The organism is Lelliottia sp. 7254-16, assembly GCF_002922995.1.
Classification (GTDB): Bacteria; Pseudomonadota; Gammaproteobacteria; order Enterobacterales; family Enterobacteriaceae; genus Enterobacter; species Enterobacter jeotgali.
Map to the genome: position 1 here is coordinate 1 of NZ_PQVS01000024.1, position 46,702 is coordinate 46,702.

36 protein-coding genes and 6 pseudogenes are annotated in these 46,702 nt (G+C 56.5%); 37 read left to right on the top strand and 5 right to left on the bottom strand.

The window, feature by feature from the left end; genetic code table 11:
• The first annotated feature begins 185 nt into the window (after window positions 1–185).
• Window positions 186–608: a putative zinc ribbon protein gene (locus C3708_RS22345; RefSeq protein ID WP_103950351.1), complete on the top strand. Its 423-nt coding sequence runs from the start codon at window positions 186–188 to the stop codon at window positions 606–608.
• Window positions 602–1,015: a zinc-ribbon domain-containing protein gene (locus tag C3708_RS22350; RefSeq protein ID WP_233210442.1), complete on the top strand. Its 414-nt coding sequence runs from the start codon at window positions 602–604 to the stop codon at window positions 1,013–1,015. Before C3708_RS22345 ends, C3708_RS22350 begins: the two co-directional genes overlap by 7 nt.
• Window positions 1,016–1,092: 77 nt before the next feature.
• Here C3708_RS22350 and C3708_RS22355 read toward each other — a convergent pair.
• Window positions 1,093–1,569 (bottom strand): annotated as a pseudogene (locus C3708_RS22355) (ATP-binding cassette domain-containing protein); the annotation flags it as partial.
• 453 nt (window positions 1,570–2,022) lie between these two features.
• On the opposite strand from C3708_RS22355, the gene C3708_RS22360 reads away from it, so the two are divergent.
• The 6 genes from C3708_RS22360 to C3708_RS22385 all read left to right on the top strand — a co-directional run bounded on the left by C3708_RS22360 (window position 2,023) and on the right by C3708_RS22385 (window position 10,153).
• Window positions 2,023–3,591, top strand: coding sequence for a DUF1254 domain-containing protein (locus tag C3708_RS22360; protein WP_103950352.1), 1,569 nt, complete (start codon window positions 2,023–2,025; stop codon window positions 3,589–3,591).
• A gap of 172 nt (window positions 3,592–3,763) precedes the next feature.
• Complete coding sequence (locus C3708_RS22365) at window positions 3,764–4,534, top strand: molecular chaperone (RefSeq protein ID WP_103950353.1); 771 nt, start codon at window positions 3,764–3,766, stop codon at window positions 4,532–4,534.
• 89 nt (window positions 4,535–4,623) lie between these two features.
• Entirely contained in the window at window positions 4,624–7,263 is a 2,640-nt protein-coding gene (locus tag C3708_RS22370; RefSeq protein WP_158251379.1) for a fimbria/pilus outer membrane usher protein, read from the top strand.
• A gap of 37 nt (window positions 7,264–7,300) precedes the next feature.
• Entirely contained in the window at window positions 7,301–8,368 is a 1,068-nt protein-coding gene (locus tag C3708_RS22375) for a hypothetical protein (protein ID WP_103950355.1), read from the top strand.
• A gap of 21 nt (window positions 8,369–8,389) precedes the next feature.
• A complete protein-coding gene (locus tag C3708_RS22380) occupies window positions 8,390–9,064 on the top strand; it encodes a hypothetical protein (RefSeq protein ID WP_133159669.1) in 675 nt (224 codons plus the stop codon).
• Between the two features lie 267 nt (window positions 9,065–9,331).
• On the top strand, window positions 9,332–10,153 hold the full coding sequence (locus tag C3708_RS22385) for a hypothetical protein (RefSeq protein WP_103948180.1): 822 nt from the start codon (window positions 9,332–9,334) through the stop codon (window positions 10,151–10,153).
• A 566-nt stretch (window positions 10,154–10,719) separates the two neighbouring features.
• Here C3708_RS22385 and C3708_RS22390 read toward each other — a convergent pair.
• Window positions 10,720–10,926: pseudogene (locus tag C3708_RS22390) on the bottom strand (transposase domain-containing protein); the annotation flags it as partial.
• A 76-nt stretch (window positions 10,927–11,002) separates the two neighbouring features.
• Here C3708_RS22390 and C3708_RS24090 point away from each other — a divergent pair.
• The 3 genes from C3708_RS24090 (at window position 11,003) to C3708_RS22405 (ending at window position 19,238) form a co-directional block, all read left to right on the top strand.
• Window positions 11,003–11,140, top strand: a complete 138-nt coding sequence (locus tag C3708_RS24090; protein WP_370446910.1) for a hypothetical protein — start codon at window positions 11,003–11,005, stop codon at window positions 11,138–11,140.
• A gap of 1,211 nt (window positions 11,141–12,351) precedes the next feature.
• Entirely contained in the window at window positions 12,352–14,541 is a 2,190-nt protein-coding gene (locus C3708_RS22400) for a hypothetical protein (RefSeq protein ID WP_133159920.1), read from the top strand.
• The gene (locus C3708_RS22405) at window positions 14,538–19,238 is read left to right on the top strand and encodes a trypsin-like serine protease (protein ID WP_103950358.1); all 4,701 of its coding nucleotides are present in this window, start codon (window positions 14,538–14,540) and stop codon (window positions 19,236–19,238) included. Before C3708_RS22400 ends, C3708_RS22405 begins: the two co-directional genes overlap by 4 nt.
• A gap of 73 nt (window positions 19,239–19,311) precedes the next feature.
• On the opposite strand, the pseudogene C3708_RS22410 reads toward C3708_RS22405, so the two are convergent.
• Window positions 19,312–20,038: pseudogene (locus C3708_RS22410) on the bottom strand (IS3 family transposase); the annotation flags it as partial.
• Here C3708_RS22410 and C3708_RS22415 point away from each other — a divergent pair.
• Window positions 20,038–20,310: pseudogene (locus tag C3708_RS22415) on the top strand (transposase domain-containing protein); the annotation flags it as partial. The pseudogenes C3708_RS22410 and C3708_RS22415 sit on opposite strands and share 1 nt — an antisense overlap.
• 59 nt (window positions 20,311–20,369) lie before the next feature.
• Here C3708_RS22415 and C3708_RS22420 read toward each other — a convergent pair.
• Window positions 20,370–20,621, bottom strand: a pseudogene (locus C3708_RS22420) (integrase); the annotation flags it as partial.
• Between the two features lie 166 nt (window positions 20,622–20,787).
• Here C3708_RS22420 and C3708_RS22425 point away from each other — a divergent pair.
• The 8 genes and pseudogenes from C3708_RS22425 to C3708_RS22460 form a co-directional block, all read left to right on the top strand.
• Window positions 20,788–21,171: pseudogene (locus C3708_RS22425) on the top strand (inovirus-type Gp2 protein); the annotation flags it as partial.
• A 604-nt stretch (window positions 21,172–21,775) separates the two neighbouring features.
• Window positions 21,776–22,381: a tyrosine-type DNA invertase gene (locus C3708_RS22430; RefSeq protein ID WP_103948174.1), complete on the top strand. Its 606-nt coding sequence runs from the start codon at window positions 21,776–21,778 to the stop codon at window positions 22,379–22,381.
• 406 nt (window positions 22,382–22,787) lie between these two features.
• Complete coding sequence (locus C3708_RS22435) at window positions 22,788–23,327, top strand: fimbrial protein (RefSeq protein ID WP_103948173.1); 540 nt, start codon at window positions 22,788–22,790, stop codon at window positions 23,325–23,327.
• Between the two features lie 87 nt (window positions 23,328–23,414).
• A complete protein-coding gene (locus tag C3708_RS22440; protein WP_103950359.1) occupies window positions 23,415–24,140 on the top strand; it encodes a molecular chaperone in 726 nt (241 codons plus the stop codon).
• Complete coding sequence (locus C3708_RS22445; protein WP_158251380.1) at window positions 24,137–24,703, top strand: fimbrial protein; 567 nt, start codon at window positions 24,137–24,139, stop codon at window positions 24,701–24,703. The genes C3708_RS22440 and C3708_RS22445 overlap by 4 nt, the downstream gene beginning before the upstream one ends.
• 19 nt (window positions 24,704–24,722) lie before the next feature.
• On the top strand, window positions 24,723–25,445 hold the full coding sequence (locus tag C3708_RS22450) for a molecular chaperone (protein ID WP_158251381.1): 723 nt from the start codon (window positions 24,723–24,725) through the stop codon (window positions 25,443–25,445).
• 255 nt (window positions 25,446–25,700) lie between these two features.
• Window positions 25,701–26,687: a molecular chaperone gene (locus C3708_RS22455; RefSeq protein WP_103948169.1), complete on the top strand. Its 987-nt coding sequence runs from the start codon at window positions 25,701–25,703 to the stop codon at window positions 26,685–26,687.
• On the top strand, window positions 26,665–29,289 hold the full coding sequence (locus C3708_RS22460; protein ID WP_103950360.1) for a fimbria/pilus outer membrane usher protein: 2,625 nt from the start codon (window positions 26,665–26,667) through the stop codon (window positions 29,287–29,289). The genes C3708_RS22455 and C3708_RS22460 overlap by 23 nt, the downstream gene beginning before the upstream one ends.
• A 241-nt stretch (window positions 29,290–29,530) precedes the next feature.
• Here C3708_RS22460 and C3708_RS23960 read toward each other — a convergent pair whose 3' ends face one another.
• Entirely contained in the window at window positions 29,531–29,680 is a 150-nt protein-coding gene (locus C3708_RS23960; protein ID WP_233210443.1) for a hypothetical protein, read from the bottom strand.
• On the opposite strand from C3708_RS23960, the gene C3708_RS24095 reads away from it, so the two are divergent.
• From C3708_RS24095 to C3708_RS22545, 17 genes are all read left to right on the top strand, one after another.
• Window positions 29,609–30,487: a reverse transcriptase domain-containing protein gene (locus C3708_RS24095; protein WP_370446911.1), complete on the top strand. Its 879-nt coding sequence runs from the start codon at window positions 29,609–29,611 to the stop codon at window positions 30,485–30,487. The genes C3708_RS23960 and C3708_RS24095 overlap by 72 nt on opposite strands.
• A 1,486-nt stretch (window positions 30,488–31,973) precedes the next feature.
• The gene (locus tag C3708_RS23640) at window positions 31,974–32,234 is read left to right on the top strand and encodes a hypothetical protein (protein WP_133159666.1); all 261 of its coding nucleotides are present in this window, start codon (window positions 31,974–31,976) and stop codon (window positions 32,232–32,234) included.
• The gene (locus C3708_RS22480) at window positions 32,227–33,735 is read left to right on the top strand and encodes a hypothetical protein (RefSeq protein ID WP_103948164.1); all 1,509 of its coding nucleotides are present in this window, start codon (window positions 32,227–32,229) and stop codon (window positions 33,733–33,735) included. Before C3708_RS23640 ends, C3708_RS22480 begins: the two co-directional genes overlap by 8 nt.
• Window positions 33,736–33,852: 117 nt before the next feature.
• Window positions 33,853–34,260: a hypothetical protein gene (locus C3708_RS22485; protein ID WP_103948163.1), complete on the top strand. Its 408-nt coding sequence runs from the start codon at window positions 33,853–33,855 to the stop codon at window positions 34,258–34,260.
• A gap of 730 nt (window positions 34,261–34,990) precedes the next feature.
• Window positions 34,991–35,803 carry a MipA/OmpV family protein gene (locus tag C3708_RS22495; protein WP_103948194.1) on the top strand — a complete coding sequence of 271 codons (813 nt, stop codon included), beginning with the start codon at window positions 34,991–34,993 and terminating at the stop codon, window positions 35,801–35,803.
• 17 nt (window positions 35,804–35,820) lie between these two features.
• On the top strand, window positions 35,821–36,552 hold the full coding sequence (locus tag C3708_RS22500; RefSeq protein WP_103950364.1) for a winged helix-turn-helix domain-containing protein: 732 nt from the start codon (window positions 35,821–35,823) through the stop codon (window positions 36,550–36,552).
• 83 nt (window positions 36,553–36,635) lie between these two features.
• The gene (locus C3708_RS22505; protein WP_233210445.1) at window positions 36,636–37,520 is read left to right on the top strand and encodes a phosphatase PAP2 family protein; all 885 of its coding nucleotides are present in this window, start codon (window positions 36,636–36,638) and stop codon (window positions 37,518–37,520) included.
• A 13-nt stretch (window positions 37,521–37,533) separates the two neighbouring features.
• On the top strand, window positions 37,534–38,364 hold the full coding sequence (locus C3708_RS22510; protein ID WP_199184179.1) for a hypothetical protein: 831 nt from the start codon (window positions 37,534–37,536) through the stop codon (window positions 38,362–38,364).
• Window positions 38,365–38,384: 20 nt separating this feature from the next.
• Complete coding sequence (locus tag C3708_RS23985) at window positions 38,385–38,516, top strand: hypothetical protein (protein ID WP_255411622.1); 132 nt, start codon at window positions 38,385–38,387, stop codon at window positions 38,514–38,516.
• On the top strand, window positions 38,513–38,641 hold the full coding sequence (locus tag C3708_RS23990; RefSeq protein WP_255411623.1) for a hypothetical protein: 129 nt from the start codon (window positions 38,513–38,515) through the stop codon (window positions 38,639–38,641). Before C3708_RS23985 ends, C3708_RS23990 begins: the two co-directional genes overlap by 4 nt.
• A gap of 157 nt (window positions 38,642–38,798) precedes the next feature.
• Window positions 38,799–39,116 carry an ANR family transcriptional regulator gene (locus C3708_RS23645; RefSeq protein WP_158251382.1) on the top strand — a complete coding sequence of 106 codons (318 nt, stop codon included), beginning with the start codon at window positions 38,799–38,801 and terminating at the stop codon, window positions 39,114–39,116.
• A gap of 38 nt (window positions 39,117–39,154) precedes the next feature.
• Entirely contained in the window at window positions 39,155–39,577 is a 423-nt protein-coding gene (locus tag C3708_RS22520) for a CaiF/GrlA family transcriptional regulator (RefSeq protein ID WP_103948159.1), read from the top strand.
• Window positions 39,574–40,038: a hypothetical protein gene (locus C3708_RS22525; protein ID WP_103948158.1), complete on the top strand. Its 465-nt coding sequence runs from the start codon at window positions 39,574–39,576 to the stop codon at window positions 40,036–40,038. Before C3708_RS22520 ends, C3708_RS22525 begins: the two co-directional genes overlap by 4 nt.
• An 89-nt stretch (window positions 40,039–40,127) precedes the next feature.
• Window positions 40,128–40,772: a hypothetical protein gene (locus C3708_RS22530; RefSeq protein WP_103948157.1), complete on the top strand. Its 645-nt coding sequence runs from the start codon at window positions 40,128–40,130 to the stop codon at window positions 40,770–40,772.
• A gap of 14 nt (window positions 40,773–40,786) precedes the next feature.
• Entirely contained in the window at window positions 40,787–41,332 is a 546-nt protein-coding gene (locus C3708_RS22535; protein ID WP_103948156.1) for a hypothetical protein, read from the top strand.
• 93 nt (window positions 41,333–41,425) lie between these two features.
• On the top strand, window positions 41,426–42,394 hold the full coding sequence (locus tag C3708_RS22540) for an EAL domain-containing protein (RefSeq protein WP_103948155.1): 969 nt from the start codon (window positions 41,426–41,428) through the stop codon (window positions 42,392–42,394).
• 169 nt (window positions 42,395–42,563) lie between these two features.
• Window positions 42,564–46,702 (top strand): inverse autotransporter beta domain-containing protein (locus tag C3708_RS22545; protein ID WP_158251383.1); only part of this gene is annotated, 4,139 nt, incomplete at its 3' end.

Genomic DNA, 46,702 nt, shown 5'->3' on the forward strand with positions numbered 1-46,702 from the left:
CTTGTCCCGTGTGTTTTCGTCCCTCCGGCGCCCCTGCGCAACCGTAACCTTTCTGTATTCCATGACCGGCCATCGCCGGTACCGACCCGCTAACGCTTAACTGACCTGCCATTCGCACCCTGCCTGCACTGCCCGCACCGGGACGGCTGACGCCTGCGTGTCGTCTGGTTGTGAGGAACACCACGATGTATGCAAAATCCTTTATGGCCCTCGATGGCAACGGTCGCCTTACGGGAGCCAGAACCGCGCAGGCCGCACCGTATGACCGCTATACCTGCCATCTGTGCGGCAGTGCACTGCAATACTATCCTGAATACCAGACGGAACGTCCGTGGTTTGAACATCGTCGAGATGCGCTGACGGAGAACGGGAGACGACATTGTCCGTATGTCAGGCTCAAACCGAAAGAGATCCGCTATCACCGGCAGTTGCAGTGTTATGTACCTGATTCCCGCCCGCTGGTTTACAAATCTGACTGGCACTGTAGCGGTTGCGACAGTGTGTACCACGGCGAGCGTTACTGTCTGACCTGCCGGAGCGGTGAATACAGTCGTGAAAGCACTGATGCGGGCAACCTGCCAGCAGAGGTGACAACATGCGCATGCTGAAGTGTTACCTGGCAAATGACCGCGAAGGGCATTTTGTGACTGCTGGCGAGGCGATGAGTACGCCGGGGCAGATATGGAGCTGCGCGTCCTGTGGCTGTCGGCTGGTGTTACATGCCGGTATGCACGAAGACCCGTGGTTTGAGCATGACCAGCAGACCGTAGCCCACAATGTGCTGATGAACTGTGCCCATCTCGACCCGGAGGTGAAAGCCGAAGCACGGCACAACAAGCTGCGCAGTATTATCCGGGGTATGGATGCACCCGTGATGTCGCTTGCCTGGTACTGCGTATGGTGTGGTGAGCATTATCAGGGCGTGAAGTCCTGTCCACGGTGCCTGACCGGTATCTTCAGCACCGAAGAGGCGAACTGGCAGATGAACTACTGCTGTAACACGCTCCCCGGGTAAGTCCGGTGATGGTTTTTTGCATCAGACAGACAATCCTGCCCGCCGGAGAGGTTTTCAGCGCGCTGCAATGCCTGCTACAGTAAATCCATCCACTCCAACAGCGCAATGGCGCGCATTTGGTCAGCCTTAGGGAAGACCTTGAACAAGGATCTGAGCATGGATGTCTGGCTCAAGCGACAAAGCAGGACATCCAGGCGCGGAACCAGGCAATAATCATGAAAAATCATGCCGCACCGGCTGCGCCAGGCATTCAGGGCGCAGCCGGTTAATTGGGCAATATCCAATGGCTTCCCGTGTTCTGGATAACTGAGGATGGCTCCCCCACTGGCAGGGAGGGTGCCGTTCAGGAGGATGTGCAGCAGGGTCGATTTACCCACCCCCGATCGGCCAATAACGCCCGTCAGTTCTCCGGCATTAAGTTCAAGGTTAAGGTTGTTCAGAATGGGCGCCTGCCCGCGCTAGGCTTTGCTCAGGTTACGCACGCTTAATACGGTACGCTGCCGGGTTATGTGTGGGTATTCGTTTTCCGCGACTGCGGTTACAGCAGTGTTCATAGGAGTCCCTGCGCAAATCGTTCAACGGTGACATGATGGCTTTGGCCCGGTGGAAAGCGCCGGTCAAGCAGGGTGATCCGTTGTTTCATCGGATTTATCTTATTCCCTCCCTCTTTGTTATCACAAAATTGACATCCCGTCATAGCGGGCATTGGCGGTGGTGATCCCCTTCGTATTTCGCCCTCTCCGTGGCCTGGTGTGGTGCTGAAATGACAATTTTTGCAGTGCCATGAAAATAACTATTACTTTTGGAGGGTTTTATTTACATAAAGACACTTTGCCGCAGCAAAACCCGTTGAGAACGTGCTTACCATCAGGGGAGCGTTACGGCTAGAGCCACTGCATGGCGGGGGTGAGAGAAGGAAATGGCATACGACAGTTCGGCAAATCAAGGGCCGGGAACCGTGAAGCCCGCTCTCGTAAGTTTCCTATAACAACAAGATGGAGAAACTTATGACTTTCAATCGTTACCAGGGCCTGATTACCACCGCACTCCTGGGCGCGCTTTGCGCGCCGGGTGCCCATGCACAATCCACGGCGACAGAGGCGGCACCCACTCCGGGGTATAATACCGCTATCCCACAAAATGTCCTGACCCCGGTCACCATCCCAACCCGGATCGGCAATCTGGATTTTATCGACGGCGTGCCGACCAAAGCGACGGCCCAACTGGCGTTCGATAACCTCGATTTCCTGCGTGGCGTGGAGGTGTTTCTCAGCCTGATGCCGGCCGCGAGCATCGAAGCCATCCGCCGCGGCAACGTCGAGCTTGGGGCCACCAAGAGCAGCCAGGCCACAATATACGATCAACTGGCCGACTCCAACCCGCTGTTGCTGACCGCCAATACCGATACGGTCTACGCCTTCGCCATCCTTGACCTGGAAACCGACGGCCCGACGGTGGTCGAGGTACCGCCAGGCAGTGGGCCAGGTACGGTCAACGATGCCTTCTTCCGCTTTGTGGTCGATATGGGCGTACTCGGTCCGGATCGTGGCAAAGGGGGCAAGTACCTGATTGTTCCTGCCGACTATAAAGGGACGTTACCTAAGGACGTGAAGCATGGCGGCGAATACTACATTTCACGTTCGCCTTCCTATGTGAACATCGTGGTACTGCGCGGATTTTTGGTGGATGGAAAACCTGACGCGGCCTCAAAGATGTTCCGCGACGGTTTCAAAGTCTATTCGCTGAGCAAGGTACACAATCCGCCGAAGATGGAGTTCATCAACTCCTCGCGGCAGGCCTTTAACACGGTGCATGCCAATAACTTCGTCTTCTACAAAGAACTCGACCACGTCATCCAGAAAGAGCCTGTCGGCTTTATCGATCCCGAACTGCGCGGGCTGGCCGCCTCCATTGGTATACGCAAGGGCGAGACATTTGCGCCAGATGAGCGGATGACGAAAATTCTCACCCACGCGGTCGCTGCCGGTAACGCCACGGCCAGAGCCATCAGTTTCCGCAGCCGTGACCCTCGCTCCCAGCTGTACCCCAATAGCCAGTGGCGGGCCAGCTTTATCGGTGGCGATTATCGCTGGCTCGGCGGTGACGGTCTTGCGGGCCGCGATCTCGATGCTCGTACCAGCTTCTTCTACATGGCCACCGTCAATACGCCAGCGATGGCAGCAAAACTGGTTGGCAAGGGGTCGCAGTATGCCATTACCAGCGCCGACTCGGCGGGTGAACCGTTCGACGGTGCGAAGAACTACCGGCTTAACATTCCCAAAAATGTACCGGCCAAAGACTTTTGGTCGGTAGTGCTCTATGACCCGCAGACCCGTTCCGAGCTACAGACCTCGCAACCGTTCCCAGGCAAGAATAACAAGCGTGACCCGCTGATCGCCAATGCTGACGGATCGGTCGATCTGTTCTTCGGGCCGACGCCGCCTCAAGGTAAGGACGCTAACTGGATGCAGACGGTTCCAGGCAAAGGCTGGTTCACCATCTTCCGGCTTTACGGCCCGCTGGAGTCCTGGTTCGACAAGACGTGGAAACCGGGCGAGATAGAAGAGGTCAAGTAGCCCGACTGGGATCCACATTGCCTGGAGCCGCACAGGCCAATCAAACATTCTGTGCCAGTTCCCTCTCCCTATCGGAGAGGGGTGGGGTGAGGGGGAATGAGTCGGCTGAACTGGCAAGTATTGGGAACATTGACGTCATGCAAACGCCCCGTTTTCTGGAGAGAAATAACCAATGAGCACGTTTGAAATCAACAAAAAACCGCGGTATCTACCCGTTCTGCTGGCGGCGCTGATCCTGTGTAGTGCGGCAAGCATTCAGGCTGCCGACAACAAAGGGGGGATCTCACTGGGGGGGACACGCCTGGTTTTTGAGGGCGGCAAAGAGGCGGCCTCCATGACGGTGACCAACTCCTCGGCGGCCGATGTCTGGCTGATGCGTTTCTGGATCTCCCCTTACGGGGACAGCGAAGATAAATCGGGTGAAGAGAGCGGCAGCCAGACCATGCCGTTTGCCGTTACCCCACCGCTGTATCGGCTTGATCCACAAAACGCGGTCCAGCTACGAGTGAACAAGCTGGTCGAGAACCTGCCGGCGGATCGTGAGTCGGTGTATTACCTGAATAACCTAGCGATCCCACCGAAAAAGGGTGAGAAAAGCTACCAGAAGTCGGTGCAGAGCGGGCTGCAATTTGCGGTGAACACGCGCATCAAGCTGTTCTACCGCCCGGCGGCCATTGACGATCCCGTTGCAGTGAAACAGGCACCCGAAAAACTGACGGTTGCGTCGTCCGGTAAGGACATCGTGGTGAAAAACCCGACGCCGTATTTTGTGACGATGACGCAATTGCAACTGAACGGTAAGCCTGCGAAAGCCCCCAAAGACACCATGGTGCTCCCGTTTGGTGAGCTCAGGCTCGTCGCCTCTGCGGCACACGGCACGCTCAGTTACACCACCGTGGACGATCGGGGCATGACGACCGCGAAACTCAGCAAATCGTTTTGAGCCAATACCCGCGGGAAGGTCGGTGAACCATAAACAGCCATCAAGAGCGTGCCATGAAAAGGCTACCGCGGGTGATATCGGGATTTGCCATGAGGGCGCTTTCTGCCTGTGTCTTGGGGATGGTGCTTATCGCGGTGGGTCAGCAACACAGCGTGGCCGCTGAGGGGATGGGCATGCCGGGTGTGGATGCCACGTCAGCCCTGAAGGGCAAAACGGATGAGGAGCCCGCGTTGAGTTTTGACAGCGACTTCCTGACGGTGGGCGCAGGTAAGCAGCAGGCGCATGTTGATCTGACCTATTTTGCCCGCAAAGGGGGGATGCTGCCGGGCCGCTATGCCGTCCAGGTCTGGGTGAATGGCAACGTGGTCGATGACGGTCGAATGGTGAATTTCCGCTCATGGCCCGATCACCCGGGAAAACTCTATGCCTGCGTCAACGCGCAACAGATAGCGCAATGGTGGGGCATTATTGCCGCCCGGCAAGCCACGGAAACGGACGCGACAGTGGGCAATCCTGAGGGGGAAGAGACCGGTTGCCCGGTGGGCGGCGTGGCCGCCATGGTGCCTTTCGCCAACGAACAGTTTGATTTCAATAAACAGCGATTAACGCTGACCGTACCGCAGGCGTTTCTGGGGTCCGCATCACGGCTGAGAACCTCCCCACAACGGTGGGATCAGGGCATGCATGCCTTGCTGATGAATTACACCTACAGCGGCAGCCAACAGCAAAATGGGGGCAGGAAAACCGGCAGCGATTATCTGGGGGTTAACGGGCAGATGAATCTGGTGGGCTGGCGTATTCGCAATGACCTGACCGCGCACAAGAACCAGGGGGGAAACACGCAATGGAATGCTGCCCAGACTTATGCTCAGCGTGATTTTTCCGCCTGGGGAGGCGGGCAATTTACCGCAGGGAATACCACGTCTTCGGGCGGTGGTGTGAGCTCGGTGCCGTTTTCCGGTGTGAAGCTGGATTCAGATGACGCGATGCTGGATCCCAAGTTCACCACCTACAGCCCGGCCATTACCGGAATGGCCAACTCACCGTCGACGGTCACCGTTCGCCAGTACGGCAACGTGGTGTACCAGCAGAACGTGCCGCAGGGGCCGTTCTCCCTGACAGATTTTAATCGCAGCGGGAATGGTGATGTGGATGTGGAAATACGCGAAGCCGATGGCACAACCCGGCATTTCACCATGGTGCAGGCCCAAAGCGGTGCCCTGCTGAGACAGGGGGGCCTGACCTGGAGTACCTCGGCGGGCAAAGCCACCCACGGAGTCGGATATGTTGATGACAGATTTGCGCAAGCGGGTGTGTCCTGGGGCTCTTGGGCCAATACCACGTTGAACGGTGGGGCGCTGCTCTCGAAGAATTATCAGGCGGTGGCAGCCGGTACCAGTGTGTATGCCGGGCTGTGGGGGGCGGTGAGTTACATCCTAAACACGTCACGGGCCGAGCTGTCGGTGGTGCCGGGCGAGCGCGGTACGGCGACCGGTATCCTTCATGCACTGAGCTGGTCGCGCAGTTTTGGCAATACCTCTGTGGGGGCCTCCTGGAGCCACAGCCAGACGCGGGATTTTTACAACTATAGCGAACTGTTGATGATGAAACCCCGGCAGGAAGGGGATGAAAACCGGCAGAGAAATGGCACGCGCGATAGCTACACCCTGTCGCTGTCCCAATCCATGGGTACCTGGGGCAGCCTGTCGTTGAGCAGTGGGTGTTCCACCACCTTGGGGAGCTCTGCGGTGCAAAACAACCTGTCACTCAGCTATAACACCACGGTCAAGGATGTCGGTATCGGCCTGTCCCTGGGGATCAGCACCTATAACGGCACTGATAGCCGGTACGGGGATGATGACAGCGGCCAGGGCTCCAATGAAAACCGTACGGACAGAACCGTCGGGTTGAGCCTCTCAATACCGCTGGGGAAATGGCTGAAAACCCACAATGTCAACGGGACCTATTCGTTGACCCGCAATAACGGTGAAGTTAGCCAGCAGGCGGGTATCAACGGTTCGGCACTGAAAGGGGCACTGTCATATTCCGCGTCACAAGGGCTGACCGGTAACCAGACGGGTAATACCAGCCTAGGTTACAACGGGCGTTACGGCTCGGTCAATGGTGGCTACAGCTACGGTGCCGGCAGTAACAGCCTTTCGTACGGGGCCAGTGGTGGGCTGGCTCTTCATCCTCACGGTGTCACGCTGGGCCAACCGTTGGCACTGGGCGGGGGCAATGCGCTGGTCGCGGTGCCGGGTGTCGGCGGGCTTAACGTCAATAATGCCGTGACGGACTGGCGAGGGTATGCACTGGTGAGCGGGTTGACGCCGTATGACATGAACCGGATCTACGTGGACATGGCGAGCGTGCCTGGCAACGTGGAACTGGATGCGTCGAGCAAGAATGTGGTGCCAACCCGTGGGGCGTTGGTCGCCGTGCCGTTCAAGAGCAATAAAGGCTACCGCCTGATGCTGAACTTGCTGTGGGATAAGGGGGACGTCCCGTTTGGGTCAACGGTGACACTGATGCAGGACGGTGACGGTACGCTTCCCGTCACCGGGATTGTGGGCGAAGCCGGGCAGGTTTATCTCGCCGGTATGCCGCCAAAAGGCAGGGTGACCGCGAACTGGGGGGAGGGCAAGGATGAACAGTGCACCGCCCGCTATGCCTTGCCGGATACGGCCGACCCGCAAAAGTTGGCAACGGTCTTGGGGGGATGTCACTGATAACGGTTCCATCCGGTGACTCGCAAGGAGTAGGTAGATGAACGCAACAATCAGCATTAATCGGCGGCCCGGCGTCTATGGTATCGCGCTGCTGCTGGCTGCCTTGTCAGTGCAGGCCGATAGGGGCATCACCCATAGGAGCACGCCGGTTGCGGTGACCTTCGGTGTCCGCACCCTGACACCGGATACGCCGGTCAATCCCCAAGTAGCGTTTGTCTCGCAGCAGGTTCGGCTGCCTGACGTGCAGTGCGACACCTGCACCGACGAGGATACCTGGACGCGGGCGTGGCGATTGTCGCAGATGCACCCGGACCGGGATAACAGCCGGGCAGAACAGGGCTGGTACGTGTTCCACAGTGGGGTAACCGGCATTGGCATCGGGATACAGACTGCGACGCAGGAGCGGCAGGAAAAGCAGGGCAACGGCATGCGGTTACCCGAGGAGGGCGAACTGACCGTGGGGTTGGTACGCCTGGGAAGGGATACCGGTGCAGGTCTGGCGGATTTACCGGCGGCGGAGTTTATCCGCACCACGACCTTTACCGCGCCCGATGGGCAGGTGAAATACCGCCAGCAGGACACCGTCAGGGTGTCGGCGGACCTTCGTGTGCCAACCTGCACCACCTCGGCGGCCAGCCTGAATTTTCAACTCCCTGAAATCAGCCAGGTATGGCTGAAGCGCAATGTGCAGCCGGGGGGCTATACGGACTCACAGACATCCCTGCCACAGTTAGTGGTGGCCAACTGCTCGGAGAATACCCGGCATCTGCGCATCCGGTTTTTGCCGCTGGGCAGCGTGACGGACTCGCAGGCAGGGCCTGCCACCATCCTGACGGCACGGGATGAAACCGGGCAAGAAACTGGCACCGGATTTTTGCTGAAATATGACGCCAACGCCTTTGGGCGCACTCAATACGGGGTGGTGCACTGGGACCGCAATGTGCCGTTGGAGCTGGAAAATCCGCAGCCGACGGACACGGGTAATGCATTAACGCAGGGGATCACGGTGGCATTACAGGCGTTCTATGCCCGCCCACTGAATGAACAGGCCATTACCGCCGGCAAGATCACGGCAAAAGGGCTGTACCAGGTGTCGTATGACTGATCCTTATGGCAGGAGGGTAACGTGATGCACTCAGGCAAACACCCACAGCAGGTGCAGCTGCGGCAATCGGTATCCGCCGTGACATGCGGGTTGCTGCTGGGCACCCTGCTTATCGCCTATCTGATCGCGGGCGCGGCAAGAGCCGGGGCAGAGACCTCGCTTGCCGCGCAGGACATCACCCTCAACGGCACCGTGACTGCGCCTTCCTGCACGGTCACGCTGGAAAATAGCCATTTGCTTTTCTCGCGCAGCAACGGAGCCCCCGTCATACAGACGTTGCAACTGACCCTGAGCCAGTGCGAGGTCGACGGTATTGGGGTGATGTTCAAGGCCGAGCATTGGCCGGATAACCCGGTGAGAGGGGCGCTACTGGAAAAACAATCGCACGCGCGTAACCGCCATTGGTATTACACCATTGGCCCGGCGGATGAGGAAACGCAAACCCCCTGGCCTTTGCAACTGGCAATGGACTCACCCGCCACCGAGGCGGATAAACAGCCGGCCGGCAATGGCGATGAGCGGTATTTCAGCCTGGCGCAGGTGAACTACTGGTATGACCTGAAACAACCGCTGCAAGATAATCAGGTGCTGGCTATTCCGTTTAATGTGCAACTGCACCCGGATCTCACGCGAGGGAGTGATAAAGAACAGGGGCCGCTGGAGTCTGCTTTTACGCTGCAAATTTCGTGGCGCTAACGGGTAGCCCCAATTCAGTGCGTTGAATGTGGGGATATTCCTGTAATAAACACCATGAAGATCCTCGAAGATCCTCTTTGGTTAACGAATGCCCGTCACCCGAACCCTCGCCCTGTAGGAGAGGGTTCGGGTGACGGGCAATCAACCACGAACTTTTCATCAATACAGGAGGGTAAACACGGCAAAAATAGTCAATCGGTCAGTTATAAAAAAGCCGGAAACGGTATTTATCTCTATGGCGATTAATAACAACGTAGGAATTACACTATGAAAAAATATAAAGCACCCTCATCGGGAGTTTTCCTGCTACGAGTCAGCAGCCTCTGCCTGATGTTGGCGGGGCCCAGCGTCGCGCTGGCGGGAAACAGTGCCGACATCACTGCCTCGGTAAGCGTTGTGTCAACCGATGTCTGCGGCTTCCAGGTCTCGCCGCCTGATCATAACATGCAGATGACCTGGACGCGTGATAGTGAAGGGAAGGGGAATGCTGTGCTGACGAGTAATACTGCGCCTGCGTACGTTACCGTGAGGGCTGAAGGTGGGGCGAGCTGCAACCTTAATAAAATTCAGCTCAAAACCGAGGTGGGAACGGGGATGGCCAGGCTAACCACTCCGGATGATATCACCGTTTTCAGAGCTAACACGGGGTCGCAGGGGGCTTTCTGGCGTATTTTGCCTCTGCTGGCGGATGCAAAATTCTATATCGATGAGGCAGGTGGCACCCAAGGGGCAGGGGTAATTTCCTGGGATGGCCCGAATCCAGGTGATACTGATGAAGTTATATTTAGCAATGCCGCTCAGAAAATGGCCAATAGCCCTATTGATGCACCGGGCGTGGGTGACGGGGAATATATATTCATGACGGATGAATATGTGGTGGCTGGCGGCGCATTGCTGGTTGACAGTGCGGGTAACCCCGGGAGTTTTTCCTCTTCCGCTACGGAAGAGGTATACAAATCGGCCAAACTGGGCTTTGGTGCTCTGATTGCCACAGATCCCGAGAATTTTGATGGGGTACCTAGTCCTCAGCTCGGCTCCGGCGGGGATCAGTTCACGTTTACCTGGACGGTTTACATCGATCAATCCTAACCTGATGTAGACATCATCCCTGCGTGTCGCCACGTTGGGGATGATGCTATTCACCTATCGTATAACCCGCCGTAACCCTGTTCAATAAACCTACCCTGACAGACTCGATGCTACGTCCCGTCTATGAGCAAAAAAAGCCCGAATTAACGGGCAATCAAGGATCAAAGGGCTGCACGGGGTACGCTCTAAAGGGTAAGGTTCCGGCGAACTCATATTGACGCGTTTTTTTAGTGTGTGTCAAAAGTGGTGTATGCGAATGAGCACAGCCAGGCGATAGGGTTTTGTTCCATTGCATTGTGCCGTGGCGATCGCCAGGGTGGCAGGTACGGAGGTCAGACACTGAAGCACTGAGTCGGGTGATCGTGTCAGGTCGCGAAGTACTGACATGGGGAGCTGAGGCAGGTGATGAAGTACTGACAAGGGTAATGGCACCCGGGGGACTCTGGTACTGACTCTTTGTCAGCTCTCGTGGTTACTGGTTTTGCGAGTTTCGTGTCGTCAGGCGCTCAACACACTACTGCAGGTTCTGGCCCGGCCCGGGAACACCTGACGGCAGGTGTTCCCGGGCCGGAGAAGGTAAACTCCTCAAGAGGCAACAGCTCTGCCAGTCGCTCCTTCGGGCACTCAGGCAGACGTGTCAGTACGTCGGTCAGCCACGCATGCGGCTCCAGACCGTTCATTTTCGCCGTTTCCAGCAGACTCATGATCTGCGCGGCGCGAACGCCTGCCGCCAGTGAACCCGCGAACAACCAGTTAGAGCGGCCCATTACCACAGGTCTGGTGACCCGCATACGGCGTGTGAGCCCGGATAGCGTTTCGGCTGCCCCCTTTCAGCAGATCGTAAAAGAGGTGAAATCGCCACGTGAGCGTATCCGGCTGGCACTTGCATCGGGACTGGCGATGACGGCACTGGATGCTCTCTCTTCTGGTTCGGTTGCCAGCGTATGGCGGCGGATGTACTGCGACTTCGAAGGGCCGGGATGGTGATTTCAACCTCAGAAGTTGACATCTTTGACACGTTCACCGGAACAAACCGCCGGGTTTCGGTTTACCGTTGCGACGGCGTGTAAAGTGTTAGCGTGATGGTTACCATGCCTTTACTCGCTACATTAACGTCATCCTGTTTATAATACCGCTCGTTATAAAACCCCTCAATCATTTAACATTCAGCATTTAGTTGAAATACATTGTTAACCATCAGTTCTTGCGGGGGGTTAATCTCCCGTGCGTACTATTCGCACTGTGTTAAGGAGACACCGACCGCCACTCGGCCAGCAAGACAGAGCCGGTGACACTGATGTTGTAATGGGGCCTGATGCCACGGTGACGGCCATACCGGGTTTCCGGTCTGCGATGAAGGGATTACCCTGAGCGACCGGAGAGCCCATTTACATGAGCACCGGCACTTCTATTGACCGCTGTTTGTTCGTGCTCAGTTGAATGGTTAACTATGCCTGTTGCGCCAGGATTGCATGCTGCGCTGCCTCTTCATCAGATACTCGTGCACTGAGTCTGTTATCGCTGATGTAGAGTGCCTCAGCTGGCGTGGGGCGTGATTGAGGTGACTGGGAGGATAAATGCAGAATGATTTTTTCATGCTGTACCCGCTCGTATCGCAAGGTGTCTTCAGTTCGTACTTAACGCCGCTCTGTTGCTGACGGGACTGATACTGATGGTGTTTCTCGGCAAGAAGACAATATATCTTCGAGGTATTAATTCTGTAAGCATCATAATCACTTGCAGGTCGCCAAAACCGTTCTCCTGAAAACCGGCCAGTCTGTTATTAAATATCCGATTTATAACATGTAGCATTCAACTGAAACGTATTGTTAACATTGTTTCCTTGTGAGTGTAATTTTCCGTTCGGAGCATCCTGCTCCTGCCAGGGAAATACTGCATGTCATTTTCTCAGATCACAAAAATGACGTATGGCTACATGTAAGGTTGCGAGGTACGTAACAGGCAGAGCGTTCAACGTGACTAAGAAATGACTCACATGAAGCCAGAGCTAAGGGAATAATCATGGCTATCCCTACATCCTTCAACATGAGATGAGACAACTCGATGGAATAGGATCTTGACGACGCAGAACATTAGGAACAAGAAGCGTGATGGTTCCATGGAGCGTCCGCTCTGGATGCCGTTGCAGGATATGCCCGAGTTTTTTTGTTCAATGCACTATCAAGAGGTAAGGCCGGTTGAAAATTAAAATGGATTATTATTTAAGTACTTCTATTATATCTCTCATAAAACGGATGAGGTTTCTTTTTGAATTTTTATTGTCAAGTGTTTCAGTATTTTCAAGGGTGAAAATAGACAGCGCTTTATTTTTTTTTATTCTATTATCTTATGGGGGCGATGCATATGCATCTCGCGATATTAATATTGTTAATAATAGTCATAACACCATCACATTGAGTAATTTTTTGGGACGATGTACGTCTCCTGGTTATGATAATGTTAATATCCCTCCAGGAAATAAAAAAATCATTTCTTGGGACGTTAAGTCATCCCTTTTTCATGACAGATGTGGCTGGGTTGAACCGGACTACGTTTACACGGCGTGGTTGACATTCAAAGTAACATCGATAGTTAATAAAGAAAGTCGCACAGAGAACCTTGGGATGGCTACGAAACCAGTTATGTGCAAAATTGTTTTCGGTGGCACGGAATGCGACCATTATAATGATGCATTGTTTTATGCTGAAGAAATTAATGACGCTCCCACGGACGACACGAAAGACCCATTGCCGAGTGATTATAAAGATGGTGACCTTCCATATTATATTACGGCTTCTTGTAATTCTATACGAGGTCAGAATTGTATGGGGCCATTTTCTAAAGTGGTTCAGTGGGAAGATAATGATAATATATATTGGAGTGATAAAAACAATGAGGAGTGGACATTCACAATAAATGACCCAGTGGCAGATATTAAATTAATCAACCCGAAAGAAAATGCGCATTTAATTACGTTTGAAGGGATGGGGGTAGATGTTTCAGGCACAGCTGAGCCTGAAAAAAAAATTGAATATGGCTACGATGGTGGTTCTGCTACAGTCGTGACTGTGGGGGCTGATGGAAAGTGGTCTGGTTCAATTTCGACGAATTTATTACTGAAACCTGACGGTTCGATAACAAAGGATGTTAACATTTATGCGCGTTATAAGGATGTTGTCAATCCTCCCGCTCAGGATATGAGAAAAATATCCATTGCCAGAGGGGTAACTGTTAATCCAGCAGGTCAACCTGACACAGGCTCATATTCATTTGATGGAATAGCAAGCCTTGGAAGTCACCTGGATTATAGCTTATGCTCTGATAAGGGACAGCCATGTACTAAAGGAAAAATCCCAGCCAGTCACCTTAAGAACTGGAGTGTAGATGTGTCTTTGCCCGACTCGTCTGGAATATATGATTTCAATGTCATACAGCATCTGGATGATTTTCCGGATTCAACTGCAATGGTTGGCGTATATACAAAAGCTCAAGATGTTAGATTAACGATAAATATACCTAAAGAGGGCGCGCATTACTCGGTGTCAGATTATATAACTCCCGCTGGTAATGTGGACGGCGGTCTCACAGTTCAATACCGAATTGATAGTGGTGCCAACCAGTTAGCCAGTTTAGATCATGGGACATGGCAGGGAGAGCCTGGTCAATATCTTCCTGGCGCTCATACCATTACAGTCACGGCAACGGGAGGTAAGCCTGGTGGTGCTAGTGCTCCAGAGTCATATGACGAAACTAACAATTTCATTGTTGATGCCGCTACCCCTGTGATTATTGACTATCCAGCAAATAATCAGTTGCTGCCGCCTGCCGATACACTGACCGTTACCGGAAAAGCTGAACTCTCCGCGACCGTAGTTTGTCAACTGGATGGACATCCCGGCACCTTACCGGGCACGGTAACCAAAGAAGGGCGTTTTACCTGTACTTTAAATATTAAAGATGCCACAGGGAAGCATACCGTTACGGTGATGCAAATGATAAATGGCCAGGCATTTGGGCAGGACAGTCATGATTTCTCGGTGGCCAGACCGCTCACTATGACCACTCCCGCAGAAGGCGGGAGCGTACTGGAGAATACCCGTTATCCTGTCGGTGGGAGTGGTGAGCCGGGTGCTGACGTGGAGGTGAGGATTGATGACTGGACGGTCATAAAAACGAAAGTGGACAGCACTGGCCAGTGGGGTATCCACGTTCCTGACAGTGGTGCGGCCCGCTATGCCATTACGGCGACGGGAAAAATCAATGGCACGCTTGTTAATTCGCTGTGCCGGGAGGTTAGCGTTATTAATAAAAGGTCACCAGCAGACAGCGCGAATACTGGATTGTGCAAAAAGGATGTAATTTCAAGTAACAGCAAGGATAACAAATGAAAATATTAACGTTGAAACGATGGTTTTTTCCTGGTATTGCGGTGATGACTTCATTTATTGCTGCAACCAGTGTATCAGCACATTCGTCACCTTCATCTGCAAAAGTGAGTAACGATATTTACTCCATAAATGGCCCCATGCAGTACCCCGGGAAAGCCCCAAACTGGATAGCTGGAATCGCTGATGACAAGCATAGACAAACTTGTACTGGTGAGTTTTTATCTGGCATGTATGTTCTAACAGCGGCACATTGTGCTGCGAATGATAGAAACAATTTTGACAAAGGTTTTAAAACCGTGTGGGTATACGTTGGGGGAGGAGGGGCGAAGGATAGCAAAACACCTCCTGATAAATATTATACCGCGAACGTCACTGGAGGTTATATTGGTGATGTTGTTGTATTGAAACTCTCTGAGGATAGCGGCGTTAAACCTTCATTCCCACTTTTTCATATTTCGACTGGTGCCGGGGATGAGATTGACGAGATTGAGGAGATTGAGGAGATTGAAGCTATTATCAAAAAACCACGTAAAGGTATGATAATGGGATATGGAAATACTAAAAGGCCTAGGGAAGTGTCTGCTGAGGAAAATCGGGATTTAAATTATGGTTTTCTTTATGAGTTTGAATATAGAAAACTGAAAGGCGGGACCTCGGGTATAACTGGTAAATATTTTGATGCAGTCTCAAGCGATGGGGACTCAGGAGGACCACTTTTATTTAGTGCTTTCCCTGGTGATTTATTAGATGTGAATGAAAATGTAAGATCAACAGGAAAGGTAGTAGGTGTAGCGCATGATGGTGACGGGTTAACGAGAAATACCTTTACCGCCTTAAATAAAAATATAATTAAACATATTTCAGCGGTAACGGGGCTGTCTTTTTTTAATTCACCAAGTGATGGGTTGGTTCTTAATGGTAGTAATGTCGTGAAATTTAGTGGGTACGGTCCTAAACCTGAGTCAATAATAATATATAAGGGAAATCCACATGATGGTTCAATTGGGATGGCTCCTGTGAAGGTATGTAGTAAATATTCAGCGGACAATGTTGGTGTAATAGATAAAGACAATGAGCCTAACTCCTGGCAGTGTAATGCTGATTTAAAAGGAAATACAGTTAGTTATAATGATAAAATTAAGTTGGTTGCCGAGTTGATTAGAACCAAAGATTTCTCTGCTGAAAATTTTTGCAATGGCGATTGTGTTGATTTTTATTTAAATAATGGTTTTCAGGACATAAAAATACTATCCCCCATCCCTGGTAGTACCCTGTACGGTCAGGATAATATTCCCCTTAACATTGAAGTGGAAGGAGAGGCAGGTCATATTGTTGAATTCAGATTTGATGGAGATAGGCCAGCCTGTGTTGATAAAAATTCTGAACCTTATACTACCGCGTTGAAATTAGATGATAATGGTAGGTTTACCTGTCACATGACGGTAGATAAAAAAGAGATGGTCGCCGGTCAAGAGAAAACTGTATCGATAGAAGTAAGAACTAAAGAAAATGATAGTGATGACGATAAACAGATATTGTCAATGGATAAAGTTAATATTAATATTAAATACAGCCCCACTCCTGTCATTAAAATAACATCACCTAAAGAAGGGACGTTACAAAAACCTCTAGTGTATGTTAAAGGGGAGAGCAATTTTACTAAAGGAAATGGTTTTAAGGGAAAGGGGTATGTTTTATTTAGATTATACGATGAAAGTAATGATAAGTCTTCTTTTGTTCTTTCCAGTAAGGTCGGTGTTAATAATGATGGGACCTGGAGTGCAGGTCCATTCAATGTTAATCATTACTTTAAAGATATCAAGCAATATGTGTTCGTTTCCCTTTTCTCATCTGATGATAACAGCATTTTGGGCGAGGATTATTCTTGGAATACGATTGAGGGGACTGGTTTGAATGTTGACAGTCCAATTAAAGAACACATATATTCATCAGGTGATGAAATTAAATTAAATGGTCCTATCAATGTAAGTGCAAGTGGTGATATTTATTGTAATGTTTTTGAAAAAAGTAATCAGAGGAGATTATTTAACGATAAGGCTACAGTAACTTCTGGTAGGTGGGACTGTGGAAAGGTGACATTGCCGGAAGAAACTACTCATGGTTTGTATGAGTATATTGCTAATATTATATATGGAGATAATAAAATAGGAAATGAATATTACTCAAAAGATTTTTTAACAGTAAATTTCAGCGCGGAAAAGTATTCTGAACCAAGTATTAATAATCCAGGGCGCTCCCGAGATGAGCTGAAAGATAATAAATCAGGAAATGACTGGGTTACTGTTGCTCCTGAGTATATGGTCAGCGGTACAGGGGAACCTAACGCTTCCATTGATGTTTCTATTTCTTCTGTTCCATCAATTATTCAAAGTCCTCTATGTAATGCCGCCGTTCAGCAGGATGGTCACTGGACCTGTGGCTTGCAGGCTACCCCTGAAGATGGGGTCTACCAGTTAACGGCCACTCAGACGACGTCCACTGGGAAAGTATCAAATGCAATCAGTATTTTTACGGTGAAACATGACGATGAAGAGCTGGAAGACGGTGGTAATGGTGGTGACGGCAATGGCGGGGGGGGGGACGGGAAAACCGGTGGCGGTGAAGGTGGTGCAGACAGTGGGCCGAATCCTCCTTATCTCATTTTCCCTGCAACAGCCGCAGACGGGGCCTTGCTGAGTTCAGCAGCCGCTGTGGGAGGGACCGTTTCAGCAGGTCTTACCAGTGTGACGGGAGCAGCTGGTGCTGCCGGTGGTGCCATTGCAACCGTCGGCATTACCGTTGCGGGGAAGGTTATTGATGATATAACCCCTGACTGGAAAGACCACGGCAAGTGGGCGTTAGATTTGGCTGGGCTTATTAAGGATCCGCTGGACAGTTACATTCTGAAAGTTGTTAATAAAGATATACATGGGAAAGAGCTTGGAAGCCGGACTATGTCACTCGCCCATCCCGTCATCATTGACGAGCCTCAAGATCAGCAGGTTATTCCTTGGGGTCAGCCCTATACAATTAAGGGCAGAAGTGTGCGCAATAAGACTGTGACTGTCATCGCAGATGGCTCTGGACAATTAAAAAACTGTTCAGGCGCTAATGAAGATGGTGACTGGACTTGTCCGGCTCCCACCGTCACCGGACCTGTCACGCTTTCCGCTACGCAGGGAGGACTGACCGGAGTCACCACCGAACGTCACTATACGGTGTCCGTTCAGCCGCTGACCATATACAGCCCGGCGCCAGGTGAGACGGTTATCAATGCCTCATCCCCTCTGACAGGGACAGGACAGCCCGGTGCGCAGGTAGCCTTCTCAGGCGATGTAACCTGTGGGACAGCGTGTTATACCACTGTGGCCGAAAATGGCAACTGGACCTTCCCTACTCAACATGCTGCTCCGGGAACATATACGGTTCAGGTTGTCATGACGCCAGGCGTCAGAGCTGAATCTGATACCCAGAGCGTCACGTATACCGTCTCCCCGCTGGTGACCACCCCGTTGTCTGTAACGTCGCCATCAGGCGGTCAAACATTGACCCGGAACATTTACAGCATTACCGGCAAGGGTAAACCGGGACACAGTATTGATGTGACCGGTATCCCGGTCGCGGGTGAGTGTCATACTTTCGCAGATACACGAACGGGTGAGTGGACGTGCGGACCGTATGAGGTGACGGAGCGGGAGACTGCGCAGATAATGGTGTCTGACAGCGAAACATCGGAAAGTATTTCACGCAGCTATACCCTTGCCCCTCACTTTACGGTTGACTCACCAAAAGAAAATGAAGTTATCTCAGGTGAATACACTATCAGTGGTCGTGCACCCTCCGGGAGCGTAGCGACTGTTGGCGGCCTTGGTTATGTCGCTGATTGTCAGGCAACGGCGAATAACTCCGGAAACTGGTCATGCCCGGTTGGCGGTAAATTGTACCCGGCGGTAAAAGGGGACTATACCCTCATTGTGCGTAATACTGCCGCGAATAGTAAAGACAACCCTGTAATCTCCCGGCATTTTACTGTTGGGGATAGTCCGATAAAAATTCTCTGGCCGGAAGAAACAACACCAGTCAATGAGAACAATTTCTGGGTGAGCGGAACAATTCAGAATGAGGATAAAGCACATATTACGGTGAAGGAAACGACACCCGGGGTGAATCCGGCAGTAACACTGTGTGAAGCAGATTCTGATACAGATTATCAGACCTGGGGGTGTCAGGTGAACAAGCCTGCCGGTGAATATACGATTACGGTTTCCTCGGTAGGTGAGAGTGGTACGGTATATGAAAGTGCGCCCACGACCTTTTCCGTTGCACCTGAAAAAGTGGGTACGACTGTAATGAGTATTGATAGGCCAGGAGAAGGTGAAATTAAGACAGGAGCTAAATATCGTGTTTACGGAAAAATTAACGGGCTGGATAGTCAAAATGTCCATTATTCCGTAGAGCCAGGGGTATGTTCATCACCAGATATGACAATATCGTACCCTGACTGGTCATGTACGGCGTCTTCAGCATTTGAGGGAGAATCTTCTTCTGAACCGAAGAGGATGACCATAACTGCCCGGGAATCCGCTCATGGTTCCCATGATGACAGCCGGACACGGCATTATTTTGTGGTGACCTCACCGGCAATATCCGCTCATCTGCGTGATAAGTCTCACCCCGGAAATAAACAAGCACATTAGTACGCGTGCATGTAACGTATAAACAAAAAACCGCCAATATATGAACTGCACCCATAAAGTTGGACGGTTTATATCAGGCGGCTAACTTGGCCTGGGTTCGGTACTCTACCGGACTTAGGCCTTTTAGTTTCTGTTTGATTCTTTCATGGTTGTAATGGCCGATATATTCGTCAATGCCTGCCCGTAATTCACTGATATTTCAATGCTCTTCCAGCCGCAGTCACTCCTCCTTCAGCGTACCAAAGAAGCTTTCTATCACCGCATTGTCATAGCAGTTTCCTTTGCGTGACATGTTCTGTCTCAGCCCAGCGTCCCTCAGCCGCTTCTGATAGGGCGCCATCTGATACTGCCAACCCTGGACGCCCTTCTAAGAGTCAAGTTGTTATTTGAGTACTGCTAATCTGTCGATTTTGATTTCGCAGCAGCGGATATTCACCTTCACGCAACACTGACAGCGCCTTAGCCAGCATATCGTCCACCATCGACAGACGCGGGCTAGCTTCCATTTGGTACGCGACGATCTCTCCGTTATATAGGTCAAGGACCGGGGATAAATACAACTTTTCCCCTCTAATTTTAAATTCCGTCAAGCCCGTTACCTACTTCTGGTTGGGTTTGTCCGCGTTGAACTGGCGGTTCAGAACATTTCCGGCGGCTTTTCCGTATCGGCTTTTGTAAGAGGTGTATTTCTTTCTTCTGATACAGGATGTCAATGCCAACTGTTGCATCAGCCTTTGAACCGTTTTATGAGTCAGCCGACTTCCTTCCCAGTGTACGGCAAGCGTTATCCTGCGGTACCCTGAACCGGTGGTCAGCACTGACGTACTGTGCGGAGGATGGCTGGGCGAAAGCGGATAACAACCTGGACGAAAACGCCCTGCGGATGGTCAGCCTGGGCCGAAAAAAATATCTGTTCTTCGGGTCGGATCACGGAGGCGAGCGAGGTGCGTTGCTGTACAGCCTGATCGGGACGTGCAAACTGAACGGTGTTGAGCCGGAGCGCTACCTTCACCATGTGCTTGATGTTATCGCTGACTGGCCGATAAACCGGGTCAGCGAGCTGCTGCCGTAGCGCATCACACTACCTGCGGAATAACCCTCATTGTCAATACGGTCCTCGGCATACGCTTACGGGAAGTGTTCAGTCTTTGGCGCGGTTAATGTGCCGGTAAGTTCTGCTGTTGGATAAATCGTCGCACGTCCTGTTGTGATGGCGTAGCGGAAGATCTGATTGCAGTACTGACTGACCTTGCGTAATTTTTCTAGGGAGCCACGCTTTTCAATCAGACGTAAAACCTCCAGCCTCTCCAGAGGAAGGACCTCCGCGACAGGGCGCTTGCCCATATGCGGGAATATATCCTTCTCCTGAGCCTCCTGAACGCTCAGGGGACAGTATGCAAAGGGAAATTCAGCGTCATGATAACAAATGCAACATTTAGCTGAACGTCCTGGAGAACGCCTGTGGCGTTGTTACTGTACGAACGCCAGAAAGTACTTTTTTACAGCACCGGCAATGGTTATGAACGATAACCCAACGGAGTCCATTTCAATGAGTTACACCTACGACCCTTATTGGCAGCAACGCATCGCCGATACCTTCAATTGCGCACTTAACGCTTACACCCGCGTACTGGCACTGCGCGTTGACCTCCGTCTATCGGATACACCGGCGGCCACCGATGCCGCTGTTATCTCCCGGTTTATCGACGCCCTTAAAGCCCGTATTAATGCGTACTTTAAGCGCCATCAGCGTGAAGGTAAACGCGTCTGGCCGACCACGCTGCGTTTTGTCTGGGCACGAGAGTTTGGTGAAATCAAAGGGAAAAAACATTACCACGTGCTGGTGTTGCTGAACCGAAATACCTGGTGCTGGCTGGGGGATTACAAGGACCCGGAAACGTTAGCCGGGATGATTAAGCAAGCCTGGTGCAGCGAGCATTATCAGGGCGTGAAGTCCAGTCCACGTTGCCTGACCGGCATCTACAGCATTGAAGAAGCGAACTTGCAGATGAATTACGGCTGCGGGACAACTTGCAGGGTAGCGTGAAAGGTGCGCCTGTACGCTCTACGACCCTGAGGGATACTGTCCTCCCCGGGCAAAGGGTGTGAATCATTTATCCATGCACCGTGAAATCCTGACGGAGCACAGTTCGCAGATATTGCACTTTCACGCCTGGGTCTGGCTTCGGGGGGGAGCATGCCCTCCCCGGAACGCCGTCATTTCCGGCCCGTGGTAAAAAAAAAGCCCGCAAAAAAAGCGGGCAAAACGCGATGTCTGGTATCGCGAACAGGGGCGGTAGCCGCCTGTATGAGTCATTCTGACTGTCGTCATGATTTTTCAGTCTGTCAAATCCCGGCTGGTGTTCCTGTTATCCTGGTCCTTCTTTGAGTGATTAAATTGGGTTTTGGGAGACATCTCATGGTCAGCGCACATCAAATCCCTCCAGAGTGCGACAGGGCTTGAGCCCGGCTGCAAGGGCGTGAATAATGCCCGGGTGCGGCATTGCTGCACGTCAATACTTCTGGAGAAATGATAAATGACCAAACAAAGACGATACCTGACACAGGGCGAAGTTGAACAACTGCTGGAGGCTGCAAAAGCCGGGAGTTCACCGGAGCGGGACTACTGCTTCATTCTGATGAGCTTTGTGCACGGATTTCGCGTGAGTGAGGCGCGCCATCTTACGCTGTCGGACATCGACATGCAGGAGGGCTGCCTGTACATCCACCGTCTCAAGCAGGGGTTCAGCACCACCCATCCCCTGCTCGCCAAAGAGTTAAAAGCCCTGAAGGCCTGGCTGAAGGTCCGAAGGACTCTCAAAGGGTCAGAAACCGACTGGCTGTTCCTGTCAAAACGGGGCGGGCCGCTGAGCCGTCAACGGCTTTATCAGCTTATTCAGGACCTCGGGGAAAGAGCGGGAATTTCGGTATGTTCGCATCCGCACATGTTACGACATGCATGCGGATTTGCGTTAGCGGACCGAGGCGTGGATACGAGACTGATTCAGGACTATCTGGGACATCGCAACATCAGGCATACCGTGCGTTACACGGCCAGTAATGCGGGGCGATTCGAGGGAGTGTGGAGGTTAAAAAATAAGCAGAAAAAGTTACACTTAGGACCAAACTGTTATCTAATATAGATCAGGCCAATTTTTCCTCAATAAAAAAATTAAGAATTTTCCCATCAAATTATTTCCATGTGTAAAACAACGACATATATCACACCTGTTACTCCCCTGTTATCCTGATATTTCAGCAGGTTAATCACTTTGTCATGTAACCGTAAAAGTTCGCTCTCCCGTTTGACCCCTTCCCCTTTCCTGTTGTGCGATTTCGAAAGTCTTTTCTTCTGATCTTGGCGTCAATGTTGGCGTAAATCCTCGCTCGTCATCTGTTAACTGGTGATTACCACTGACGCCCGTAATAAGGAGTCAAAATGGTCCTAAATGTCTTCTTTTCAGTACGAATTTTAGACAGTGACCAGCGATAAAAATGTGTGTCAGACGATGGGTGCACGCAACGTAACTCCAATTAGAGAAACTCCACATGAAAAACAAAGTAATGAAACTGGGTCTGCTGGCAATGATGGTGATGGGCGGAATGAATGCGGCCCATGCCGGTAACGAACTCACTGTGTCCGGACAGGTTCTGAATGTCACCTGTGATGTTTCGGTTCCGGCTACCCTCCCTGCGGGAACGCTGAAAGCTAAACCTGCTGAAATCGTAGCAGCAAATACGCTGTACAAACAGCAGGATGTGAAGGTCAGCCTGACGGGCTGTGCCGGGGCTGCTGATGCGGATTCCCAGGGGACCCTTCGTGTCTCCGGTGTTACCTCGGCAATGGGTAATACATTCTTTAACACGAATGCCAACTCGCCAGTGGCCATCGGGATTGTTGAGGGTTCAGGCCTTACAACACCATTACTTGGGAACATGAGCACTATAAACACTGGCGCTAAAGGTGCAGCACCTGCCGATCTGACCAATACAGACTACACCTACAGCGTCGGCCTGGCATCAGCCTCTGCCACACCGCAGCCGGGAATTGCGAATGCCGTCCTGAAGTTTGAATTTTCCTATAACTAATTTCTGATGCAGGACGCTTCTGGGTGTGCATGCACTCAGGTGGCAGGGAGGCCACGTCCATCCGGGTGAGTTAGAGGTTGAGTTTATATGAAAAAACACGTTTTTTTTGCCTTGCTGATGACGCTTGTCAGTACTCAGGCGGCCAGGGCCGGAGTGCAGCTGGGTGCTACGCGGGTCATTTATCCGGAACAGGAAAAAAGCGTCAGTGTCAGTGTTATGAATGGCAGTGGCGACAGACCTTACCTGGTGCAGGCCTCAGTGAAGGATATGGATTTAAAAAGAAGCGATGCGTTTGAAGTTCTTCCTCCGCTGTTCAGGCTGGAGACGAAAGGGAACTATGAATTGCGCATTATTAAAACAGCCACACCGCTCCCGAAAGACCGGGAAAGCCTGAACTGGCTGTCTGTACAGGGAATAGCCTCCAGCGACGGTGTGTCAATGGCGCCTGAGAGTACTGTGCCTTCGGCGGCACAGGGCAATGTGTCAATGGGGGTAGGGCTGAATATCAAGCTGATTTACCGTCCGTCAGGACTGGTGATGCGCTGGCATGACGGTATGGCGGCTCTGAAAGTAACCCGGACCCCTCGCGGACTTCACTTAGCTAACCCTTCACCATACTACATGAGTTTTGTGTCGGTAGAAGCGGGGATGAAGAAAGTGATGGGAAGTGATGCGCGCAAGCGTGAGCTGATGCTGGCCCCGTTTGCCAGTGAGGACATTGATGTTGACGGAGTCAGTCCGGAGGCAAAAGTTAAATGGCGCGTGGTGAACGACTATGGCGCAGTGGACACCTTTACAGGGACAGTATCATGAAGCGCAGGGTAGCGTGTATCGCCGGAATGGCTACCTTGCTTATTGCACAGATCTGTCTGGCAGAGGACAGGCCGGGCGGTTCGGTGAATCTGGACCTGAGCCTGGTGGTGGAGCAGGAAACCTGTGAAATGTCACTAATGACGCCGGACACCATGGATTTTGCGCCACTCAGGGCATCGGATTTAAGGGAGGCGGGAGTTATAGGGCGGGTAGCCGCGAAAACCATTTCCCTGAACCTGTCAGGCTGCGAAAACTCAGCCATTAGCGGTCAGACGCCTGCAATCCAGATATCAGGCAATACGCCTGTCTCCGGGGCGGATACCCTTTTCAGGGATGACAGTTCAACATCGGAAGGCGCCATCGGTTTTAGGGTGCGCTATCAGCCTGATACGGGTGCCCCGGGAGAGGCGCTGAAAAATCAACAGATGGTGGACCTGGCAGGCAACAGTCAGGCGGTTACTAACGGCATGCAGAATTTCCTGGTGGATATGCAGTATGCAGGTGGGGCATATACCTCCGGGAGTATCAGAGCCACTCTTCGCTTCACCTTTATGTATCACTGAGCAGACAAAGGGAAACGGCATGATGCACAAAAAAAAACGGCAAGGGCAGCGTGCGGGACTCTTTGCTGTACTGCTCTGTGTTATGGGAAGTTTTAATGCTCTGGCCGCCAGGCCGGATGGCGTCACCCTGAGCCGGACGCGTATTATTCTGGGTGATGACAGACGCGCAGCCCCGCTTGGAATACGAAATTCAGCCACGCACCCCTGGCTGGTTCAGGTGCGGGTATTGACCGCAAACGGGCAGGATGCACCTCTGCTTATTGTGCTGCCGCCATTGCTCCGCCTTGAGGCGGGCTCCTCGGCTCAGGTGCGTATTATGGCTGCTGGGGACCTCAGCGTTTTGCCTTCTGACCGTGAAAGTGTTTGGTATGTACATGCCCTGATGGTGCCTCCCTCCTCCTCGTTTGATGCTGAGGATACGGCATCCTTTCGGGTAGGAATGGAAAGTATCATCAAGCTGTTCTGGCGCCCGTCCGTACTGCGGGAGCCTGATGATAAGGTCTTCCGGCAGGTCCGGTTTTCAGGTCGCGGGGAGAAAATCCGGGCCTGTAACCTGACTAGATATTATCTCTCCCTGGGCTCGTTAGCGTTTAATGGTGTGCGTGTGGATCTCAACCGACAGCCTTCCATGCTTGCTCCGCTCGGGTGTGAAGACTTTGCTGGCACGGGAAAGAAAGTTAGCTGGTCGATGATTAATGATTTTGGCGGAAACAGTAACGTATTTGAGGGCGACATTCAGTAATGTTGCCGGGGAAATACCGGGCGCCTGCTTTTCATATGTAAAATTCTCGTCAAATAACAATCGCCATTGGCAGTGTTGTTTGCGTTATTTTATTTGTGGGGAAAATAAATAACAGAGCAGTTTAAAAAACTGGCGTGACGATATTTACGCATAATGCTCAGTCAATGAAATAAGAAGCACCAGATATCACTTAATGACAGTGCGGGACTCGCCTGTCCAGGTGGATGGTGTCTGCTATCGGCTCTGGAGGTCATAATGAATAAGAAACAAGGACGACCGCAGCATCCCGTCGGTGAAGAGCGAGACGTCCGTTATGTCTGTCTTTTATTATTTACACTCATTGTTTTTTTTGGGTGGGGAGGGCCTGAACGGGTTTTTTCTGCTCCTGTTGGTAATATTTCACAGGGTGATTTAACGATTCAGAATGCCCATGAAGCTAATTCATCAGGGAATGAAGATAAATCAATAAACGAAAAATTAACTCCGCCTGTAAATAACACCCTCGCACGGGAAGGCAGTGGCGGAATAAATAAAGATAGTCAGGGTGTCAGTAAAAGTGGCCTGACATTTTATCCGATGTTGATGAGTTATTCGCAGAAAGACAGTAAAGGCGGCGTCGTGGTGAATGTGGTCAATCCGTCCGCATCCAGTTATCTGCTGCAGGGAAATATCAATGCGTTCGATCCGGCAACGGGGCGGGCGAGTACAGCGTCAGGGGCTGGCAACATACCGCCTTTCGTTGTTCTCCCCCCCTTGTCACGGCTTGAAGCCAGCGGACGGACTGCCCTGCGCGTGCGCCAGGTCGGGAGCGGCCTGCCATCCGATCGTGAATCGGCTGCGGTGGTCTCTGTTCTGGCTGTTCCGCCACAGAACGCTGCCGATGAGGGCGAAAAAAGTGAACAGGCAGGAAAGAAGGGCGGAGGTTCACGAATACAGCTCGCTTTGCGTATGAACATGTTGCTGTTCTGGCGACCGGAGACGGTGCCAGAACCGGTGCCCGGGCAGGTGGCGAAAGCCCTGACGTTTCGCGCGCGTGGCAACAATCTCGAGGTGAATAACCCCACGCCTTACTTTGTGCACTTTGCTGCGCTGAGTGTCGGAGGGGAGCGTATTCCGGAGAGTGCCCGTGCCGCCTGGGTTTCACCCTTGTCATCACACACATTTTCACTGACCCGTACTGTCAGTGGTCCCCTTGTCTGGACGTTAACAGGAGAGAAAGATGAACACCAAACGGGTCTCTAACCCGATGTCCGGAACAGGGCGAGGGCTGACGCTCACGCTCACCCCGTTGTCAGTGGCGGTATTGTGCGCGCTGGGACTGATGTCGGCACCGGCTTTCGCGCGGGAATACTTCGACCCGGGCTTCCTCAGCGGCACCCAGAAGGGTGTTGACCTGTCGGCCTTTGAAAATAAGGGTTATGTAGCGCCCGGACGCTACCTGGTGGATGTCTATGTCAACCAGACGCTGACGGAGACCCGCAACCTCACCTTCATTGAAGTGGACGGGACCGTGGTACCACAACTGACCGTGGCCGACCTGGCTAACTGGGGGGTGGATACCGAAACGGTCCCGGCTCTGAAAGACAAGCCTCAGGATATGCCGGTGACGTCCCTGTCGGCGCTCATTCCGCAGGCGACAAGCGAGTTTAATTCCTCATCCCAGCGTCTGAATATCAGTGTCCCCCAGGTGTCGATGAAACAGGGGTTCGATCCGGATATGAACCCCGCGAACTGGGAGCAGGGAATACCGGCCCTGATGTCGAATTACAGTATCAACGGCGGGGAGGGGAAGTATGACAGCAACGGTATCAGCACTCGGACCAGCAACCAGTTTGCCAGCTTTAATAATGGTCTGAATGCCGGCCCCTGGCGTCTTCGCAGCACGCAGTCGTTCACGCGAACTGACCAGCGCATGACCGGCCAGGGACGTTATGGTGATTACCATACCTCGGTACCGACGCAAAGCAGCTGGCGTACGTCAAACACGTATGTGCAGCGTGACATACAGGCACTGCGCAGCGAGATGACGGCGGGAGAGGGGTCAACGGGTGGCGATATTCTGGATTCGATACCTTTTCGCGGGGTGCAGATAAAGTCTGAGGACAGCATGCTGCCCAACTCGCGTCTCGGTTTCTCTCCGGTCATCACCGGTACGGCGAACAGTAACGCCGTGGTGAGGGTGATGCAGAACGGTTACACCCTGTACCAGGTCAATGTGGCTCCGGGACCGTTTCGTATTAGCGATATGGGGCAGATGGGGAACACCGGTGACCTGCAGGTCGTGGTGACGGAAGCAGACGGGACGCGGCACATATCGACGGTGGCGTATTCGAGCCTTCCGGTGATGCAGCGTCAGGGTGGTTTTGACTACGAACTCACCTTCGGTAAGTACCACGCGGGCAATGTCACCGATGGCAGCCGGGAGCCGAATTTCGGCATGGCAACGGTGGTCTACGGTCTGCCCGGGGATGTCACGCTGTATGGTGGCGCACTGGGGGCGGATAACTACCTGTCCGGTGTGGCCGGGACAGCACTCTCCCTTGGTCTGATGGGGGCGCTGTCACTGGATGCCACCTGGGCCCGGGCACAGCTTCGCGACCCGGATGGCGGCAATGACCATGAAGAGGTCGGTTCGTCATACCGTATACGGTATTCCAAAAGTATGGTCACGACCGGGACCAGCGTGGACCTGGCCGCTTACCGCTATTCTACCCGCAACTATTACAGCTTTGGTGACACGAACTCACAGGGTTACCGGCTGAATGACTGGTCAGCGCCGTGGTCGATGGACCGTCAGCGCAGCAGCTGGCAGGTGAACCTTAACCAGCAGCTTCCGGCAAACCTTGGCAGCATTTCCGTCGGGGGGACCCGTACCGATTACTGGAGCGGGACCGGGACAAGTAACAACCTGCGTGTGGGATACGGTGTCAACGTGAAGGGTGTGTCGCTCAACCTCAATTACGACATTGACCGAATGCAGGACGAGAACAAATCCTGGCCGGAAAACCGCCAGCTGTCACTCAGCATGTCCGTACCTTTCAATATCTTCAGTAATCAGTCGCTGCTCCAGAATGTGTCATCAAACTGGAGCATGACACATGACAATGAGGGGCGCGTTACCCAGCAGGCAGGGGTCAGCGGGTCAGTGCTGGACAACAAGCTCAGCTATGGACTTAACCAGGGCTGGGGGAATTCAGGAACACAGTCCAGTACGTCAGGCACCCTGAACTATCAGGGAAGTCGTCTGAACTCCAACCTGGGCTACAGCCAGAGCAGCAATAACGACAACTTCAACTACGGGGTGTCGGGTGGTGTGCTTATCCATCAGCACGGCATCACGTTGACGCGTTCGATGGGTGACGGCGCGGTGCTGGTGAAGGCTCCGGGTGCCTCGGGCGTAAAAGTGAATGGTATGGACCAGACCGACAGCCGTGGCTATGCGGTACTTCCGCAGGGGGCCAGTTACCGCAAAAACACCGTCAGCCTTGACCCGTCGACCTATCCGGACGGTGTGGATATCACGCAGAACAGCAAGAACGTTTACCCAACCCGGGGCGCGGTGGTGATGGCTGATTTTGAGGTCCGCAGCGGGACCCAGCTTCTGCTGGAACTGATACATAACGGGTCACCGGTCCCGTTTGGTGCGATAGCGAGTCTGGCGAACAGTTCCGACCAGATGGCCACGGGTATCGTGGGTGATGGCGGGCGTGTGTATCTGACGGGTATGCCGCCGGCAGGCACGTTGGCCGTGAAATGGGGAAGTGCCCCGGGCCAGCAGTGTCAGGTGGACTATCAGGGCGGGGAAGGCGAGTTAGTGGTCAGGCATAACGTGGTCTGCCGCTGATAATGCTGAGCGCCCGGCAGGATGCGGTGCTGGACAGTGCATTCCTCTGGTGCTGCCGGCAACGCGGGTCTGCGCCTGCGGATGCGGATATCTGGCATCTTCGCTGGCACTGGGCACGGTTACGGCCTGAACTGGCAGGGTATTACCGGTTACGCCCGATGCTGCTGACGGGGCGGGCCGGGGCAGGCAGGTGATGTGGGAAGCGCAGGATGCGGTGGTACTGAAGTGGGTGGCTCTGCAGTTACAGGCCGTTCTCCCGGTGCATCCGCTGTGCGAACACCATAAAGGCCATGGCGGGGGCAGGCTGTCGGTGCAGCGGATGCACCGGAGTCTGCAGACGCGGCAGTGGAAGTTTGTCTGCCGGACAAATATCCGGGGATTTAACGACCATATCCGGCGTGCGCCGCTGATGCGGCAAATTAAGCGCTATGTGAAGGACCCACTGCTACTGAACCTGGTGTATCAGTACCTGCACTACAGCGTGGAGGACGGCGTGGAGTTTTACACGCCAGTGAAGGGAATTTGCCGGGGATGTGCGCTGAGTCCTCTACTGGCCGGGTTCTGTCTGTTGAGTATGGATACCTATTTTGAGGCGCAGCGGGATATTCGCTACGTCCGCTACATGGATGACATTGTGATATTTGCACCGACCCGCTGGCGACTCCGGCGGGCGGTGCGTGACCTGAATGTGTTTTTTGCATCAGGGGGATACGGGCAGCATCCGGACAAGACGTTTATCGGTCGTACCGACCGGGGTTTTGACTGGATGGGCATACAATTTACGGGTTCAGGCGCAACGGGAATAGCTCCACGCGCACTGGCCAACCATCGTGAGCGTTGCCGGCGGCTTTATGAGCAGGCTGTCTGGCGTGGCCGTGAGTGGCTGCGTCAGCGACTGTCGGCGTATGTGAAGCGATGGACAATCTGGAGGAACAGTTACTTATGCAACTTACCCTTTTACGGATCTTGCTGGACAAAATTCGTTTCCCTCACCGCGCCGTTACAGGGCTCATCACCCACCGGGACCGACGCTTCGCATACATCGCCCTGCTCATATCATTCGCGCCGGCGGGGTCAGCCCTGGCCGCCAACCCGTATTGCACCACGGGGATCCCACCAAGTAATTCGTACATGCCCGTCCGGCTCGCCCCCAACCGGAGCACTGCCGGGCCTGCCTACCCGACCGTGGGGTCCATGAATATCCCATCGTCATACATGAGTTGCACAGGGGCCCCGCCGAACCAGACATTTTGGATCGGCGCTAGAAGCATCATGCCAGGAGCGTCCAGCAACGCTCGCAATCGCAGTCAACCCTTGTTCATAACAAAGACAGATGTACGTGCCACCCTCGATGGATGGAATGACGCCGGCCGGAAGCTCGCTATCAATCAACTACCTCCAACAGACCTGTACGACAGCGGCGACCCGATGTACGTAGGCGCACGCATACTCACCCCAGCTAGTCTCTCCTGCTCCGGGGCCACCAGCACCACCACCGTGGGCACTGCCTCCGATGCGCAGGGAGGGGGTATTGCGCTTCTCGCATGCAAGACAAACCCAGACGGAACAATGTGGGTGTCGCGGTCCGCCTCCCTTGCTGAAATCTACCAGGCCTCACCTGATGGCGCGGTCGGCTACCTCGGCAATAACGGGACCGATAACATTGCAATGTATCTAGTATCAGACGCGCGACCGGGGTCCGGAATCATCTCCGCATCGATGGGAGTCATTGTTTCAACATCGTTGCACGATATCAAATCCTTGTTCGACGCCTCACCGAGTCCCAGTACTAGTTCATGCGATGGGACGTATAACTATCATAACCCATTGTTTTCGGGGCTGTGCTCCACGCTCGGCCCTGCCCAGGGGCACATCTACTTTGGGTCACAACCCACTGAACCCTCAGTATGTTCCGTCTCCATCCCGACGGGAACCAGCATAACCTGGGTCAATCCGGTTGAGTCAAATGCCTTCAGTGTCGTAGGAGGGTCGATCGCGCCCACCCAAATCACCACCATCGAACTCCGCTGTACCGGCTCCGAGGTTTCCAAACTGGCTACGATCGTCCTCAACGCCCGTGGGAACCCCGCGGTCGCAGAACCGACCGAGTTTGCATCAAGCAATGCTTCTGTCAACTACCGGCTAAACGTTAGAACAACCAACAAAACTGTCGCCCCAAATTCAACAACATCACTCACCTCCGCAGACGGAGTGACGTACACCGACGGGGGCGCAGTTGCCATAGGATCCGTGGACCTCTCTGTAACGCCAGTGGCCGCACGACCTGCCGCCATACCGGGGAGAGCAGATACGCGCATCACGCTTGACGTATACGCCGCATTGTGAGTCTGGCATGCCCTACTGCCGGCTCCCGGACCGCACGACTATCCGCGTGGCGTCCTGGGGGGCCCCACATCAGCAACAGGAGATGAATGAAGTTTATGAAACGACAATACCGCTCGGCATCGCGCTGCCTAGCATTTAGCCTTGCAGGGCTGCTGATGGTCGCATCCACCGGGTGCGCTAATCGACCCGCAACAAGGGCCCAGGGGCCAGTCCCCGCGCTGTCTGCGTCCGGGGGGGGGGATGCACCGTCAATGCCCGTGGTCCGGGCTGAGGCCATGTCAGGGGAGCCGCGGACCGAAGAATCCCTCGTGGAGGGCACCCCCACCGTCGGAGGGGCCATGGAGGTCTGCCTGTACGAGGCCGAACAACTGCAGCGCCTGGGTAATACCAGTCAGAAGTCGCTGGTCGCCGGTCTCTATCGCAACATCCGCGCCGCGCAGGCCTATACGCCGATGGCGCAGAAGCTCTCGCCAGGGACGGCCTCGACCGTGACACCGTTGTACGAGTATGCGGTCAACGACGCGTGCAACAGTGTGGAGCAGGCGCTGTTGTCTGTACTGAAGAAGCAGGTGCCGGCAACCGGAGGCGGTCGTGACTGACGGATGGCTGACGTTACGCCGGGTCACCGGAGTGGTCACCACCGGGCTGATGGCGGCCCTTCTCGGGCTGAGTCTGCCCGGGCAGGCTGCCACGCCGGAGGGCCGGAGTTTCCTCGACGGTCTGCAGAATGTGAAACTGCCCGACTCGCCGGTGGCGGAGGGGCATGCCACGCCTGCACCACCAAAAAACAGGCACGTGACTGGCGGTCAGCGGGGGGGCATAAATACCCGCCCTGCGGCCCGGAAGACCGGTGCACCCGTGGCCGCGGCGGCGAATGCCACCCCGAACACTACCCGTTCGGTGGTACCTGCCCCGTCCCCCGATAATGCCGACGTGCAACACCTGACGGCAGCGCTGGCAGAGGCCAGGGCCGCCCTTGCGCAGAGTCAGGCGCGGGTAGTGGCTGCCGGTGAGGTGCAGGCAACGGTTGACGGACTGAACCGTCGACTCGCCGGCCTACAGGAAAAACTCACCCAGACAGAGATCGAGCGGGATGATGCCCGCCGGGACGCGACGGCGCAGGTGGCACAGGCCAAACAGGCCACGGCGGAGTCTCTGCAGGCGCGGGATGAGGCGCAGGCCGGTCTCAGCGCAACTGAGGGGAATGTAGCGCGTCTCACGAAAGAACTGTCTGACCGCGGGGCCTCCCTGGCGGCGCTGGAAAGTCAGGTTGCTGAACTGGCAGGGGTGAAGCAGGAGTTGGTGAAACAGAAGCAGGCGGTGACTGACCTGACGGCAAGTACTGAGGCGCTGACCAGTGAGCGGGATGCCCTGAAGGCGGACACGGCTACACTCGCCGCAGCGGCTGTGGTGACGCCTGCACCGGTTGTGCCGAGTCCGGTGGCCCGTCACGCCCCGGAAACCGCGGCGGAGAAAGAGGCGTATGTCAGCGGTTGGCAAATCGCCGGCATGGTGCGGCGGGCCCGGGTCGTCCAGACCGCCCTGGGGCTTGCAGCAGATCAGACCAGCTTTATGGCCGGTCTGCAGGATGGCGTCGCCGGTACCCCGGTCCTGCCGGACGGGCAACTTGCCGACCTGGCAGGGCAGTATGGTACGGCGCTGGAGTCGCGTGAGCGTGCCCGCTTTGCCACCGGCATGGACCGGCTGGAGAAAATTACAGCCTCGAAAACGCTGGTGAAGCGAAATGGCACTGTCGTCTTCCTGCGCAAAAAAGCCGGTAACGTCGCCCCGAAGGCGGGGATGGGGATCCGGGGCTCCCTGAAGGAGAGCTTGTTGGATGGCCGGGTCATTACTGACCGGCGGGACATCACCTTTGACTTCGGACCGGCCCTGCCGGCCATCGTCCGGGATGCGATAACTCTTGGGCAGGTCGGCTCGGTGATGGAGGTCATCTGTTTCGGGGCGGATATCTACCCGCCTGAGGCGATGCCTGCCGACGTCTACCCGTGGTCGCTGATGCAGTACACCATCACCACCACCGGCTTGGTGAGTGAGGGGGGCGCGGTCGCCCGCGGTCCGGTCCGGGTACCAAAAGGATGACTTTACCGGTGGGTCAGGGTGCCGGGCTGCTCCGGCAGGCCCGGACATCCGGCCGGCCGGGAATACCGGGCAGGAACTGCCCGTCAGTGCCATAAACAGCAAAGGAAAGGATAAAAAATGACAAAAACAGGAACGGGTGTGGCAGTCAGTCTGCTGCTGGGCTGGCTGATGGCCGGCAATGTACAGGCGGCAACGGATGCCGCACCGGCGGGGGCGGGGCGCACAGCGGCCATGGATTCCCTTTATGGTCAGCGCATGGACGTGTGCCTGAATGAGCTGAACACCCTGAAAAACGTGGACCAGTCAGGATATGACCGTCAGGCCCGCGAGCTCAACGCCGAAATGACCCGGGCCGTGCGCTACCTGCTTCAGCGTGACCAGCTGAACCAGGAGATGCGCTCGGTGATGGACAAGCTGTATCAGGCGCGCTTGACCGGGCAGTGCCAGTCCGTGCACAACACCCTGTTCGATGTGCTGCTGGTCCAGGCAAACGGAGGTGAAGTCCGGGCGGGGGGCGATAAATGAAGGCGGTGACCGGCGTGGCTGGCGTGCTGCTCACCCTGCTGCTGGCGGGCTGTTCGGCGCTCCGGCCGGCACCGGTGCCTCCGACAGTGGTCATCCCGACGACCCTGCTGGAGCAGCTCGGTGAGCAGGTGTCATGGCTGCGGGCTGGTGCCTGTCATGGTGACCCGGTCGCTACCCGGCGGCTCAGTCGGGCGCTGGACGGCGGCGGGATGGCGGCAGGGGACTTTGCTTGGCTACGGGGGGATGCACGGGGACCCCTGACGGAGTCCGGTCTACTGGGCGGGTCGTCCGTGCAGCGTCCTGCCGGTCTGCTGATGCTTACCTGTGGAGGTCACGCAGCGGCCTGAGTGACGGGCGGAGTCTGACTCTGTCCCGTCGGGTATGACCCTGCTGTCGCCTGTTTTTCAGCGGGCGTAAGGGATGGCAACAAAAAATAGCACGTGGTGTGTGTCGCAAAAAATACGACCACCCCGCGCGGGCACCCTTCGCCCTTTTTTAGCCTGGTAGTGGGGTGGGATAAATGGATGTCAGTGCGTAACATGCTGTAAATAAACATGTTTTTATATTTTCTATCCCGGTGCGCGTATTTACCACGCGCAACGACTTAACGGTACAAATACGGGGTGCCGGACTGTCCCGTAACGGAGAAAAGCCGATGAAAGAACACTATCACACCTCCTTGCGCCGCGCGCTCTGCGCCGCCTTCCTGTTGGCGGGAGTCGGGAGTGTCATGCAGGCGCAGGCCGCCGCGCCGGTCGATGAAGCCACGGGCACGCCGGTGGCGGTGCATCCGCCTGCCGCTCCGACCGTCCCGTCCCTGACTGTGGGTGGCGGTCTGGCGGTGAACCCCCTTTACGAAGGCTCATCTCGCTACGAGCCTTTCCCGTCACTGGCGGCGAAGGCGGTCCTGCCGTCGGACCACTGGGGGACCTTCACACTCTCTTTCCCGGAAGGGATGCGCTGGGATTTGCCGGATGTCTCCAACGTGGGGCTGGCGTTTCTGCTGGGCTATGACCCGGGCCGTAAGGAGAAAATCCGTTATCTGGGCGGGAATAACCACCACCTGCGCGGCATGGGCGACCTAGACAGTACGGCTCTTGTGGGTGCGGAGGCGTACCTGCGTCTGCCGGGCGGGCGTCTGTACGTGCGCGGCATGCAGGCCGCGAGCAGTCGGGACTACGGCGGGGATGACCTCGGGCACACCACATACCTCGAAGCGGGCGCAGCCAGTTCTCTCCCGCTTTCTTCTGCGCTCACCTTGGACGCGTCCCTGTACGGCACCTGGAGCGACAGCCACGACATGATGGCCCGCTTTGGCGTGACCGGACGCCAGGCGGCGCGCAGTGATTTCAGTGAGTACCACGCCGGGGACGGGATGCGCGATGTGACTATGAAGACTGCCGTCACCTGGCACCTGCAGCCGCAGATCGCCCTCCAGGGTGGCCTGAAGGTGTATTCCCTGGTTGCCGGGGCCCGCCACAGTCCGCTGACGGATGACACCGTCGGGGCCGGGGTATTCCTCAACGCTCTCTACAACTTCTGATATATCCGGAGGCCGGTATGCGCTATCTGCTGATGACGGACAACCACCTGCTCGCGCACCACTTCGCCGTGGTCTGCGCGGACCGGGGGAGTGTGTCTGAGACCCCCTGTGGCCCGGAGGTGGTACAGGATGTGAGCCCCTTCTGGCTGCAGGAGCGCCGCACGGATGCGCTGCTGCTGGACCTGCCGGAGCGTCTCGCCCTGCGTGCCCCGGCGCTGATTGCCGCCTGGCGGGCCCACTGTCCTGGAGTGCCGGTGATGGTGGTGATGCCTGGTGCCACGCCGCACACCGTGCGGGCGTTGGTCGGTGCCGGGGCGGACGGCTGTCATGACGACACCTGCGATATCCGGGTGCTGGTCGCCCGGGTGGAGGCGATGGTGCGCCGGCGTCTGGGGTGGTACCGCAGCGAGGTGCTGGATTGTCCGCCCCTGCGTCTTGAGACCGGTGAGCGCCGCCTGACCATTGACGGTGAGTCGGTGTTCCTGACCGGGTTTGAGTTCCGAGTGCTTGAGGTGCTGGTCCGTCATCACGGTCAGGTCCTGAGCCGGGCCGACATCCTGATGCAGTTCTGCCCGGAAGGGCGGGTGGATGAGCGGCGCTACCGCTCCCTGGAGACCATCCTGTGCCGCCTGCGCCAGCGGTTGGCCGTGTTCCCGCAGGTCCGGGGCCGGCTGAGTACCTGCCGTGGCCGGGGCTACATGCTGGATATCCGCGATGCGCGCACGCCGCCCGTGCGCCGTACCGGGTAGCACTAGGGCCCCTAATCCAAAGCACAGAACGTAAACAACAAACGCAAACAACAGACAATACGAAACAGAGAGGGAGCACCGCGATGACCCTGATGCTGAAAACTATCCTGACATCGACGCTGAACACAGCGCCGAAACTGACATCCCTGGCCTGGCTGGCCCCGCTGGCAGTACTTCTGATCCCGGGCCTGACGCAGGCAGCAGATACTCCGCCGGCTGGCACCGCCCCGAGGGTGACCGACCCGCATTTCAAACTCGCCCCGGGCTATCTGGCGCCTGCGAGTCTGCCCCTGCGTCTGGCCCTGCTCGGCGCACCACCGGCGGAAGGATCGGCGGCACTGGCCCGCGACGAGGAGGCACACCGTACCGCGATGTCCCTGAAGGGCTCGGCGCGCGAGAAGCTCGCGGCGCACGATGCGGAACTTGAGTTCCCCGCCCCGGCGAAGACCTTCGCCTGCGCGCTCGGGACCGACATCAGCGAGAAAAACACCCCGCACCTCTACACCCTGATGCAGCGGGTGCTGTCGGATGCGGGTGGCTCGACCTATGCCGGGAAGAACGCCTGGAACCGCACTCGTCCGTTTGTGGTGCACGGGGAGGGGACCTGCCAGCCATCGATGGAGCCTCTGCTGCGCACTGACGGCTCCTGGCCGTCCGGTCACTCGGCAGCAGGCTGGGCCTGGGGGCTGATTCTGGCGGAAGTCCAGCCTGAGCGTGCCATGGAAGTGCTGGCCCGCGGACTGGCCTTCGGTCAGAGCCGGGTTATCTGTAACGCCCACTGGCAGAGCGACGTGGACGCCGGACGCCTGATGGGGGCTGCGACCGTCGCTACCCTGCACGGCAACCCGGACTTCATCGCCGACCTGGCGGCCGCGAAACGCGAAGTGGCGGCGGTGACACAACACGGCATTAAACCCGGACAGGACTGCGCTGCAGAGCGCGTGGCCCTCTCCCTGACACAGCACTGAGCGGGGTGACCGTATGCAGAACCTTTATCTTCAGTCCCTGCGACAGCGCCTGAGCGCCGCGCACAGCAGTACCGGCCTCGCGACTTCCGCCCTGTGGCTGGCGGCCCTCGTGGCCCCGCAGGCCCTGGCGGCTGAGACTGCTGTGGAGGCTGAGCCGGCCTCTTCGGTTGCACCGCAGTGGCACTTCACCGTCGCCCCTTACCTGTGGGGGGCGGGTATTCGCGGCAACGTGGGCCACAAAGCCACCGGAACCCAGTTCGTGAAGTCGGACTTTCATGACATCGCCCGCGACCTTGATGTGGCGGCGATGACCATGGGTGAGGCCCGTTTCGGGCCGTACAGCCTGCTGGCGGACGTGATGTACATCGACACTACCACGAAGACCCGCCTGCCCGACGGGGCCCCGGCGAAGCACCTCAACACCGACAGCGGGACCTTCTCTGCATTTCTCGGGGGCGGGTATGCGCTCCTCGATGACCCGGCGCTACGCCTTGATGCGGCCGGCGGTATCCGGGTCTGGTACAGCAGCACCACGCTGAGTCTGCACGGAGGTGACGCCGGAGGCACCAGTGGCAGCGACAGCGCCACCTGGGCCGACCTGATGGCCGGCCTGCGCGGGCGCTACGCCCTGGCCCCCTCCGTCTGGCTTTCGGGCTGGGGCATGGCCGGGGCCGGACAGTCCCGGGCTGACTGGGACGCGGCGGCACTTGTGAGCTGGGAGTTTATCCCGGACGTGCAGGCAGCAGCGGGATACCGGGCGATGGGGGTGAACTACCGCCACGACGGATTTGTGTACGACATGGTTCAGCAGGGACCCCTGCTGGGTATCAGTGGCCGGTTCTGAGCCGGCATCAGGAGGCAGAGATGCAGATGCAACAGTTACAGCAACAACAGCAGCACCGGGCCTGCCGGCGCGAGCGGAGAGGGCACACCGCGTTTGTGATGCTCGTTCTCACGGTCGCGGCCCTGGTGGCCTGGTTGCTGGTGCCGGCATGAGGCGGCAGTCACAGGTAAACCGTCAGGGTCGCCTTACAGACCGCGCCGTACTTGTGCTCGGTCTGCTGCTGGCGGTGGCGCTCTGTACGGTTATCGCGCTGGCGGAAGTGGTCTTTCTGTCCTGAGCGGCCTGGATACACAGACAGGAGGCCGTATGCGACAGAAATGGTGGGTGCTCGCCGGGGTTGTGCTCTGGTTACTGGGCGCGGCCTGGGTGACCCGAGCGCTGGTGTTAATGATGCTGCCGGGATGAGTCAGAACGGCGCAATGAGGAAGACAAGAATGAAAACGGACCTGAGAGAAGACATCGTGGCCCGTCCTGGAAGGCGGTCACTGAGCATGGTGCTGGCTGAGGGCGGGGAACTGACGGAGCTGCGCCGGTATGAGCGGGCACGCTATCTGGAATTTGCCGCTGCCGCAGCCCGGCACGAGCGGGAGGGGCGTTATACCGCTGCTGCCGAGAGCTGGGGGGAGGCGCTGAAAACGGCGCGCGGAGTGGATGTGGACTGGTCACAGTCGCGTCTGACCCTGTGCCTCATGTATGCCCGCTCGCCGCATCCACCGCGCACAGCGGCGGACCGGACGGCCATGGTGGGTTAAGGCCAGGAGAGACCGGCCCGAAACAGTAGGAGAAACGTATGAATAACCTGACAACAGCATCCGGTGTGACGTCTGCATCCGGGCCTGATGAGCTGGCCCGCGATGCGGCCAATCTGCCCCTGTGGCTGCGCGTGGCGCAATGGTGTATGGACATGAAGGGGCCGGTGGGACGCAATGCGATTGCCCGGGCATTTGATATTCCGCAGCGCCAGGCGGCCGACCTCATGCTCTACATCACCGGACGACGCGGGGATGTGGTGCAGGCCCGCCGGCAGGTGACGGTCAGAGGCGGTGGGATACGCGAGGCCACCCTGGAGGTGCTGAGTATTCATGTGGCTGCGATGCCTGCACGGGGAGGGGCCTCGCAAAAGGCGCCCCGTCGCCGGCGCAATACGGGGGCGGTGCCTTCTGCCCTTCGGGACCTGGCGCTGGGGAGGCGCAGGTCAGGGGGCGTGGCATGAGTCCGGACTGGGTGGTGGCTGGCCATGCTCTGCTGGCCCCGTTACTGGCCCTGAGTCAGCCACCCTGGTCCGGCATGGCCATGATGCTGGTCAGAAGCAGCATGATCCTGCTCTTTCTGCTGGTGCTGTGGGTCCTTCTGACGCTCTGGTGGCGTCGCCGTGCCCGCGCCGCAGAAGCGGAGTCCCGGTACTTTCGTGACTGGCTTATCCCGCTGCTGCTGGCGGGACTTGGCCTGATGCTGCTCTGCAGCCGGGACCGGGGCAGTGTGGACCATCTGTTTCAGCGGGTGGACAACATGCTGATGAACAATCGGCTCACCGAAGTGCAGCCGGATGTCACCCCGGAGAGCTGGTATGACGTGCTGGGCATCCCGGCGGAAGACGAAGAGGGTGAGGGGGCCGGTGCAGGTGTACCGTTCCTGCCTGACCGGGCAGACCTGGTGACGGGAGAGACAGAATGATGACCGATAACGGTGAACGGACGCTGTTCAGGTGCGGACTGCTGCTCCCGCGCAGCGGCTGGCGATCTGGAATCTGACGGAGTGACACGATGACGGATGACCTGCATCAGCGGCCCGGAGAGGGCCGGAACGTACTCACACTCTGCCCCGGACGGGTGGGCCTGCTTCCTGACTGTCGCTACACCCAGGCCGGTCTGGAAAGCCTGGCCCGGGCCCGGGGTCTGTCGGTTCATCTCCTGACTCAGGATGCCCACACCCTGGCAGGCCCGCCGGCCCCTGTGAGTCGGGCGATATGCCACCTCGGCGGTGACCTGGCCGGACGACTGGCGCAGGTGGCCCGGCTAGGGGAGTACCTGCAGACACGGGGAGACATCCTTCCCGTGACCCTGCTCATCCGCGAGCCGATGCCCTGGCTGTACGGTACCCTGCTGCACCTGACTGGGCGGCCGCAGAGCCTGAAGGCAGTGTGGACCCTGGATGCGCGCAGTCCGCTCGCGGACATCGTCGACCTGATGTGGGGTACCTTCCCCTCGGGGGCTCACCCCCTCAGAGGGCGGGAGAGCTACACCCTGGCCTCCGGCCTCACCCGGCGGGAGCTGACGGTCGTGAGGGCGGTACTGGCCGGGGAGCGAATACGGGACATGGCGCAGCGGACCGGACTGTCGGTCAGTGCGCTGTACGCGCAGCGCCATCACGGCCTGCGTAAGCTGGGACCCGAAACGGGTCTCCGGTGAATAAAGGAGAGGGAATGAGGAGCAGAGCCTGCAGGACAGCCCTGATACTACTGCCGCTGCTGATGGCGGGGATGCATCACCCGGTGGTACTCGCCGGTCGGCTGGCGGCGCAGGAGAACACCATACTCTGGCACTATCCGCACGCACGGCTGCGGGTGGACTGCAGCTTGCCCCTGGGCACGGTCGTCGGCAGTGTCACGTTGCCGCTGCCCCCCGGTACGCCTGCGGGAGACAGCAGTCTGGGTACCCGGTCGGGTGAGCGACGCGACTGGGTATTACTGGACACCAGTCTCCCGGGGCTGACAATCCGGGCGGCCCTGGACCGTAACGGAATACGACAGGGTGATGAGGCACCGCCGACGCTACTGCGCCTGGAGCTGGTGATGGATGGAGCCATCAGGCCTGGCTGGCTGACGCTGCCTGCTGAGCCGCTGTGGTGGAGTGTCTATGACCCTCAGACCCGTGCCCGCCTGTGGCGTGCGCGGATAGTGTGGAAGGGACGCATGAAAGTGGAAACGGAGGACGACGATGATCCCGGAAAAGAAAAGGGCTGCGCCTGAAGACGATACGCCAGTGATGACGCTGAGGCTGAGCCCCGGTGAGTGGGTGCCGATGCGGCGCGAGCCGGATAGCGGAGACTGACAGGAGAGAACATGAGAACAGCCAATGAGGGGCGTACCACGGCTCAGGTAACAGGGCTCTGGCTTATCGCCGGTTCCCTGCTGACGCTGGTGAGCGGCGCAGTTTGGGTCACCGGCGATGCGGGTCACCTGCGGGTGCTGCTGAGCATGGTGTGCACGGCTCTGCTGCTGGTTCTGCGGGCCGGGGCAGTGAAAATCACCTGGACGGCCTGGCGGACTCGCCGGCTGCGCCGGGCGCTTGCCCGGGGGCAAATACAGGCCTGGTATCAGCCGGTGGTTCGCGGCCAGCAGGGGCTGGTCTGCGGCTGTGAGGTGCTGGCTCGCTGGCATCTCCCGGACGGGCGCATCCGTGGCGCGGCGCGCTTCATCCCGCTTGCCGAGCAGAGCGGGCTTATCGTTCCCCTGACCCGGCTGCTGATGCGCCAGGTACGCCGTGACCTGGCGCACATGCGGGTCTGGTTGCCACCGGGTTTTGATGTGGCGGTGAACCTGAGTGCGGCCCATGCGGGGAGTCACACCTTCCTGCGGGACTGCCAGCGCCTGCAGTGGCTGTTTCGGGGGAAAGCCCTGAAAGTCACCGCAGAAGTGACCGAGCGGGTGGTCTTTGAACAGGTTCCGGGCGGGGCAGGCTTACTGAAGGCCCTCCAGGCGGCCGGTATCCGGGTCATGCTGGATGATTTTGCGACCGGACATCAGGGGATGTCCGGTCTGGACATGCTGGCGGTGGACGGCCTGAAGCTGGACCGCAGCCACGTGCAGGACCTGCACTCCACGCCAGTGTCACAGGCGGAACTCATTATCCGCCTGGCACATCTGATGTCGCTTGAAGTGGTGGCCGAAGGCGTGGAGACCCGGGCCCAGCACGAATGGCTGCTGGCCCACGGTGTGCGCGAGCAGCAGGGCTACTATTTTTCCCCGCCGGTGCAGGCCGAAGGGCTGGTCGCCTGTCTGGCAACAGGGGTGTTTATGCAGCGACATTAACGGGCCTGGTACAGAGACGGGGGACGGATATGTCCCCCCGGGGCGGCTTTCTGCGGTGATAAAGCATGAGGGGCAACTGGGTGCTGTGCAGAGGGTGAAGTAGCCGGCAGGTGCCAGTCTATGCGAGTGGCACGGCCAAACGATGAAAAGGTAACTTATGAACACTAAAATGAGAAACATACCGCCATGCCACATTCGTGTGTGCGCCTGGATCAATATTTGTCTGCAGCTCCTGGCCCCTTCAGCGGTGACGTTTATGCCCGCTCACGCGGCGGCAAAAGCGCCATCGTATGATGCAGGGGCGCTGGCCACACAGCAGACGCAAACTTATACGCTGGATGCGGGCGAAACGACGGATTCCGTTGCCAGAAAGTTCGGTATCACACTGTCTGAATTACGTGAACTCAACCAGTTTCGTACGTTTGCGCATAAGTTTGAACAACTCCAGCCCGGGGATGTGCTGGATGTGCCACGGCTTTCCGTGACGCCGGGCAGTCAGCCTGAGAGCCGTCAGTCGCCCGATGACGGACAGGCCGCGCAGGTTGCGGGCATTGCGTCGCAGGCGGGCGCGTTCCTGTCAAATGATCCCGGTGCGGATGCTGCGGCGGCAATGGCTCGCGGTATGGCAACAGGTGCCGCCACCAGTGAAGTGCAGAAGTGGATGGCGCAGTTTGGGACCGCGCGCGTACAGCTGGATACCGACCGGGATTTCTCGCTTAAAAACTCCCAGTTCGACCTGCTGATGCCACTCTATGAGCAACAGGCTCTGCTTGCTTTCACTCAGGGCAGTTTTCACCGTACGGATGAACGCACCCAGTCTAATCTGGGGTTCGGTATCCGCTGGTTCAGTAATGACTGGATGCTCGGCGGAAACACCTTCGTGGATTATGACCTGTCGCGTGACCATGCCCGGGCGGGCGTGGGGATGGAGTACTGGCGCGATTATCTGAAACTGGGGGCCAACAGTTACCTGCGTCTGACCAACTGGAAAAACTCACCCGACCTGGACGGCTATGAGGATCGCCCGGCCGACGGATGGGACTTGCGCACTCAGGCCTGGCTGCCTGCCCTGCCACAACTGGGCGGAAAGCTGACGTACGAGCAGTATTACGGTAATGAAGTCGCTTTGTTTGGTAAGGACAAACGTCAGCGTGATCCGCACGCCTTCACTTTCGGGCTGGACTATACGCCGGTACCCCTGGTCACGCTGACCACAGAACAACGTCAGGGCAAGGCCGGTGAGAACGACACCCGTTTTGGTCTGGATCTGCGTTATCAACCGGGGACGCCCTGGAGGCAGCAGGTTGATCCTGATGCGGTGGCCGTGATGCGCAGCCTGGCGGGTAGCCGTCACGATTTTGTTGAGCGTAATAACAGCATCATACTTGAGTATCGCAGGAAGAATGACATCCGCCTGCGTACGGCGTCGCTGGTGACCGGTTACGCGGGGGAGAAAAAATCACTGGGGGTATCCGTTACCAGCCATAACGGGCTGGACCGTATCGACTGGTCGGCGCCGGCCTTGCTGGTTGCCGGAGGGAAGGTCACTCAGGACGATCCGCAGAACTACAGTGTCATCCTTCCCGCTTACCAGTTTGAGCAGGGGATCAATAACTATATTCTTCACGGTGTTGCTGTTGACAGGAAGGGACGCCGATCGAATACCAGTGAGACGCAGGTCAGTGTTCACGCACCGACCGTCAGTCAAACCAGCAGTACTTTTATGCCACTCAACAGCACCCTTATGGCCGACGGACGCAGCAACCAGACCCTGACGTTAATGCTCAGGGGCAGTCAGGGCGAGACAGTGGACGTCCCGGCCACGGCAATCACCATCAGGCCTGACAGGCTGAAATCAGCCACACTGTCAGAGGTGAGTAAAAAAGAAGCGGGTGTCTATGAGGTGACGGTGACGGCAGGCCTGGATGAAGAAACTCTCCTTCTGACGCCGGAAGTCTTCGGTACAACCCTGAGCCCGGCAAGGATCACTATCAGCAAAGTGGGTCTGAGTGATACCCGTTCGGTATTCACGGCAGACAAGGATACGATTTCAGCCAACGATATCGACAGGGTGAAACTGAGCTTCGCGGCAAAGGATATGAACGATAATCCGGTGACGGGGCAGGCATCACAGACGACCTTCCGCGTGCTGGACAGCGATAACCAACCGGTTACCAACACCGCGGTCACCGTCAGTGCCACGTCAGAAGGCGAACCCGGGGTTTACACGGCGACTCTGCAGGGCACAAAGGCGGGGCATTATACCGTGATACCGATGTATAACGGTCAGCCGGTAGGTGCACTCAGCACGGGGGTGGATCTGACGGCCGGCGAAGTAGACGACAAGACATCGCTCTTTGGGCTGCCGGATGGCATGACAGTTGCGGCGGATGGCTCGTCCACGCTGACCCTGAGTCTTACGGCAAAGGATGTGTATGGTAATCCGTTGACGGGGCAGGCGCAGAAAGTGACCTTCAGTGTGCAGAACAGCAGCGGCCCGAATGCCGGCCTGCGCATGGCTGCCGGCAGCGGGGTGACGGTAGGCGCCACGACAGAGAAAGGGATCGGGGTCTACACGGCAACGCTGAGCGGCACGAAGGCGGGAATCTGGACGGTGACACCGGAGTATGACGGTCAGGTGCTGACGTCACTCAGTGCAGATGTCACGCTGCTTGCGGGTACGGCGGATGAGACGCAATCGACGTTTACGCTGCCGGGTGACACCACTGTTGTGGCGGACGGTACGTCCCCGGTGGCGCTGTTGTTCACGGCAAAAGATGCGAACGGCAATCAGGTGGCGGGCCAGAAACAGAAGGTGACCTTCCGCGTGCTGGATAGCGATAATCAACCGGTGAGTGGCCCCGCGGTGACGGTGGATGCGGTGACAGAGGAGAGCCCCGGGATTTACACCGCGCAGCTGCACGGCTCGAAGGCGGGAAGCTATACGGTGACGCCGGTTTATGATAGCACGCCTCTTGCGTCGTTCAGCCCGGGTTTCGTACTGACTGCCGGGGATGTGGACGGAACGCATTCTGCCTTTAATACGACAGGCACCAGCACGGTTCCGGCAGACGGCCAGTCCGCGGTGACACTGCAGTTCACGGCAAAGGATGTGAACGATAATCTGGTGTCGGGTCAGGTGTCGAAGGTGACCTTCCGCGTGCTGGAAGGCGATAATCAACCGGTGAGCGGCTCCGCAGTGACGGTGGATGCGGCGGTGGATGGTGCTCCCGGTATCTATACGGCACAGCTGCACGGCACGAAGGCGGGGAGCTATACGGTGAAGCCGCTGTATGACGGTGCGGAGGTGGGAGCGCTGAGTCAGCCGGTGACGCTGACGGCCGGGTCGGTGGACAGTGGGAAATCCCTCTTTGAACTGTCAGGAGACAATACTGTTGGGCAGGATGACGCGTCCCGGGTGAAGTTGATGTTCACGGCAAAAGATGCGAACGGTAATCCGGTGACGGGCCAGAAACAGAAGGTGACTTTCAAGGTGCAGGACAGTATGCAGACAGACGCCGGGAGCGCGGTAACGGTAGACACCACAACAGAAGAGGAGCCAGGAGTGTACACGGCGATGCTGTACGGCACGAAGGCGGGAACCTGGACGGTGACGCCGGTGTATGACAGCCAGCCTCTGGAGTCGCTTAACAAAGATGTGACGCTGAGTGCCGGCACGGTGGATGAGAATCGATCGGAATTGACTCTGCCTGGTGAGAGCACTGTCGTGGCGAACGGTACATCCCCGGTGGCGCTGCAGTTCACGGCAAAGGATATGTACGGCAACCCGGTAACGGGTCAGGTGGTGAAGGTGGCCTTCCGCGTACAGGACAGCAACCAGGCAGATGCCGGTGAGGTGACGATCCAGGCGATAACAGAGGGAAGTGCCGGAGTGTACACGGCGAGTCTGGTTGGCACGAGGGCGGGAGTATATAGCGTCATACCGACGTATGATGGCCAGCCGCTGAATACCCTCGGCAAGGCAGTGACGCTGACTGCCGGGGATGTGGACGGAACGCATTCTGCCTTTAATACGACAGGCACCAGCACGGTTCCGGCAGACGGCCAGTCCGCGGTGACACTGCAGTTCACGGCAAAGGATGTGAACGATAATCTGGTGTCGGGTCAGGTGTCGAAGGTGACCTTCCGCGTGCTGGAAGGCGATAATCAACCGGTGAGCGGCTCCGCAGTGACGGTGGATGCGGCGGTGGATGGTGCTCCCGGTATCTATACGGCACAGCTGCACGGCACGAAGGCGGGGAGCTATACGGTGAAGCCGCTGTATGACGGTGCGGAGGTGGGAGCGCT

Bases quoted from the DNA above. Each gene is read 5' to 3' on its own strand.
- C3708_RS22345 (WP_103950351.1), top strand. From the start codon at position 186: ATGTATGCAAAATCCTTTATGGCCCTCGATGGCAACGGTCGCCTTACG.
- C3708_RS22350 (WP_233210442.1), top strand. From the start codon at position 602: ATGCTGAAGTGTTACCTGGCAAATGACCGCGAAGGGCATTTTGTGACT.
- C3708_RS22360 (WP_103950352.1), top strand. From the start codon at position 2,023: ATGACTTTCAATCGTTACCAGGGCCTGATTACCACCGCACTCCTGGGC.
- C3708_RS22365 (WP_103950353.1), top strand. From the start codon at position 3,764: ATGAGCACGTTTGAAATCAACAAAAAACCGCGGTATCTACCCGTTCTG.
- C3708_RS22370 (WP_158251379.1), top strand. From the start codon at position 4,624: ATGAGGGCGCTTTCTGCCTGTGTCTTGGGGATGGTGCTTATCGCGGTG.
- C3708_RS22375 (WP_103950355.1), top strand. From the start codon at position 7,301: ATGAACGCAACAATCAGCATTAATCGGCGGCCCGGCGTCTATGGTATC.
- C3708_RS22385 (WP_103948180.1), top strand. From the start codon at position 9,332: ATGAAAAAATATAAAGCACCCTCATCGGGAGTTTTCCTGCTACGAGTC.
- C3708_RS22405 (WP_103950358.1), top strand. From the start codon at position 14,538: ATGAAAATATTAACGTTGAAACGATGGTTTTTTCCTGGTATTGCGGTG.
- C3708_RS22430 (WP_103948174.1), top strand. From the start codon at position 21,776: ATGACCAAACAAAGACGATACCTGACACAGGGCGAAGTTGAACAACTG.
- C3708_RS22435 (WP_103948173.1), top strand. From the start codon at position 22,788: ATGAAAAACAAAGTAATGAAACTGGGTCTGCTGGCAATGATGGTGATG.
- C3708_RS22440 (WP_103950359.1), top strand. From the start codon at position 23,415: ATGAAAAAACACGTTTTTTTTGCCTTGCTGATGACGCTTGTCAGTACT.
- C3708_RS22445 (WP_158251380.1), top strand. From the start codon at position 24,137: ATGAAGCGCAGGGTAGCGTGTATCGCCGGAATGGCTACCTTGCTTATT.
- C3708_RS22450 (WP_158251381.1), top strand. From the start codon at position 24,723: ATGATGCACAAAAAAAAACGGCAAGGGCAGCGTGCGGGACTCTTTGCT.
- C3708_RS22455 (WP_103948169.1), top strand. From the start codon at position 25,701: ATGAATAAGAAACAAGGACGACCGCAGCATCCCGTCGGTGAAGAGCGA.
- C3708_RS22460 (WP_103950360.1), top strand. From the start codon at position 26,665: ATGAACACCAAACGGGTCTCTAACCCGATGTCCGGAACAGGGCGAGGG.
- C3708_RS24095 (WP_370446911.1), top strand. From the start codon at position 29,609: ATGCACCGGAGTCTGCAGACGCGGCAGTGGAAGTTTGTCTGCCGGACA.
- C3708_RS23960 (WP_233210443.1), bottom strand. From the start codon at position 29,680: ATGGTCGTTAAATCCCCGGATATTTGTCCGGCAGACAAACTTCCACTG.
- C3708_RS23640 (WP_133159666.1), top strand. From the start codon at position 31,974: ATGGAGGTCTGCCTGTACGAGGCCGAACAACTGCAGCGCCTGGGTAAT.
- C3708_RS22485 (WP_103948163.1), top strand. From the start codon at position 33,853: ATGACAAAAACAGGAACGGGTGTGGCAGTCAGTCTGCTGCTGGGCTGG.
- C3708_RS22495 (WP_103948194.1), top strand. From the start codon at position 34,991: ATGCAGGCGCAGGCCGCCGCGCCGGTCGATGAAGCCACGGGCACGCCG.
- C3708_RS22500 (WP_103950364.1), top strand. From the start codon at position 35,821: ATGCGCTATCTGCTGATGACGGACAACCACCTGCTCGCGCACCACTTC.
- C3708_RS22505 (WP_233210445.1), top strand. From the start codon at position 36,636: ATGACCCTGATGCTGAAAACTATCCTGACATCGACGCTGAACACAGCG.
- C3708_RS22510 (WP_199184179.1), top strand. From the start codon at position 37,534: ATGCAGAACCTTTATCTTCAGTCCCTGCGACAGCGCCTGAGCGCCGCG.
- C3708_RS23985 (WP_255411622.1), top strand. From the start codon at position 38,385: ATGCAGATGCAACAGTTACAGCAACAACAGCAGCACCGGGCCTGCCGG.
- C3708_RS23990 (WP_255411623.1), top strand. From the start codon at position 38,513: ATGAGGCGGCAGTCACAGGTAAACCGTCAGGGTCGCCTTACAGACCGC.
- C3708_RS23645 (WP_158251382.1), top strand. From the start codon at position 38,799: ATGAAAACGGACCTGAGAGAAGACATCGTGGCCCGTCCTGGAAGGCGG.
- C3708_RS22520 (WP_103948159.1), top strand. From the start codon at position 39,155: ATGAATAACCTGACAACAGCATCCGGTGTGACGTCTGCATCCGGGCCT.
- C3708_RS22525 (WP_103948158.1), top strand. From the start codon at position 39,574: ATGAGTCCGGACTGGGTGGTGGCTGGCCATGCTCTGCTGGCCCCGTTA.
- C3708_RS22530 (WP_103948157.1), top strand. From the start codon at position 40,128: ATGACGGATGACCTGCATCAGCGGCCCGGAGAGGGCCGGAACGTACTC.
- C3708_RS22535 (WP_103948156.1), top strand. From the start codon at position 40,787: ATGAGGAGCAGAGCCTGCAGGACAGCCCTGATACTACTGCCGCTGCTG.
- C3708_RS22540 (WP_103948155.1), top strand. From the start codon at position 41,426: ATGAGAACAGCCAATGAGGGGCGTACCACGGCTCAGGTAACAGGGCTC.